This is a genomic window from Actinokineospora sp., from assembly GCF_052390155.1.
Lineage (GTDB): Bacteria > Actinomycetota > Actinomycetes > Mycobacteriales > Pseudonocardiaceae > Actinokineospora.
This window is the reverse complement of the sequence record NZ_JBQTHF010000055.1, coordinates 1-40,528: the sequence shown is the minus strand read 5'-3', so window position 1 is coordinate 40,528 and position 40,528 is coordinate 1. Positions and strand designations below refer to the sequence as shown.

At 69.8% G+C, this 40,528-nt stretch carries 43 protein-coding genes and 1 tRNA gene; 14 read left to right on the top strand and 30 right to left on the bottom strand.

The genetic code is table 11. The features are described from left to right. Positions 1-20: 20 nt before the first annotated feature. A complete protein-coding gene (locus tag ACT4N7_RS19020; protein ID WP_444830115.1) occupies positions 21-578 on the bottom strand; it encodes a GNAT family N-acetyltransferase in 558 nt (185 codons plus the stop codon). Positions 579-715: 137 nt separating this feature from the next. Between ACT4N7_RS19020 and ACT4N7_RS19015 the strand changes: the two genes are divergently transcribed. Further along, complete coding sequence (locus tag ACT4N7_RS19015) at positions 716-1,375, top strand: VTT domain-containing protein (protein ID WP_444830114.1); 660 nt, start codon at positions 716-718, stop codon at positions 1,373-1,375. Here the strand turns inward: ACT4N7_RS19015 and ACT4N7_RS19010 are convergent. Further along, positions 1,372-2,763, bottom strand: coding sequence for an FAD-binding oxidoreductase (locus tag ACT4N7_RS19010; protein ID WP_444830113.1), 1,392 nt, complete (start codon positions 2,761-2,763; stop codon positions 1,372-1,374). The two genes, ACT4N7_RS19015 and ACT4N7_RS19010, sit on opposite strands and share 4 nt — an antisense overlap. Positions 2,764-2,969: 206 nt before the next feature. Here ACT4N7_RS19010 and ACT4N7_RS19005 point away from each other — a divergent pair, with 206 nt between their 5' ends. The 3 genes from ACT4N7_RS19005 (at position 2,970) to ACT4N7_RS18995 (ending at position 6,471) form a co-directional block, all read left to right on the top strand. After that, the gene (locus tag ACT4N7_RS19005; protein ID WP_444830112.1) at positions 2,970-3,872 is read left to right on the top strand and encodes an alpha/beta hydrolase; all 903 of its coding nucleotides are present in this window, start codon (positions 2,970-2,972) and stop codon (positions 3,870-3,872) included. A 133-nt stretch (positions 3,873-4,005) separates the two neighbouring features. Then, complete coding sequence (locus ACT4N7_RS19000) at positions 4,006-5,733, top strand: MDR family MFS transporter (protein WP_444830111.1); 1,728 nt, start codon at positions 4,006-4,008, stop codon at positions 5,731-5,733. 96 nt (positions 5,734-5,829) lie between these two features. After that, the gene (locus ACT4N7_RS18995) at positions 5,830-6,471 is read left to right on the top strand and encodes a DedA family protein (RefSeq protein WP_444830110.1); all 642 of its coding nucleotides are present in this window, start codon (positions 5,830-5,832) and stop codon (positions 6,469-6,471) included. Here ACT4N7_RS18995 and ACT4N7_RS18990 read toward each other — a convergent pair. Continuing rightward, positions 6,461-7,078, bottom strand: coding sequence for a nucleoside/nucleotide kinase family protein (locus ACT4N7_RS18990; RefSeq protein WP_444830109.1), 618 nt, complete (start codon positions 7,076-7,078; stop codon positions 6,461-6,463). The genes ACT4N7_RS18995 and ACT4N7_RS18990 overlap by 11 nt on opposite strands. A gap of 75 nt (positions 7,079-7,153) precedes the next feature. On the opposite strand from ACT4N7_RS18990, the gene ACT4N7_RS18985 reads away from it, so the two are divergent. Next, complete coding sequence (locus ACT4N7_RS18985) at positions 7,154-8,152, top strand: LacI family DNA-binding transcriptional regulator (protein ID WP_444830121.1); 999 nt, start codon at positions 7,154-7,156, stop codon at positions 8,150-8,152. A gap of 29 nt (positions 8,153-8,181) precedes the next feature. Here the strand turns inward: ACT4N7_RS18985 and ACT4N7_RS18980 are convergent, their stop codons facing one another. Then, the gene (locus ACT4N7_RS18980) at positions 8,182-8,472 is read right to left on the bottom strand and encodes a hypothetical protein (protein ID WP_444830108.1); all 291 of its coding nucleotides are present in this window, start codon (positions 8,470-8,472) and stop codon (positions 8,182-8,184) included. Between the two features lie 268 nt (positions 8,473-8,740). Between ACT4N7_RS18980 and ACT4N7_RS18975 the strand changes: the two genes are divergently transcribed. Next, positions 8,741-9,469, top strand: a complete 729-nt coding sequence (locus tag ACT4N7_RS18975) for an SDR family NAD(P)-dependent oxidoreductase (protein ID WP_444830120.1) — start codon at positions 8,741-8,743, stop codon at positions 9,467-9,469. Positions 9,470-9,597: 128 nt separating this feature from the next. Here ACT4N7_RS18975 and ACT4N7_RS18970 read toward each other — a convergent pair whose 3' ends face one another. The 4 genes from ACT4N7_RS18970 to ACT4N7_RS18955 form a co-directional block, all read right to left on the bottom strand. Continuing rightward, positions 9,598-10,005: an Imm1 family immunity protein gene (locus tag ACT4N7_RS18970; protein ID WP_444830107.1), complete on the bottom strand. Its 408-nt coding sequence runs from the start codon at positions 10,003-10,005 to the stop codon at positions 9,598-9,600. Continuing rightward, complete coding sequence (locus ACT4N7_RS18965; RefSeq protein ID WP_444830119.1) at positions 9,993-10,184, bottom strand: DddA-like double-stranded DNA deaminase toxin; 192 nt, start codon at positions 10,182-10,184, stop codon at positions 9,993-9,995. The genes ACT4N7_RS18970 and ACT4N7_RS18965 overlap by 13 nt, the downstream gene beginning before the upstream one ends. Positions 10,185-10,195: 11 nt before the next feature. Beyond that, positions 10,196-10,738: a hypothetical protein gene (locus ACT4N7_RS18960; protein WP_444830106.1), complete on the bottom strand. Its 543-nt coding sequence runs from the start codon at positions 10,736-10,738 to the stop codon at positions 10,196-10,198. A 331-nt stretch (positions 10,739-11,069) separates the two neighbouring features. After that, positions 11,070-12,203 carry a glycoside hydrolase family 76 protein gene (locus ACT4N7_RS18955; RefSeq protein WP_444830105.1) on the bottom strand — a complete coding sequence of 378 codons (1,134 nt, stop codon included), beginning with the start codon at positions 12,201-12,203 and terminating at the stop codon, positions 11,070-11,072. Between the two features lie 141 nt (positions 12,204-12,344). On the opposite strand from ACT4N7_RS18955, the gene ACT4N7_RS18950 reads away from it, so the two are divergent. Next, the gene (locus ACT4N7_RS18950) at positions 12,345-14,492 is read left to right on the top strand and encodes a molybdopterin-dependent oxidoreductase (protein ID WP_444830104.1); all 2,148 of its coding nucleotides are present in this window, start codon (positions 12,345-12,347) and stop codon (positions 14,490-14,492) included. Positions 14,493-14,509: 17 nt separating this feature from the next. On the opposite strand, the gene ACT4N7_RS18945 is transcribed toward ACT4N7_RS18950, so the two are convergent. From ACT4N7_RS18945 to ACT4N7_RS18925, 5 genes are all read right to left on the bottom strand, one after another. Next, a complete protein-coding gene (locus ACT4N7_RS18945) occupies positions 14,510-15,160 on the bottom strand; it encodes a TrmH family RNA methyltransferase (RefSeq protein ID WP_444830103.1) in 651 nt (216 codons plus the stop codon). Further along, positions 15,157-15,540, bottom strand: coding sequence for a DUF2784 domain-containing protein (locus ACT4N7_RS18940; protein WP_444830102.1), 384 nt, complete (start codon positions 15,538-15,540; stop codon positions 15,157-15,159). Before ACT4N7_RS18940 ends, ACT4N7_RS18945 begins: the two co-directional genes overlap by 4 nt. Before the next feature lie 76 nt (positions 15,541-15,616). After that, on the bottom strand, positions 15,617-16,183 hold the full coding sequence (gene pyrE / locus ACT4N7_RS18935) for an orotate phosphoribosyltransferase (protein ID WP_444830101.1): 567 nt from the start codon (positions 16,181-16,183) through the stop codon (positions 15,617-15,619). A gap of 23 nt (positions 16,184-16,206) precedes the next feature. Then, positions 16,207-17,022 carry a phospholipid scramblase-related protein gene (locus ACT4N7_RS18930; RefSeq protein ID WP_444830100.1) on the bottom strand — a complete coding sequence of 272 codons (816 nt, stop codon included), beginning with the start codon at positions 17,020-17,022 and terminating at the stop codon, positions 16,207-16,209. A gap of 20 nt (positions 17,023-17,042) precedes the next feature. Beyond that, complete coding sequence (locus tag ACT4N7_RS18925) at positions 17,043-17,822, bottom strand: SDR family NAD(P)-dependent oxidoreductase (RefSeq protein ID WP_444830099.1); 780 nt, start codon at positions 17,820-17,822, stop codon at positions 17,043-17,045. 97 nt (positions 17,823-17,919) lie between these two features. Between ACT4N7_RS18925 and ACT4N7_RS18920 the strand changes: the two genes are divergently transcribed. Continuing rightward, positions 17,920-18,615, top strand: coding sequence for a hypothetical protein (locus tag ACT4N7_RS18920; protein WP_444830098.1), 696 nt, complete (start codon positions 17,920-17,922; stop codon positions 18,613-18,615). Position 18,616: 1 nt separating this feature from the next. On the opposite strand, the gene clpB is transcribed toward ACT4N7_RS18920, so the two are convergent. The 3 genes from clpB to ACT4N7_RS18905 form a co-directional block, all read right to left on the bottom strand. Beyond that, positions 18,617-21,211, bottom strand: a complete 2,595-nt coding sequence (clpB, locus tag ACT4N7_RS18915; RefSeq protein WP_444830097.1) for an ATP-dependent chaperone ClpB — start codon at positions 21,209-21,211, stop codon at positions 18,617-18,619. Between the two features lie 325 nt (positions 21,212-21,536). Next, the gene (locus tag ACT4N7_RS18910; protein ID WP_444830096.1) at positions 21,537-22,025 is read right to left on the bottom strand and encodes a MarR family winged helix-turn-helix transcriptional regulator; all 489 of its coding nucleotides are present in this window, start codon (positions 22,023-22,025) and stop codon (positions 21,537-21,539) included. A 49-nt stretch (positions 22,026-22,074) separates the two neighbouring features. Next, complete coding sequence (locus ACT4N7_RS18905; RefSeq protein WP_444830118.1) at positions 22,075-22,707, bottom strand: pyridoxamine 5'-phosphate oxidase family protein; 633 nt, start codon at positions 22,705-22,707, stop codon at positions 22,075-22,077. Between the two features lie 465 nt (positions 22,708-23,172). On the opposite strand from ACT4N7_RS18905, the gene ACT4N7_RS18900 reads away from it, so the two are divergent. After that, a complete protein-coding gene (locus tag ACT4N7_RS18900; RefSeq protein WP_444830095.1) occupies positions 23,173-24,276 on the top strand; it encodes an FAD-binding oxidoreductase in 1,104 nt (367 codons plus the stop codon). A 3-nt stretch (positions 24,277-24,279) separates the two neighbouring features. Here ACT4N7_RS18900 and ACT4N7_RS18895 read toward each other — a convergent pair whose 3' ends face one another. The 9 genes from ACT4N7_RS18895 to ACT4N7_RS18855 form a co-directional block, all read right to left on the bottom strand. Then, the gene (locus ACT4N7_RS18895; RefSeq protein WP_444830094.1) at positions 24,280-24,606 is read right to left on the bottom strand and encodes a putative quinol monooxygenase; all 327 of its coding nucleotides are present in this window, start codon (positions 24,604-24,606) and stop codon (positions 24,280-24,282) included. A gap of 69 nt (positions 24,607-24,675) precedes the next feature. Then, positions 24,676-25,101: a heat shock protein transcriptional repressor HspR gene (locus tag ACT4N7_RS18890; RefSeq protein WP_444830093.1), complete on the bottom strand. Its 426-nt coding sequence runs from the start codon at positions 25,099-25,101 to the stop codon at positions 24,676-24,678. Further along, entirely contained in the window at positions 25,098-26,261 is a 1,164-nt protein-coding gene (dnaJ, locus tag ACT4N7_RS18885; protein ID WP_444830092.1) for a molecular chaperone DnaJ, read from the bottom strand. Before dnaJ ends, ACT4N7_RS18890 begins: the two co-directional genes overlap by 4 nt. A 20-nt stretch (positions 26,262-26,281) precedes the next feature. Further along, complete coding sequence (gene grpE, locus ACT4N7_RS18880; protein ID WP_444830091.1) at positions 26,282-26,947, bottom strand: nucleotide exchange factor GrpE; 666 nt, start codon at positions 26,945-26,947, stop codon at positions 26,282-26,284. Then, positions 26,944-28,791, bottom strand: a complete 1,848-nt coding sequence (dnaK, locus tag ACT4N7_RS18875; protein WP_444830090.1) for a molecular chaperone DnaK — start codon at positions 28,789-28,791, stop codon at positions 26,944-26,946. The genes grpE and dnaK overlap by 4 nt, the downstream gene beginning before the upstream one ends. A gap of 139 nt (positions 28,792-28,930) precedes the next feature. After that, positions 28,931-29,506: a TetR/AcrR family transcriptional regulator gene (locus ACT4N7_RS18870; protein ID WP_444830089.1), complete on the bottom strand. Its 576-nt coding sequence runs from the start codon at positions 29,504-29,506 to the stop codon at positions 28,931-28,933. Further along, positions 29,503-30,357 carry a DUF4097 family beta strand repeat-containing protein gene (locus tag ACT4N7_RS18865; protein ID WP_444830088.1) on the bottom strand — a complete coding sequence of 285 codons (855 nt, stop codon included), beginning with the start codon at positions 30,355-30,357 and terminating at the stop codon, positions 29,503-29,505. Before ACT4N7_RS18865 ends, ACT4N7_RS18870 begins: the two co-directional genes overlap by 4 nt. A 116-nt stretch (positions 30,358-30,473) precedes the next feature. Further along, positions 30,474-31,046, bottom strand: a complete 573-nt coding sequence (locus tag ACT4N7_RS18860) for a TetR/AcrR family transcriptional regulator (RefSeq protein ID WP_444830117.1) — start codon at positions 31,044-31,046, stop codon at positions 30,474-30,476. Beyond that, a complete protein-coding gene (locus ACT4N7_RS18855; RefSeq protein ID WP_444830087.1) occupies positions 31,043-31,369 on the bottom strand; it encodes a DMT family transporter in 327 nt (108 codons plus the stop codon). The genes ACT4N7_RS18860 and ACT4N7_RS18855 overlap by 4 nt, the downstream gene beginning before the upstream one ends. A 146-nt stretch (positions 31,370-31,515) precedes the next feature. Between ACT4N7_RS18855 and ACT4N7_RS18850 the strand changes: the two genes are divergently transcribed. Together ACT4N7_RS18850 and ACT4N7_RS18845 are read left to right on the top strand one after the other, a co-directional pair. After that, positions 31,516-33,699: a (Fe-S)-binding protein gene (locus tag ACT4N7_RS18850; protein WP_444830086.1), complete on the top strand. Its 2,184-nt coding sequence runs from the start codon at positions 31,516-31,518 to the stop codon at positions 33,697-33,699. A gap of 59 nt (positions 33,700-33,758) precedes the next feature. Beyond that, positions 33,759-34,958, top strand: a complete 1,200-nt coding sequence (locus ACT4N7_RS18845; RefSeq protein ID WP_444830085.1) for an MFS transporter — start codon at positions 33,759-33,761, stop codon at positions 34,956-34,958. Between the two features lie 3 nt (positions 34,959-34,961). Here the strand turns inward: ACT4N7_RS18845 and dcd are convergent, their stop codons facing one another. Further along, positions 34,962-35,546 (bottom strand): dCTP deaminase, encoded by a 585-nt coding sequence (dcd, locus tag ACT4N7_RS18840; protein ID WP_444830084.1) that lies wholly within the window; start codon positions 35,544-35,546, stop codon positions 34,962-34,964. A 68-nt stretch (positions 35,547-35,614) separates the two neighbouring features. On the opposite strand from dcd, the gene ACT4N7_RS18835 reads away from it, so the two are divergent. Next, a tRNA-Gly gene (locus ACT4N7_RS18835) sits at positions 35,615-35,688 on the top strand. 206 nt (positions 35,689-35,894) lie between these two features. On the opposite strand, the gene ACT4N7_RS18830 is transcribed toward ACT4N7_RS18835, so the two are convergent. From ACT4N7_RS18830 to ACT4N7_RS18815, 4 genes are all read right to left on the bottom strand, one after another. Continuing rightward, positions 35,895-36,536, bottom strand: coding sequence for a hypothetical protein (locus ACT4N7_RS18830; RefSeq protein ID WP_444830083.1), 642 nt, complete (start codon positions 36,534-36,536; stop codon positions 35,895-35,897). Next, a complete protein-coding gene (locus ACT4N7_RS18825; RefSeq protein WP_444830082.1) occupies positions 36,533-37,960 on the bottom strand; it encodes an AAA family ATPase in 1,428 nt (475 codons plus the stop codon). The genes ACT4N7_RS18830 and ACT4N7_RS18825 overlap by 4 nt, the downstream gene beginning before the upstream one ends. A 50-nt stretch (positions 37,961-38,010) precedes the next feature. Continuing rightward, a complete protein-coding gene (locus ACT4N7_RS18820; RefSeq protein ID WP_444830081.1) occupies positions 38,011-38,673 on the bottom strand; it encodes a hypothetical protein in 663 nt (220 codons plus the stop codon). Positions 38,674-38,740: 67 nt separating this feature from the next. Next, positions 38,741-39,232, bottom strand: a complete 492-nt coding sequence (locus tag ACT4N7_RS18815) for a hypothetical protein (protein WP_444830079.1) — start codon at positions 39,230-39,232, stop codon at positions 38,741-38,743. Between the two features lie 251 nt (positions 39,233-39,483). On the opposite strand from ACT4N7_RS18815, the gene ACT4N7_RS18810 reads away from it, so the two are divergent. Both ACT4N7_RS18810 and ACT4N7_RS18805 read left to right on the top strand, forming a co-directional pair. Then, positions 39,484-40,203, top strand: coding sequence for a LuxR C-terminal-related transcriptional regulator (locus tag ACT4N7_RS18810; RefSeq protein WP_444830078.1), 720 nt, complete (start codon positions 39,484-39,486; stop codon positions 40,201-40,203). A 118-nt stretch (positions 40,204-40,321) separates the two neighbouring features. Further along, positions 40,322-40,528: acyl-CoA dehydrogenase N-terminal domain-containing protein (locus ACT4N7_RS18805; protein WP_444830116.1), on the top strand; the 207-nt coding region annotated here is incomplete at its 3' end.

The window sequence follows — 40,528 nt, the reverse complement described above, 5'->3', positions numbered from 1 at the left end:
GGAAATTCCGGTGCACGACACTAGATTTCGAGGCCGTTGCGGTCGACGGTGTGCCCGTGCGGCCACTCGGTGAGCGGGGCGTGCACGGGGAGCACCATCGTCGGGCCGCTGTAGACCTCGGTGCGGTGGTTCTTGTCGATCAGGCGGGTGACCTGCCCGTCCACCTGGTGCCAACCGCCGCTGCGGTAGAACGGGACGACCTTGGGGCCGCAGGTCAGGAACCCGAAGGACAGCCCGAAGTCGGTCATCGCCTGCCTGGTGCGGTCCAGCAGCGCCCGGCCGACCCCGGTGCGCTGGAAGTCTGGATCGACCGCGACCAGCCCCACATCGCCGACCAGCAGACTCGCGTCGGTGTCCGACACCCGCAGGAACCGCCGCAACAGCCCCAGGTGCGCGACCGGCCGCCCCCCGACACTGCCGACGACCCGCGCTTCCGGGCGAGCGCTGTACCAACTCCGCTCGCCGCTGAACAGCTCGACGTGGCGGGGATACGCGCGGGCCAGCATCCCGGCGAGGGCGGCATGCCCGTCGGACGGGATGTCATTCTCCCAGGTCACCGCCCACGTGAGTTGATCCACACGGTCGTTCTACCACCACAGCCGACGTTCCTCATCCGACTTTCCCGCCAGCCCAGGGAAATCCCGACCCGGCGGAATGGGATCAATCGGGCAGGACTGTGGCCGAGCGGCGCCGGGGCGACCTGTACCTTGGGGGCGTGAGCGCCGACCTTCCCGTGAACCTCGCGTTGCTGCCCGCCTGGCTGGACCCCGAGGTCATCCTCACCAACCTGGGCCCGTTCCTGCTGCCGGGGCTGTGCCTGATCATCTTCGCGGAGTGCGGGCTGCTGCTCGGCTTCTTCCTCCCCGGCGACTCCCTGCTGTTCACCGCGGGCCTGTTCGTCGCGATCGACAAGATGCCCGCGCCGCTGTGGCTGGTGTGCGTGCTGCTGACGGTGTGCGCGTTCGTCGGCAACGTGGTCGGCTACTGGATCGGCGCGAAAGCGGGACCGGCGCTGTTCAGCAAGCCCGACTCGAAGTTGTTCAAGCGCGAGCACGTCGACAAGACCCACGCGTTCTTCGAGAAGTACGGGCCGCGGGCGATCGTGCTGGCACGGTTCGTGCCGATCGTGCGGACGTTCATCACCGCGATCGCGGGTGTCGGCCGGATGGACCAGCGCAAGTTCTTCGTCTACTCCGCGGTCGGCGCCGTGCTGTGGGCGACCGGGGTGACCGTGCTGGGCTACTTCCTCGGCCAGATCCCGTTCGTGCACAGCAACCTCGAAGCGATGATCCTGCTCATCGTCTTCGTGTCGATCATCCCGATCATCATCGAGGTGCTCAAGGCCCGCCGCGAGAAGAAGCGCGCGGCGGCCTAGCCAAGGTCGAACATCGAGCCCGGGTTGAACAGGTTGTCCGGGTCGAGGGCCGTCTTGATCGACCGATGTACCCGTAGGCCGATCGGGCCGATCTCGCGGGCCAGCCACTCGCGTTTGATCTTGCCGACGCCGTGTTCGCCGGTGACGGTGCCGCCCAGAGCCAGGCCGACTGCCAGGATGTCGTCGAACGCGCGGCGGGCGCGGGCGAACTCGTCGCCCGAGGTCGGGTCGTAGACGATGGTGGGGTGCATGTTGCCGTCGCCCGCGTGGCCGACGACGGCGATGCGCAGGCCGACCTCCGCGCTGATCCGCGCACAGCCCGCGATCAGCTCGGCGATCCGGGTACGCGGCACACACACGTCGTCGGTGAGCCAGGCGCCATAGACCTCCAGGGCGGTGAGCACGGCCCGCCGCGCGGTGAGCAGCATCTGGCCCTCGGCCAGGTCGTAGGTGGTGTAGGCGAGTTCGGCGCCCACGTCGGCGCAGACCTGTTCGATCACGGTCAGCTCGCGGATCGCGGCCTCGCCACCGGAGTCGGACTGGCAGATCAGCAGCGCCGCGCAGCCCTTGCCCGCGCCGAGTTCGGTCTTCAGGTACGCCTCGACGGCCTCGATCGAGCTGGCGTCCATGATCTCCATCAGCGACGGCACGACGCCCTCGCGCACGATCCGGCTGACGGCCGCGCCCGCGGCCTCGGTGGAACTGAACGCGGCCACCATCGTGCCGGGCGCCTGCGGCAGCGGGCGCAGCGCGACGGTGGCCTGGGTGATCACGCCGAGGGTGCCCTCGCTGCCGATGAACAGCTTGGTCAGGTCGTAGCCCGCGACGCCCTTCACGGTGCGGCGGCCGGTTTTGAGCAGCTCGCCGTCGGCCAGCACGACCTGCACGCCGAGCACGGAATCGGTGGTGACGCCGTACTTGACGCAACACAGGCCGCCCGCGTTGGTCGCGAGGTTGCCGCCGATGGTGCACCAGTCGTAGCTCGACGGGTCGGGCGGATAGAACAGGCCGTGCTTCTCCACGGCGCCGCGCAGATCGAGGTTGATCACGCCCGGCTCGACCACGGCGAGTCGGTTGTCCGGGTCGATCTCCAAAATCCGGTTCATCCGGGTGGTCACCAGCACCACGCACCCGTCGACCGCGTTGGCCGCGCCGGAGAGCCCGCTGCCCGCGCCGCGCGGCACGATCGGCACGCCGTGCGCCGCGCAGGCCCGCACGACCTCCTGCACCTGGGCCGTGTCCGCGGGCAGGACCACGGCCAGCGGCGCGCCGTAGGGGGCCAGCGGCATCATGTCGCGCTGGTAGCCGGCGGTGACATCGGGATCGACGAGCACACCGTCGACGCCGAGCGTGCCGCGCAGTCTGGTCAACAGGGTTTCGGTGCTCACCTGAGTCACGGTAACCCGCTGACAGCGGGCTGACATGTCATCGGAACGCGACTTTTAGGGGTGACCGGTTGACCGTTCACTGACCTACAGTTGGTGTGGTGGGTGTCACTGTGGACACCCGCGTCGGGGAGGGGCGGTGCGTGATGGCTGACCTGATGACTGAATTGCCTGGTCCCAGCGTGCAAGCCCGGGCACTCGCCCGGTTCATGACCACCAGCATCCGCCCGGTCGCCGACCGATTGCGGGTGCAAGGTGCTCAGCTCCGGCTGGTCCGCGAGGCGTTCGACGCGGTCGGGTTCACCCCGCTGCCGCGCGGGACGAAGATCCGCGCCGTGTCCGAACCGCACGGCTACGGCGACGTCAAGGGGCTGTGGATCTGCGCCCGCGAGGCCGACGAGCGCGCGGGCGCGATGCTCTACATCCACGGCGGCGGCTTCGTCTTCGGCTCGCTGCGCACCCACCGGCACCTGGCTGCCGCGCTGTCGGCGTCCAGCGGGCTGCCCGTGCTGCTGCTGCACTACCGCCGCGCCCCAGAGCACCCTTTTCCCGCCGCGGCAGACGACGCGCTGGCGGCGTACCGCTGGCTGCTCGACCAGGGCTACCCGGCCGACCGGGTGGTCGTGGCGGGCGACTCGGCAGGCGGGCACATCACCGCCGGGCTGTTGGCCGACCTGACCCGGCTGCGCATGGTGATGCCCGGCGCGGCCGTGCTGTTCTCCCCGTTCCTCGACCTGACCTGCGCGCAGCTCGACGAGCGCGACGCCGCCCACCGCGACCCGTACATCCCGCCGGACCGCGCCCGCGAGGTCGCCCGGCACTACGCGGGCGAGTTCGGCGTCACCCATCCGCGGCTCACCGTGCTCAAGGGCAGTAAGCGGCGGTGGCCGCCGATGCTGATCCAAGCGGGCGACACCGAGTGCCTGCTCGGCGACTCGGTGCGGCTGGCCAACGCCATGCGGATGGCCGGGGCGCACTGCGAGCTCCAGGTCTGGCCTGGTCAGGTGCACGTCTTCCCGGCGTTCTTCCCGGTCGTACCCGAGGGCAGGCTGGCCATCCGCATGGTCGGCGAGTTCCTGCGCGGCGCGCTCGCGGAGTCCCTGGCCGCCTGACGCGGTCGTGCTGTCTTGCTTGCGTGCGCTGCCGAAAAAGTACATGCTTGGGCAACGCAACCAGTTGTAGAGTGCAAACAAGACATTTCGGGACCAGTGCACGCGGGCGCGCGCGCCACCAGGGAGCACCGGTATGACGGCCGTCCAGGCACCCACGGCGGAAAGCTCGACGCTGACCCACCGACAGATCGTGGTGATCCTTTCCGGGCTGATGCTCGGCATGTTCCTCGCCGCGCTCGACCAGACCATCGTCGGCACGTCGATCCGCACGATCGCCGACGACCTCAACGGCCTGAGCCTGCAGGCGTGGGCGACCACCGCGTACCTGATCACCGCGACCATCTCGACCCCGCTCTACGGCAAGCTGTCCGACATCTACGGCCGCAAGCCGTTGTTCGTCACCGCGATCACCGTGTTCGTGATCGGCTCGCTCGCCTGCACGCTGGCCACCTCGATGTACGAGCTCGCGGCCTACCGCGCGCTGCAGGGCCTCGGCGCGGGCGGGCTGATGTCGCTGGCGCTGACGATCATCGCCGACATCGTGCCTGCCCGGGAGCGGGCCAAGTACCAGGGCTACTTCCTCGCCGTGTTCGGCACGTCGAGCGTGCTCGGCCCGGTCGTCGGCGGGTTCTTCGCAGGCCAGGGCGAGATCCTCGGCATCACCGGCTGGCGGTGGGTGTTCCTGGTGAACGTGCCGATCGGCGCGCTGGCGCTGATCGTGGTCAGCAAGGTCCTCAACGTCCCGCACCAGCGCCGCGACCACCGCATCGACTACCTCGGCGCGATCTTCCTGTCCGTCGCCGTGGTGCCGCTGCTGGTGGTCGCCGAACAGGGCCGCCCGTGGGGCTGGGGCTCGCCGCGCGCGCTGGTCTGCTACCTCGTCGGGGCGGTCGGGCTCGTGGCGTTCCTGCTGGTGGAACGCGCGATGAAGGACGAGGCGCTGATCCCGCTGCGGCTGTTCCGCACCTCGACGTTCGCCATGACGATCATCGCGGGCACCATCCTCGGCATCGGCATGTTCGGCGGCATCTCGTTGATCCCGCAGTACCTGCAGATCGTGCGCGGCATGACGCCGACCGAGGCCGGGCTGCTGATGGTGCCGATGATGCTGGGCATCATGGCCGCCTCGATCACGGGCGGGCAGATCACCTCGCGCACCGGCCGGTACAAGGTCTTCCCGATCATCGGCTCCGTACTGCTGGTCGCCGCGCTGCTGCTGTTCAGCACGGTCGGCGTGGACTCGCCGATCGGTCAGCCGATCGCCTACATGACCGTGTTCGGCCTCGGCCTGGGCTTCTGCATGCAGACGCTGACCGTGGCGGCGCAGAACGCGGTGCCGTTCCGGGACGTGGGCGTGGCCACCGCGTCGACCACGTTCTTCCGGCAACTCGGCGGCACGCTCGGCGTGGCGGTGTTCCTGTCGCTGCTGTTCAGCACGGTCGCGGACAACATCGCGGCGGCGTTCCGCACGGCGGCGCAGTCGCCCGCGTTCCTCGCCGCGCTGACCGACCCGGCGGTGCGCGACAACCCGGTGAACCGGCCGGTGTTCGACGCGCTGCGCGAGGGCGGCGGCGGTGGCGTGCTGCAGGACTCGTCGTTCCTGCAGACGATCGACCCGCGGCTGGCCCGGCCGTTCCAGGAGGGCTTCGTCGACTCGATCCAGCTCGTGTTCCTGGTCGGCGCGGCCGTGATGGTGCTGGCGGTCGTGGTGTCGCTGTTCATCAAGGAGATCCCGCTGCGGATGCACAGCGGCCTGCAGTCGGCGGCCCTGGAGGGCGCGGCGGCGCTGCTGCCGGACCCGGCCGACACCACCGCGAAGCGACCCGCGCGGTCCACTGTGGATTCACCGGACGGCCAGTAGCGGATCGGCTGCCTGCGGGCTCCGTCTGGATGGCGCGTCAGTGAATAGGCCGTGGTACCGCTACGTGACGAACACCGCGGCACGTAGCCTACGTCCGTGACCACCGCTCTCGGCGTGCTCGAATCCGCTGGGCCCCTGCTGGTATGGGCCATCGTGCTCGGTTTCGTCTTCGCCGAGTGCGCCTTCATCGTCGGGCTGTTCCTGCCTGGTGACTCCCTGTTGTTCGCCGCGGGAGTCGTGCTGGCCCAGCAGAACCACGAGCACCAGGCGTGGTGGCTCTCGCTCGCGGCCACCCTCACCGCCGTCGCGGGCAACCAGCTCGGGTACTACATCGGCTCGAAGACCGGCCACGCGATCATCACCCGCCGCGGCGGCAAGGTGCTCAACGAGCACAACCTGACCCGAGCCCGCGAGTTCCTCGACCGGCGCGGGTTCTGGGCGATCGTGCTGGCCAGGTGGATTCCGTGGATCAGGACGCTGGCGCCGCTGGTCGCGGGCGCGGCGAAGATGGACCCGCGCCGGTTCGCGCTGGCCACCACCATCGGCGGCCTGGCCTGGGTGCCGACGCTGGTCCTGATCGGCTACTACGCCGCGGGCCTGCTCGACGACTTCCCGTGGCTCAAGACGGCCGCGCTGGTGGGCAGCGTCGCGTTCTTCGTCTTCGGCACGGTCTGGGGCATCTGGCGCTACCGCCAGGAGATCCACCGGCCGGTCGACAAGATCCTGATCACGGAGTAGCGCGCAGGACCAGGTCCGCCGTGCCCGCCGTCGAGGCCACCAGCCGGGCGTTGCGCTCGTCCGATCCGTCCGTGCGGTCCCTGGCCTGCTCGGCGGTCCTGCCATAGGCGACGTGTCGGTCGAACAGGCGTTTCCGCCGCAGCTCCGGGTCGGAGTCGAGGTACCAGACCTCGTCGAGCAGCGGCCGGACGGCGGGCCAGACCAGCAGGTAGTTGCCCTCGGTGATGACGAGCGGCACCGCGCGCGGCACGGGGACCGCGTTGGCCACCGGCTCCTCGATCTCGCGGCGGAACTCGGGCGCGTAGACGATCTTGTCGGTGCTGGTCCGTAGCCTGCGGAGCAAGTCGACGTAGCCGTCGGCGTCGAAGGTGTCCGGGGCGCCCTTGCGCTCCGCGCGGTCGAGTCGGTCGAGTTCGGCCTGGGCGAGGTGGAAGCCGTCCAAGCCGACAAGGGCGGCCCGGTCGCCCAGGGCGGCCGCCAGCCGGGCCGCCAGGGTCGACTTCCCCGCGCCCGGCGCACCGGCGATGCCGAGGATCCGCCGACGCCCCGGCACGGCGAGCGCGTCCGCGCGCGCGACGAGGTCGGTGAAGGTCGGCTCCCGCCGCATGGGTGTTCCTTCCGGGTCGGTAGGGTTCGCGCAAACGTTTGCCAACAGGTGGGAGCTGACAGCGCCGTGGCCACCATGGAGGACGTCGCCAAGCTGGCGGGCGTCTCGATCAGCACCGTCTCACACGTCGTCAACGAGACCAGGCCGGTGGCCGCCGCGACGCGCGACCGGGTGCAGGCCGCGATCGAGTCCACCGGCTACACCGGCAACGCGATCGCCCGGTCCCTGGTCACCGGCGGCACCAGGTCGATCGGCGTGGCCATGTCGCTGCTGGCCAACCCGCACCTCGCGGAGCTGATCCACGCCATCGAGGCCGAGGCCAGCGCCGAGGGCTACACCATCCTGCTCGGTGACACCCTCGACGCCGAGGACGGCGAGCGGGCGGCGGTGCGCAAGCTGCAGGCCCGCCGGGTCGACGGCATGCTGCTCACCCCGGCGCCCGGCGACACGGCCACCCTCGAACAGCTCGCCCGCACGGACGTGCCCGCGGTGCTGGTCGACCGGGTGTCCCACAAGATCAAGCTCGACCAGGTCGGCCCGGAGAACATCCAGTCCACCTCCACGCTGGTCTCGCACCTGGCCGCCGCCGGACACCGCCGCATCGGCTTCATCAGCGGCGTCGAGTGGATGACGGCGAGCGAGGAACGCACCCTGGGCTACCGGCTCGGCCTAGGCCGCGCGGGCCTGCGGTGGGACTCGAACCTGGTCGCGGGCGGCGGCGCGACGCACGCGGACGGCGTGCTGGCGATGCGCAGGCTGCTCACCGTGCCCGAGCGCCCGACCGCGGTGATCACCGGGAACGGCGCCATGACGGCGGGCGCGTACCGCGAGGCCCACGCGCACGGGCTGCGCATCGGCGCCGATCTCGCGCTGGTCGGCCACGACGAGGTCGACTGGGCCGAGGTGGTGGACCCGGGGATCACCACGATGGCGCACCCGGTCGGCGAGATCGGCCGCACCGCCGTCCGGCTGCTGCTGGCGCGCCTGGCCGACCGCGACCGCGCGCCCGAGACCGTGCTGCTGCCCCCGGACCTGCTTCACCGCGGCTCCTGTGGGTGCACCGAGCCCCGGTGACCACCGCGGTCACCGGGGCTCGACAGGGATCAGCAGGAGATGTGTCCCGCCCGCACCCAGCCCTCGACATCGGGCCGCTCGGCGCCGTGACCGCGGTACCAGGTCATGCCGCCGTCGCCGCCCGCGCCGCCGGAGATGCGGAAGCCGCGGCCCGCGCTCAACGTGAGCAGGTAGGACCCGTTGATCTGGTTGTAGATCGGGGTCGGGCTGTTGGTCAGGCACACCTGTGCCTCAGCGGTCCCGTTGACCAGTACCACCGTGGTGGCTCCGGCAGCCACCGCGGCCAGCGCGATGATCCCCCTACGGAGCTTGTTGCGCATTTCGCTCTCCTCCAGATGATTGACCGTCACGTCGACGGCATGCGATAGCCAAGTAGCCGGCCACCCGGTGCGGCGAACCGCATTTCGCGTCTGGACTAAACCAGTGCACGGAAAGGACTGGGCCGCGTCCGTGGATCACGGCGGCACCGCGCAGGCCACGAACGACATTGCCGGGCTGAGCAGCCGCACCACGCCCTCCGCGCTGCCCCGGCTCACCGGCCCGCAACTGGGCGCCACGCCCGGGGAGCCCGCCGTGGTCCAATGGCCAATGGGTGTTCTCGTGGTTACCGGCGGCGGGCGGGGCATAGGTGCGGCGATCTGCCGCCGAGCCGCCAAGGACGGCTTCGACATCGTCGTCAACTTCGCGGCGAACACCGGCGCGGCCGAGGCCGTAGCTGCCGACGTCAGGTCGGTCGGCAGGAAAGCGATCGCGGTTCAGGCAGACGTGTCGGACGAGGATCAGGTGCGGGCGTTGTTCGAGCGGGCTGCCGACCTCGGTCCGCTCGTGGCGCTCGTCGCCAACGCGGGTATCACGGGCAACACACCTGGACGGCTGCAAGAGCAGAGTGTGGCGACGGTTCGCCGTGTCTTCGAGGTCAACGTCATAGGGGCGTTCCTTTGCGTCAAAGCGGCCCTCGCGAGACTCACCGACGGCGGGTCGATCATCACGGTGTCCAGCACCGCCGCTCGGCGCGGGTCGCCGGGCGAATGGGTTCACTACGCGGCCAGCAAATCAGCTCTGGAAACTCTCTCACTCGGCGTAGCCCAGGAGGTTGCCGACCGGGGAATCCGGGTGAATGTGGTGGCCCCCGGCCTGATCCACTCCGACCTGCACGCCGCCGCAGGCATGCCAGACCGACCGCAACGGCTGGCGCCGAGAATTCCGCTGGGGCGCGCTGGGGAACCTGCGGAAATCGCCGAAGGGGTGGCCTGGCTGCTCAGTCCCGCCGCCTCGTTCGTCACCGGAGCAGTCCTTCCCATTTCGGGCGGTTTCTAGCCTGCGGACGTCGGCGTCAGTTCGTGTCGTGGCCGCCCCGATTTACCATCAGATACCCCGGCAACCAGAGATGACACGGTCGATGCGGGAGAGCGACCCGTTGCCGCGGACCTGACCGACTCCCCCGGTCAGCGGATGACTGTCGGTCGTCTGCCGGTCGACATGAACTCGTGCAGTCCTCGACGGACATCCTCGATCGACACTTCGATATCCGAACGTATCTCGCTGAGATTACCGACGTAGACGTATTCGACAAACCGGTCGGGATTCCCGTCGCCTTTGGTGCTACCTCCGTCCTCGGCGTGGTAGGTGATGAATCCCTTGGTCTCGCCGAGACCGACTTCGAGAATCGGCAGCCCGCTGTTGCCGTTGATTCCGACCTGGATCATCGCGGGACAACGATGCTGTCTGGTTTCGGCGAGAACACGGTCGATAAGGGTGTCCAACTCGGCTGCGGTGCGCGCAAGGATGGCGGGATCACCTTCTGCGTAGTCGCTTTCGGCGTCCTGGTCGTACCAGATCGCTAGCTCGACCATGTCTTTCCTCCCGTGAACGTCTTTTTGTAACCCGGGCCGTGAACCGTAAGCGAGTACCCAGCGGGCAATATTACCGGAAGAAGTTTGCCGCACCCGAGAAGACCTGGACAAGGGACGTTGTTGACGGCGATTTCGGCGTGTTTCGTTCCCGCCCTGATCATGCGGACAACTGCCTTCATCTCCACATGCGTCACCACGGCAAGTTCACCGTTCGGGGGTATACTCGCTTTTTGAGCAGTCGCGATACCTCGGCGGAATCCTCGTCATGGCCGCTGACCATCGCCGTGGCCGTGTCTCCGTCCAGCAGCCTGCCGTGCGTCTTCTTGCCGCTTGGATTCGGCTTGGGCACCTGAGGAGGCAACTCGCGGAGAATCCGCTGGACTCGTTCGCCGCCGACCTGCGGGCGCGGCACGAACCAGCCGGGGCTACCCGCACGCGGCGGCGCAGTGCTCGCCGTCGCCACCGTCGGCGAACCCTGTGCCCCGATGCGGGCCAGATAGCCCTGCACGATCACCCGAACCTGGGCGACCAGGTCGTATGCCTGCTCGGCTTGCAGCCGCCCGTGCTCCAGTTGAGCGGCGGACGGGTGCAGGTCGGGTGCCTGTGAACCCTGCGCGACCGTGGCGAGTGTGTCGCGAGCCTGGGCGATTGCGTCCATGGCGTAATGCACCTGCGGTAGCTCCAAGGCACTGCGTACAGTTCGAAGTTCGGCGGCAAGGTCCTCGACCGACACGCGAATCCCCCTGACGAGCACCAGATCGGACCGACTCGCCACGCGTTTCGATGCCCTGAAAGGTGATCGGCAGCGGGTCTGTCGACCTTGAGGCCGTGATGCCCCATGGCGACGGCGGGTCGTGCCCATCTGAAGATCATGCCCTCGTTGCGGGGCTTGGGCCGGTACCTACGCGATCAGATCCGCGCCGAGCGGGCCGGTGCGCCCGGGATCTCGCACCGCCGCGCCGACACCCCGGCTGGCGCCCGTGACCAACAGCACGCTCGTTACTATCCCTCGGTGACGCCCGCTCGCGGACGCCCTGTGACACCGATTCGCTCGCCGGCTCGGCTCATGGCGACATGCCTGCACGCCTCTCCAGCAGCGCCGCCGCCTCCAGCACCATCCAGCCCGAGAGCTGCACCGACAGGTCCCGCCCGACCCGCCGATCGCGCGGGCCGCGCGGGGTGACCGCCGGGCGGCTGAACTCCGGGCCGAACAGCGGGCCCGAGGGGGCGACCGCGCGGTTGCGCCAGGCGGCGTCCGCCGAGTCGAACACGAGCCGCGTGGCCACGTCGCCCGCCGCGTCCGGCAACCGGACCGCCGACAGCGCCAGGTAGCGGGCGAGGATGCCCGCGAACAGGCCGCCGTCGCCGCCTTCCTGACCTGGCAGGACGCCGGCGACGGCGAGGTGGTCGGCGACGGCGCGCACCGTGCGCTCGGCCCGGCCCGCCCACACCCCGGAGGTGTCGCCGTCGGCCAGTTCGACGCAGGCGCCGAGGTAGACGCCCTGGCAGTAGGTGTATCTGATCTTGACGAGGTCGCGCACCGAGCCGTCCGGCGCGACGTGCAGGCCGTCCCAGAGCAGGCCGGTGGCCGGGTCGAGCAGGCGTTGCGCCATCCACTCGGTCATCGAGCGGGCCCGCTGCCGGTCGGTGCGCTCCCGACCGGCGCGCGACAGCAGGATCGCGGCCGGGCCGTTCGCGGGGACGTTCTTGAACGTGTCCCCCCGGCGCCACCAGATGCCGCCGCCGCCGTGGTCGGTCCAGCCCTCGCGGAGCTGGGCGGTGATGTCGGCGAGCGCGGAGCCCGCGTCGAGGCCGAGGTCGTCGGCGGCGCGGAGCAGCGCGAGGCCGAGCCAGGCGACGTCGTCGTAGTAGTCGTTGGTCCACTGCCGGAAGTTGCGCATCCTGATGCCGCGCACGAGCTGGCGCACCAGCCGGGCACGGGCCGGGGTGGGCGCGCGGCTGTGCGCGTCGAGCAGGCAGTCGAGCAGGTGCGCCTGCCACCAGTAGTTCCAGTGCAGATGCAGCCGCTGGCCGGTGGTCGGCGGCCAGGCCGCGACGCCGAGCCGGGTGCCGGGCCAGGCCCACACCCGGCGCAGGTGGCGGGCCTGCACGGCCCGTTCGGCGACCCCCGAGCGGGCGGCCCAGAGCTGCGGGGACCGCTCGGCGGCCCCCTCGGCGTACTCCGTGCCACTGGTCACCGCACCATCGTGGCGGCTGGACCGGTCCTGATGTGCCCCCGGAGGGGTGATTCACCGGGTCGTGGGCATTGCTTGAATTCTCCGGCGGCGACGAGGAGATTGGGTTACTCACCCGGGTGCGGGGCGAAGGGGCGGTACTTGATGCGAACCGAGCAGGTCACGTGTGCACTGTGCGAGGCCACCTGCGGCCTCGACGTCACCCTCGACGGCGACCGGGTGGTCGGCGTGCGGGGCGACGCGGCGGATGTGTTCTCCCGCGGGTATATCTGCCCGAAGGGCGCCTCGATCGGCGCCCTGCACCACGACCCGGACCGGTTGCGCGAGCCGATGATCAAGCGGGACGGCGAGTGGCACCCGGCGACCTGGGACGAGGCGTTCGCCGAGATCGACGCGCGGCTGACGCCGATCCTCGCCGAGCACGGCAAGGACGCGGTCGCGCTCTACGTCGGCAATCCGGCCGTGCACAACACCTCGATCACGCTCTACGGCCGGGCGCTCTACAAGGCGTTGGGAACAAAGAACTTCTACTCCGCGAGCACCGTCGACCAGACGCCCAAGCACTTCGCCGCGGGCTATCTGTTCGGCGACCCGATGAGCGTCGCGGTCCCCGACCTGGAGCGCACCGCGCACCTGCTGCTTCTCGGCGCGAACCCGTTGGTGTCCAACGGAAGCCTGATGACCGCGCCCGACGCGCGCGGGCGGCTGCGGGCGATTCGCGAGCGCGGCGGCCGGATCGTCGTGGTCGACCCGAAGCGCTCCCGGACCGCCGAGCAGGCCGACGAACACCACGCGATCCGCCCCGGCACCGACGCGCTGCTGTTGTTCGCGCTGGTCAACACGCTGTTCGCGGAGAACCTGGTGTCGCTGGGGCACCTCGCCGACCACGTGACGGGCGTCGAGGAGGTGCGCGCGCTGGCCGAGCCGTTCACCGCGGACGCCGTCGAGCCGGTCACCGGGATCGCGGCGGCGGAAATCCGCCGGATGGCGCGTGAACTGGCGGCGGCGCCGTCTGCCGCGGTGTACGGCCGGATCGGCACCACCACGCAGGCGTTCGGCACCCTGGCGAGCTGGCTGGTCGACGTGCTCAACGTGCTCACTGGAAACCTCGACCGACCCGGCGGCGCGATGTTCCCGCTCGCGGCGGCAGGCCAGGCGAATGTCCAAAAAGGACGGCGGCGCGGGTTCACGCACGGTCGCTGGCACAGCCGGGTCCGCGGCCTGCCCGAGGTGATGGGCGAACTGCCGGTCGCCACCCTGGCCGACGAGATCGGCACGCCCGGCGATGGGCAGGTGCGGGCGCTGATCACGGTGTGCGGCAACCCGTGCCTGAGCACGCCGAACGCGGGCAAGCTCGCGGAAGCGGTGGCACAGCTCGACTTCATGGTGTCGATGGACATGTACCTCAACGAGACGACCCGGCACGCGGACGTGATCCTGCCCGGGCCGTCGCCGCTGGAGCGGCCGCATTACGACCTGGTCTTCTACCAGTTCGCGGTGCACAACGTGGCCAACTGGGCGGCGGCGCCGCTGACCTCGGACCTGCCCCAGGAGTGGCGCACAATCCTTGCGCTGACCGGAATCGCGACCGGACAGGGCCCCGCTGCCGACGTCGACGCGATGGACGAGTTCGTGGCGGCCGAGTTCGCCAAGCGCGCGGGCGTCGAGGTGCCCGTTGGGCGGACCGGGCCCGAGCGGCTGATCGACATCCTGTTGCGCGGCGGCCCCTACGACCTGACCCTGGCCGACCTGGAGGCCGCTCGCGGCGGGGTCGACCTCGGCCCGCTGCGCCCGCGAATCCCGGACGTGCTGGCCACGCCGAGCGGTCTGGTCGAGCTGGCGCCCGCCGCGATCGTCGGCGACGTGCCGCGGCTGCGCGCCGAGCTGGCAACCGTCCCGAATGGACAGATGGTGCTGATCGGGCGGCGCCAGCTCGGGTCGAACAACTCGTGGATGCACAACCTGGAACCGTTGGTGCGCGGTAAGAATCGGTGCACCGCCCAGGTGCACCCGACCGACGCCGCCCGACTCGGCCTGGCCGACGGCGCGGCGGCGGTGGTGCGGTCGCGGGCCGGGAAGGTGGTGGTGCCGGTGGAGATCACCGACGCCATCCGCCCCGGCGTGATCAGCATTCCGCACGGCTGGGGCCACGACGCGCCCGGCGCCCGGACGGCGGTCGCGGCCGCCCACCCCGGGGTGAACTCGAACGTCCTGGCGGACGACTTGCTGGTGGACGCGCTGTCGGGAACCGCTGTGCTGAACGGAATTCCGGTCGAGGTGACACCGGCCTGACTGTCCTCTATGGACAACTACCAGGCGTCGGCGAGGTCGGCGTGGTCGCGGATCCAGGCGTGCATGACGACGCCCGCGGCCACGCCCGCGTTGACCGAGCGGGTGGAGCCGAACTGGGCGATGGACACCAGCAGATCGGCGCCCTTGCGGGCCTCCTCGGTGAGGCCGGGCCCCTCCTGCCCGAACAGCAGGACGCACCGCCGGGGCAGCACCGTCGCCTCGATGCGGACGGCGCCCGGGGTGTTGTCGACACCGACCACGGCCAGGCCATCGGCGGCGGCGTAGGCCAGCAGGGACTCGACCGTGGGGTGATGGTCGACGTGCTGGTAGCGGTCGGTCACCATGGCACCGCGCCGGTTCCAGCGGCGTCGCCCGACGATGTGCACCGCGCGGGCGGCGAAGGCGTTGGCCGTGCGCACGACAGTGCCGATGTTGTGGTCGTGCTGGAAGTTCTCGATGGCGACGTGGAACTCGTGCCTGCGCTCGTCCAGGTCGGCGACCACGGCGGCGCGGCGCCAGTAGCGGTAGGCGTCGACCACGTTGCGGCGGTCGCCCTGCGCCAGGAGTTCCGGGTCGTACCGCGGGTCCGTCGGCCACTCGCCCGGCCAGGGGCCGACACCGACCGGTTCGCCGAACACCCACTCGGTCGGGCCGTGCTCATCGGTCACCGGGCGGCGACCATCGCGTCCGCGTCGACGCGGCGGCCGCGCCACCGCACGTACGCCCCCGCGTACGACACCACCAACAGCACCAGCGCTCCCACGGCCACGACGTGAATGTAGTCCGCGGGAAACAGCACGCCGATGATGTAGTGGTCGTTGAACCCGCCCGGCAGGTCGCCCAGGCCCTGCTGCCTGCGGAAATGGTTCTCCAGCGCGGTCAGCGGACACGGCACCGGGAACACGTTGACGAGCACGCCCCAAGCCGCGAAGAACACGTGCAGGAAGATCGACTTCGGCCACTTCCAGGCGAGGAACCCGCCGAGGCCGATGTAGAGCAGCGCCCCGAAATGCACGACCATCGTCGCGGCGGCAAGCACACCGGCCATCCGGCCACCTCCCCAACCACCGGCATCGCGGTGAGCACCGCCCACGGTACCCGGCGGTCAGGGATTCGACCGGGGATTACGCCAGGCCGAGGTCGGCCAGATCGAGCAGGTAGCGGTAGGGCAGGCCGCGTGCCTCGATCGCCTCGCGGGCGCCGGTGCCCCGGTCGACCACGGTGGCCACCCCGACGACGGTGGCCCCCGCCTCGGCGAGCGCGTCGACCGCGGTGAGCACGCTGCCGCCCGTGGTCGAGGTGTCCTCCACGGCGAGCACCCGCTGCCCGGCGACCTCGATGCCCTCGATCCGGCGCTGCATCCCGTGCGTCTTGGTGTCCTTGCGCACCACGAACGCGTCGAGCACCTCGCCTGCCGCCGCGGCGGCGTGCAGCATGGCCAGCGCCACCGGGTCGGCGCCGAGGGTGAGCCCGCCCGCGGCGACGTAGTCCCAGTCGGCGGTGATCTGGCGCAGCAGCGTGCCGATCAGCGGCGCCGCCGCGTGGTGCAGGGTGGCCCGGCGCAGGTCGACGTAGTGGTCGGCCTCCTTGCCGGACGCGAGCGTCACGCGGCCGTGGACCACGGCCAGTTCCGTCACCAGGCGGGCAAGGTCACGCTTGGCGGAGATGTCAGCACTCGGGGCGGTTCGCACGGGTCCGAAGTCTGTCATGCGGATCAGCCGAAGCCGCGATCGTCCTGCTTGAGCGCCGTGTCGACGGTCAGCGCGGACGCGACGACGAGGCTGGCCAGCGGGTCGACCAGCCGCCGGTGGATCTGCACGACGTAGTTGTCGGCCGTGGTGAACATCGTCTTCGCGAAGCCCTCCCACGTCTTGGTGATCCGGGCGATCTCGGCGCCCGTGTGGTCCAGCACGGCGAAGTTCCACGCCCGCCAGTTCTCGGCCTGCAGCCCGCCGATGGACTGGCCGTTGACCAGGAACGAGAACCGGATCTTGCCGAACATGTTGTCCTGCACGATCTCGCCGACCGGCTGCCCGTCCGGCCGCTCGACCACCACCCGCGATTTGACGATCTTCGCGGGCCGGGTCAGCACGAGCACCGCCCGCCCCTGCGCGTCGCGCACCTCCAGCCGGTGGGTGAGGAACTGGTCGACGCTGCCGATGAACCGGGCCACCTTCTTCAGCGCACTCTGCCCGACTTGCACCACCGCGCCGACCTGGTGGCCGTGCTGGTCGAACACCGCGTACTCGTTGGCCAGCTCGATCAGCTTGACCTTCTGGTTCACCACGAGCACGGGCTCGGTGAACAACGTCCCGCCGCCCTGTCCGGCCTGCCCGACGCCCGCCTGGCGCTGCTGCTCCTTGAGCCTCGCCGGGTCGTGGGCGCCGTGCAGAGGCACCTCCCAGGCACTGGCGTCACTGCGCTGCTGCTGGACGGGCTGGGTGTGGCTGGTCCACTGTGTACCGTCCCACCAGCGCAGGACCGGCGCACCAGGATTCTCCGGGTACCACCCGGGCTGGGGGTTCGTCATGGCCCGAGCGTAGTCCGAGATCAGCCCCGGTCCCGCCCCGCCGCGGCTCGCGTCAACAGCACGCGCATCAGGCCGCGCGGGAGGAGTCGGCCGATGCCGATCATGGCCTTGTACTGCAGGCCGGGGACCGAGCGGCTGCGGCCGTGGCGCAGGTCGTCGAGGCAGTCGGCAACCACGCGGTCGGCGTCGAGCCAGAGGAAATCAGGTAGCGCGGACATGTCGTCGCCCGCGCGCTGGTGGAACTCGGTGTGGGTGAAACCCGGGCACAGCGCGACAACCCGGACGCCGGTACCCGCGAGGTTCGCGGCCAGGCCCTCGGACAACGCGGTCACATACGCCTTCGTGGCGCCGTAGGCGGCCCCGGTGGCCGGGAAGAACCCCGCCACGCTGGACACGTTGATCACGCCGCCGTGTCCGCGCGCCAGCATGCCGGGCAGCGCGGCCCGGGTGAGCCGCAGCACGGTGGTGACGTTGACGTCGAGCTGGGACTGCAACCACTCCGGCTCGGCCTCGGCGAACGCGCCGCGGGTGCCGAAGCCCGCGTTGTTCACCAGCAGGTCGATCGGCCGGTCCGGGTCAGCGAGCCGATCCTCGACCCGCTTGCGGGCCCGCGTCGTCGCGAGGTCGGCGGTCATCGCCTGCACGGCCACCCCGTGCGCCGCGGTCAACTCGGCCGCCACCTCCTTGAGCCGCTCGGTGGTGCGGGCGACCAGCACGAGGTCGTAGCCGTCGGCGGCGAGTCTGGTGGCGAAGGCCGCGCCGATGCCGGCGGTGGCCCCGGTGATGAGCGCGGTGGGCATGGACACCACGCTAGTGGGAGGTCGACATCCCCGAAACCGGACGAGCCACGCCCCCTGTGATCTTGAACCACGCGCCGGGACGACTACGCTGCTGGACGTGGGCATTCCCGCGTGGGTCTGGTTCGTCGTCGCGGCGGTCGCGTTCGTCGCGGGCGGCGCCTTCTTGCTGCGTGATCGCGCGCGGCTCACCTCGCGCAACCGCGAGCGCAGGCGCTGGGCCGCGCTGCGCGGCTGGCAGTTCGCCGAGACCGACCACGTGCTGCCCACCCAGTGGACGGGCGGCGCGGTCGCCTACTACGGCGACGGTGTGGCCAGGGACGTCGTCGCGGGCTCGACGTTCACCGCGGACGGCAGGCGCCGGGTGTACGTGTTCGACCTGGAGGCGGGCGGGCGGGTCAACACCGTGATCGCCGCCGTGCAGTGCCGCCGGGTGCACCCGGTCGTGGTCGAGCTGTGGGTGCCGAGCACGCCGTTCCAGCGCGAGCACATGCCGGAGCTGCTCGGCCCGGTCGGCCAGCGCTACGCCTTCGTCTCCGACATCGCGGGCGCCCGCGCGCTGATCACCCCCGACCTGGTGGACGCCACCGAGGAGATCGGCCAGGACATCGCGGTCGCCTGGATCGAGAACGGGTGGGTGCTCGCCGCGGCCGCGCCCAACTCCACCCCGTCACGGCTGGAGCGGCTGCTGCGCGGCCTCGGCGAGATCGCCGACGTGGTCGACCCGTTCGACGCCGAGATCGACCCGGTCGGCGAGCACGAGGCCACCGCCCGACCCGGCCAGCACGAAGCCTGACCTAGTCCGCCCTGGTCACCACCAGGGTCGCGTTGTCGTCGGCGACGTCGACCTGAACTGTGTCGCCGTCGCGGATCTCGCCCGCGAGCAGACCTTTCGCGAGCTGGTCGCCGATCGCGGAGGACACCAGGCGGCGCAGCGGCCGGGCGCCGTAGACCGGGTCGAAGCCGTTGATCGCCAGCCAGTCGCGGGCCGACAGGGTGACCTCCAGGGTGAGCCTGCGCTGGGCGAGCCTGCGGCCGAGCTTGGCCACCTGGATGTCGACAATGGCTGTCAGCTCTTCGGTGGCCAGCGAGTGGAAGACCACCACGTCGTCGAGCCGGTTGAGGAACTCCGGCTTGAAGTGCCGCTGCACCACCGCCATCACGGCGTCCTTGCGCTGGAGTTCGTCCAGGTTGGCGTCGGCGATGAGGTGTGAGCCGAGGTTGGAGGTGAGCACCAGGATGGTGTTGCGGAAGTCGACCGTGCGGCCCTGGCCGTCGGTCAGCCTGCCGTCGTCCAGCACCTGGAGCAGCACGTCGAAGACGTCCGGGTGGGCCTTCTCGACCTCGTCGAGCAGCACGACGCTGTACGGGCGGCGGCGGACCGACTCGGTGAGCTGGCCGCCCTGGTCGTAGCCGACGTAGCCGGGCGGGGCGCCGACCAGCCGGGCGACCGAGTGCTTCTCGGAGTACTCGCTCATGTCGATGCGGATCATCGCCCGCTCATCGTCGAACAGGAACTCCGCGAGCGCCTTGGCCAGCTCCGTCTTGCCGACGCCGGTCGGGCCGAGGAACAGGAACGAGCCGGTGGGCTGGTCGGGGTCGGCGACGCCCGCGCGGGCGCGGCGCACCGCGTCGGACACCACGCGCACGGCCTGGCCCTGCCCGACGACCCTGGCGGCCAGCGCGTCCTCCATGCGCAGCAGCTTCTGCGTCTCGCCTTCGAGCAGCCTGCCCGCGGGGATACCGGTCCACGCCGACACCACCTCGGCGACGTCGTCCGGGCCGACCTCCTCCTTGAGCATCACCTGCTCGCCGGACTGCGCCGCGGTGGCCGCCGTGGCGACGTCCAGTTCCTTCTCCAGCGCGGGAATCCGGCCGTAGCGCAGCTCGGCGGCGCGGCCCAGGTCGCCGTCGCGCTCGGCGCGCTCGGACTCCCCGCGCAGCGATTCGAGCTGTTCCTTCAGCTCGCGAACCCGGTCGATGGAGCCCTTCTCGTTCTGCCAGCGCGCGGTCAGCGCCGCCAGCGTCTCGCGCTTCTCGGCCAGTTCGGCGCGCAGCGCGGCGAGCCGCTGCTTGGCGGCCGCGTCGTCCTCTTTGGACAGCGCCATCTCCTCGATCTCCAGCCGCCGCACGGCGCGCTCGACCTCGTCTATCTCCACCGGCCGCGAGTCGATCTCCATCCGCAGCCGGGACGCGGCCTCGTCCACCAGGTCGATCGCCTTGTCCGGCAGGAACCGCGCGCTGATGTACCGATCGGACAGGGTCGCGGCGGCGACCAGCGCGCTGTCGGTGATCCGAACGCCGTGGTGGACCTCGTAGCGCTCCTTCAGGCCGCGCAGGATGCCGACGGTGTCCTCGACCGAGGGCTCGCCGACGAACACCTGCTGGAACCGCCGCTCCAGCGCCGGGTCCTTCTCGATGTGCCCGCGGTACTCGTCCAGCGTGGTGGCGCCGACCATGCGCAACTCACCGCGGGCGAGCATGGGCTTGATCATGTTGCCCGCGTCCATCGCGCCCTCGCCGGTCGCGCCCGCGCCGACGATGGTGTGCAGCTCGTCGATGAAGGTGACCACCTGGCCCGCCGAGTCGGTGATCTCCTTGAGCACGGCCTTGAGCCGCTCCTCGAACTCGCCGCGGAACTTCGCGCCCGCCACCATCGCGCCGAGGTCGAGGCCGACGACCCGCTTGCCGCGCAGCGACTCCGGCACGTCGCCCGCGATGATCCGCTGGGCAAGACCCTCCACGATCGCGGTCTTGCCGACGCCGGGCTCGCCGATGAGCACCGGGTTGTTCTTGGTGCGCCGCGAGAGCACCTGCACGACCCGGCGGATCTCGGCGTCGCGGCCGATCACCGGGTCGAGGTGGCCCTTGCGGGCTTGGTCGGTCAGGTCGACGCCGTACTTCTCCAGTGCCTGGTAGGTGCCCTCCGGGTCGGGGCTGGACACCCGCGCCGAGCCGCGCACCCTGGCGAACGCCTCACGCAGCGCGTCGGGCGTGGCGCCGTGCCGCTTGAGCAGGTCGGCGACGTCACCGCCCGCCGCGGCCAGGCCGACCAGCAGGTGCTCGGTGGAGACGTACTCGTCGCCCATCTCGGTGGCGAGCTTCTGCGCGTGGGTGATCGCGCGCAGGGCGGACTGGGACAACTGCGGGGAGGACACCGTGGCGCCCGTGGCCGAGGGGAGCCCGCGCAGCAGCGGCTCCAGGTCCTTGCCGACGACACCGGGGTCGGCGCCGACAGCGGTCAGCAGGGGCGCGGTGAGCCCATCGCCCTGCGCGAGCAGCGCGCTGAGCAGGTGCCCGGCCTGGATGTCCGGGTTGCCCGCCCCGGCAGCGGCCTGCGCCGCGGCCGAGATCGCCGCCTGAGTCTTGGTCGTCGGGTTGAACGAGTCCATCTCCCACCTCGGGTCGCATCCGCTGTCATCGAACCCAACGACCGAAAAGTTGAGTCAGTTCCGCTCAAGTTCAGGATTGGCCCGACGACTGCCCGTCGGGGCAGGTGAACAGCGTGTTTCGGCCCGCTCGCGCCGGTCCGACGGGCCGTTCACCCACATGTCGCAACCTCCCTATCCACAACACCAGGGCACTTGTCCACAATCCCCAGGTGTCCATCCACAGGGCGGGGGACAGAGCTGTCCACAGGAGCCTGCCCACGTCCGAGGGAATCCGCCAGGCGGGTGGTGACCGGTCCCGATGCGGTGACGCCTCGCGGTCGGCGACTCACAGGTCGCAGTTCAGCCTGGCCAACAGCCGGGAGAACTCCTGGATGTCGACTGTCGGCCAGCCGGTGAACTTCGCGCGAAGCTGCTGCCTGCGGTCGGACCGCACCTCGGCCAGCCGGGCCGACCCGGTGGCGGTCAACTGCACCAGTCGGGCGCGGCCATCAGACGGGTCCGGCACCCGCTCGACCAGCCCCAACTCCGCCAGCCGGGCGATCTGCCTGCTGACGGTCGACTTGTCGAGCCCGGTGCGCTCCACGACGTCGGCCGCGCGCACCGGACCGATGTCGCTCAGGTGCAGCAGCAGCGCGTAGGACGCGCCGTCGAGGCCGGGGTGCACCTTCGCCGCCAGCGACAGTGAGACGCTGCGCGCCCGCCCGAACAGCTTGGACAGCTCCCGTTCGAAATCCTGCGCGGCGGCCTCCCGTTCGACCGTGTCCGCCCGCCCCGCGCCCTCGCCGCGCTCGGCCACCTTGCGTCCCTCCGTCACGATTCGCCTGCGGAACGCTAACGGACGTCCGGGACAGCGGGAACGTGCCTCACCCGGCGGGGCTGTGGGCGGCCCGCTTCGCCCCGAAGTAGTCGCCGCCCTTGCGCTTGACGTCGTCGGTGCCCCACTCGCGGGTGCGCTCGACCGGCTGCATCAGCGGGATGTGCTTGCGGCAGTGGATGTACGCCTCGTCGATCTCCACCAGCACCCAGCGCTCCGGCGTGCGGCCGCGGTCGAACTCGACCGGCAGGTCGTCGTGCTGGGCCCGCAGTTCGGCGTCCTCCACGATCCGGGCGCGGCCGTTGACGTGCAGGCCGATCACGTCGCGGACGAAGTCGACCATCAGGATGCCCACGTGCGGGTTCTCGCTGATGTTGCCCAGGCTGGCGAGCACCCCGTTGCCCCGGTACTCGGGGTAGGCGATGTGGTGGTCGTCCAGCACGTGGATGAAGCCGGGCGGACCGGCGCGCAGCGACGAGTCGCACTCGCCGTCGAGGTCGGCCGTGGCCACGAACGCCATCTCCATCCGGCCGACGAACTCGATCATCTCGTCGTTGAGCCGGTCGAGCACCTGGTCGTCGTAGAAGCGTCGGGCCCGGTCACGGGTGTTGTAGGCGCACTGCAGCAGGTGCTCGCCGCCGGATCCCGGCAGGGTCTCCGCCGCGTCGTCGAGCGGGTCCACCAGGCTGAGCGACTCTGCTCCGATCGGGTGGGCTTTGCCGGTCGACTCGCGCGGGCGCACCGGGGTCGCGGCGCGCGCCGACGCGGGCGGCGCCTCGGACACTTCCAACCTCAGCAGGTCGGCAGTGGCGGTTCCGGTCGGCGGCAGCAGGTCGGGAGACACGCCCGTCACAGTTTCATGCCTGCCGCTCCTGTGCGTAGTCCACCCATCTGATGTCCCCCGATAGGCGGAGTCCGACTACGAAGAGTTACCGTGGCGCAGACGAATGTGTCAACAGTGCAGAATTATCGACAGAATCAGTCTACTGTCCACTCCGTCGGGGGATGGATGCGCAGGTAACCTGGTGCCAGCCTGGTGAGGCACCCGAGAGGTGGAGTCAACACCCCGACTATGACAGCCAACGCCGTTGTGAGCCCAATCCCGACCTCGCAGCCACGGACCGACTCACCCACCGCGGTCAACACCATGGTGCGCCAGGTCCGGGAGAGCTTCGCGGTCGTCGAGCCGCACGCCGAAAAGGTGGCGCAGTTCTTCTACGGGATGCTGTTCACCATCGCGCCGACGGCACGCGAGATGTTCCCGGCGAACATGCAGGTCCAGCGGTCCCGGTTGCTGCGTGCGCTGGTGCACGTCGTACAGATGGTCGACCGCCCCGACGACCTGGTCCCGTTCCTGCAGCAGCTCGGCCGCGACCACCGCAAGTTCGGTGTGATCAGCTCGCACTACGAGGCAGTCGGCATGGCGCTGATCGCGGCGGTGAAGAAGTACGCGGGCGAGGCGTGGAACGACGACATCGAGCGCTCGTGGGCCGAGGCGTACACGATCATGGCGCGCTCGATGCTCGACGCCGCCGCGGCCGACGAGGGCCCGGCCTGGTGGCCCGCCGAGGTGGTCGACCACGAGCGCATCGGCTGGGACCTCGCGGTCGTGCGGGTGCGGTCGGACTACCCGGTGCCGTATCTGCCCGGGCAGTACGTGAGCGTCGAGGTGCCGCAACGGCCGCGGCTGTGGCGCTACCTGACCCCGGCCATCGCGCCCCGCGCCGACAACCTGATCGAGTTCCACATCCGGGGCGTCGAGGGCGGCTGGGTCAGTCGTTCCATCGTGGCGCACGCCAAGGTCGGCGACGTCTGGCGGCTCGGGCCGCCGATGGGCCGCATCGGCGTCGACCGTGACGCGGGCCGCGACGTGCTGATGGTCGCGGGCGGCACGGGCCTGGCACCGATGCGCGCGATCATCGAGGACCTGGCCCAGTGGGGCGAGAACCCGCACGTGCACCTGTTCGTCGGCGGTCGCGTGCGCGAAGACCACTACGACGTGCCGCACCTGCAGAACCTGGCGGCCAGCAACCCGTGGCTGACGGTGGTGCCCGTGCTGGACTCGGCCCCCGACGCGCCAGGGGTGGAGCACGGCACGCTCGCCGACGTGGTCACCCGCTACGGCGCGTGGGCCGATCGGGACGTGCTGGTGTCGGGCTCGCCCGGGATGATCCGGTCGACCGTGTCCCGGATGCTGGTGGCGGGAACGCCGCTCGACCGGATCACCTACGACCCGTTCACCCTGGACTGAACGTCACTCGGCGGGCTTGAGCTCGGCCATCCGCGACCAGCCCGTGCCGGGCACCTCGACGTTGATGATCTCCGGGGTGTCGGCGATCAGCGCGGGGAACGCCGCCATCGCGGTCTTGAAGTGGGCCGAGGTCACGTGCGCCTCGCCCGCCGCGGCCGATTCGAACGCCTCGACCAGAACGAACTGGTTGGGCGTCTCGACGCTGGTGGACCACTCGAAGAAGACGTTGCCCGGCTCCTGCCGGGTGGCCTGGGTGAACTCGTCGACCGAGGCGAGCCAGGTGTCGGCGTGCTCGGGGCGAGCGGTGAATTTGACCACGATGAAGATCAAGACGTGCCTCCTTGGGCGGTGCGCCCCCACGGGCATTTTTTCGCTCGGCCCGCCCGTCCGCAACACCGGTCAGCGTCGGGGCTGCGGCCGCCAGACAACCAGCGCGGTCTGCTGCCGCACCGGAACGAGTTCGTGGCGGTAGGACTTGTGGATGGCTGCCGCGGCCTGTTCCGCGGCGGCGAAGGCGGCGGCCAACTCCTCGGACAGCTCGACCACGCGCGCCCGCAGGGCGTCGACCTCGTTCTCCAGCTCGATGATGCGCTTGATACCCGCCAGGTTGACCCCGTGCTCCTGGGAGAGCCGCTGGACCTCGCGCAGCAGGGCGATGTCGCGCATCGAGTAGCGGCGGCCACCGCCGGAAGTGCGGCCGGGCGAGACCAGGCCCTGGCGGTCGTAGCCGCGCAGGGTCTGCGCGTGCAGGCCGGAGAGCTGGGCGGCCACCGAGATCACGAACACCGGGGTGTCCTCGTCGGTGCCCGGGGGGAACGGGTTCACGACTCCCTCGCCTTCGCCACCATCGCCGTCAGTTCGGGTCGCGGGTCGTGCTCGGCGATCGCCTCGGCGTACGCGGTCAGCGCCGCCTTCGTCTTGTCGTCCATAGTGGACGGAACGGACACTTGCAGGGTGACCAGCAGGTCGCCGACCTGGCCGTCGCGTTTGGCCACGCCCTTGCCGCGGACGCGCAGCACCCGGCCGGACACGGTGCCCGCCGCGACCCGCAGGCTGACCGGGGAGTCCAGTGTCGGCACGGTGAGCGTGGTGCCCAGCGCGAGTTCGGGGAAGGTGACCGGCACCTTGAGGGTCAGGTCGTTGCCGCTGCGGCCGAACACCCGGTGCGGGGTGACGTGCACCCGCACGTACAGGTCGCCCGCGGCGGCGCCCTGGCTGCCCGGCTCGCCCTGGCCCGCGAGCCGGATGCGCTGGTCGTCCTCGACGCCCGCGGGGATGCGCACGGTCAGCGTGCGCGTCTTGGTGCTGACGCCGTCGCCGCCGCAGTCGGAGCACGGGTCGTCGATGAGCCTGCCGGTGCCACGACAGTCGCGGCACGGCTCGCTGAACGCGAAGGCGCCCTGACTGCGGCTGACCAGCCCCGCGCCGCCGCAGGTGCCGCAGGTCTTCGGCAGGGTGCCCGGGCGCGCGCCCGAGCCGTGACAGGTGTCGCAAGTGGACGGACTGGACAGCCGAAGCGGCACCGTGGCGCCCTTGACGGCCTCCAGGAAGTCGATCCGAACCTCGGTCTCGACGTCGGCGCCCCGCCGCGGCCGAGTGGCCGAGCCGCCGCCGCGCCGGTTGAACAGGTTGCCCAGCATGTCGGTGAAGCCGCCGCCCCCGCCGAAGCTCCCGCTCTGGCTGCCCGGCTGGCCGAACATGTCGCCGAAGTCGAAGCCGCCCCCGCCGCCGGGGCGGAAGCCGCCCGAGCCGAACATCTTGCGGGCCTCGTCGTACTGCTTGCGCTTCTCCGGGTCGCCGAGCACGCCGTACGCCTCGGACACCGCCTTGAAGCGGGTCTCGGCGTCGGCGTTGCCCGGGTTGGCGTCGGGGTGCAGCTCGCGGGCGAGCTTGCGGTAGACCTTCTTGATCTCCGCGTCCCCGGCGTCGGAGGAGACGCCCAGCTCGCGATAGAAGTCCTTGTCGATCCAGTCTCTAGCGCTCATCGGACGTCCCCTCCCTTCGCTCAGGTCTGTTCTTCGGCCGAGACCTCGACGGGCGGCACCGGGACGGTGTCACCCGCCGCGTCGGTCACCGCGACGAGCGCGGCCCGCACCACCCGGTCGCCGAACCGGTAGCCCCGGCGCAGCACGCCGGTGACGGTGGGCCCGGCGACGTCGGGGGAGGTGTTGTGCTGGACGGCCTCGTGCACCGACGGGTCGAACGGCTCGCCCTCGTGGCCGAACGGTTCGAGCCCGGCCTTGTGCACGGCGCCGATCAGCTTCTCGGCCACGGCCTTGAACGCGCCGGTCAGGTCGCCGTGCGCGCCCGCCCGCTCGATGTCGTCGAGCACCGAGAGCAGCTCGACCACGACCTGCGCCTTGGCCGCGGTGGCCACGGCCTCGCGGTCGCGCTCGACCCGCTTGCGGTAGTTGGCGTACTCGGCCTGCAGGCGCTGCAGGTCGGCGGTGCGCTCGTCGAGCTGGGCCTGGATCGCGGCCGACGGGTCCTCGGCCTCGGCCAGGTCCACGATCTCGGGCTCGGGTTCCGACGGGGCATGGGTGCCCGCTTGGGCGGGCACCTCCCCGCCCGCGTCCCGAACCTGGCCGGTGTCCGGGTCGATCCGGCGCCGATCGCGCACCACGACCCGAGGCTCCTCGTCGGAGTTCTCCTCGCTGTGGTGCCTGCTCATTTCTTGTCCTTGTCCTCGTCCACGATCTCGGCGTCCACGACGTCCTCGGCACCGTCGGCCTTGGCCTCGGACGGCGCGCCGTCCTCGGCGGCCGCCTCCGCGCCCGTGTTGGCATAGAGCGCGGAGCCCATGGCCTGCGACTCGGTGGCAAGCTTTTCCATCGCGGCCTTGATCGCCGGGATGTCGGTGCCCTTGAGCGCCTCGGTGGCCTCGGCGACCGCGGAGTTGACCTTCTCCTTGGCGTCGGCCGGGATCTTGTCGTCGTTGTCCTTGACGAACTTCTCCGTCTGGTAGACGAGCGTCTCGGCCTGGTTGCGGACCTCGGCCTCCTCGCGGCGCTGCTTGTCCTCGTCCGCGTGGGCCTCGGCGTCCTTGACCATCCGGTCGATGTCCTCCTTGGGCAGCGCGGAGCCGCCCGTGATGGTCATCGACTGCTCCTTGCCGGTGCCCAGGTCCTTCGCGCTGACGTGCACGATGCCGTTCACGTCGATGTCGAAGATGACCTCGATCTGCGGCACGCCGCGCGGTGCGGGCGGCAGGCCGGTCAGGTCGAAGGTGCCGAGCTTCTTGTTGTCGGCGGCGAAGTCGCGCTCACCCTGGAACACCTGGATGCCCACGGTGGTCTGGTTGTCGTCGGCGGTGGAGAAGATCTCCGAGCGCTTGGTCGGGATGGTGGTGTTGCGCTCGATGAGCTTGGTGAACACCCCGCCCTTGGTCTCGATGCCCAGCGACAGTGGGGTCACGTCGAGCAGCAGGACGTCCTTGACCTCACCGCGGAGCACACCGGCCTGCAGCGCGGCGCCGACGGCGACGACCTCGTCCGGGTTGACGCCCTTGTTCGGGTCGCGGCCACCGGTCAGCTCCTTGACCAGCTCGGCGACGGCGGGCATCCGGGTGGACCCGCCCACCAGCACCACGTGGTCGATGTCGCCGACCGGGATGCCCGCGTCCTTGACCACGTTGTTGAACGGGGCCCGGGTGCGGTCGAGCAGGTCGGCGGTGATGCGCTGGAACTCGGCGCGGGAGAGCGTCTCGTCCAGGAACATCGGGTTCTTCTCGGAGTCGACCGTGATGTAGGGCAGGTTCAGGTTGGCGCTGTTCGAGCTGGACAGCTCGATCTTCGCCTTCTCGGCCGCCTCGCGGATGCGCTGCAGCGCCATCTTGTCCTTGGTGAGGTCGATGCCGTTGGACGCCTTGAACTTCTCCACCAGCCAGTCGACGATGCGCTGGTCCCAGTCGTCGCCGCCGAGGTGGTTGTCGCCGCTGGTCGCGCGGACCTCGACGACGCCGTCGCCGATCTCCAGCAGCGAGACGTCGAAGGTGCCGCCGCCGAGGTCGAAGACCAGGATGGTCTGCTCCTTGGCGCCCTTGTCCAGCCCGTAGGCCAGGGCGGCCGCGGTCGGCTCGTTCACGATCCGCAGCACGTTGAGGCCCGCGATCTGCCCGGCCTCCTTGGTGGCCTGCCGCTGCGCGTCCTCGAAGTACGCGGGCACGGTGATCACCGCGTCGGTGATGGTCTCGCCGAGGTAGGACTCCGCGTCGCGCTTGAGCTTCATCAGCACGCGGGCGCTGATCTCCTGCGCGGTGTACGCCTTGCCGTCGATCTCGGTCTTCCAGTCGGTGCCGATGTGCCGCTTGACCGACCGGACCGTGCGGTCCACGTTGGTGACCGCCTGGTTCTTCGCGGGCTGCCCGACCAACACCTCGCCGTTCTTGGCGAACGCCACGATGGACGGGGTCGTCCGTGAGCCCTCCGAGTTGGCGATGACCGTCGGTTCACCGCCTTCGAGAACAGCGACGACGGAGTTGGTCGTCCCCAGGTCGATGCCGACCGCTCGCGCCATGTCTTCCTCCTGCTGTAGCTGTGGTGCCGGTGAAGTTGAGCGTACCCGACTCAGTTTGGTGAACTTGAGCCCATCCCGCTCAACCTTCTCGCACGCCCAACGAGCGGTCGGGCGGCGGTGTTCCCGGCAGTGACCGCGGTTACTTGACGGCGCTGCCGACCAGGCGCAACACGGTCGCGCGCATCCGCGCGGGAGTGACCTCGTCGCGCACGGCGCGCTGCAGATCGGCGGCCAGCGGGGCGAGCAGCAGGTGGGCCAGCGTGTTCGGGTCCGCGCCCGCACCCGCCGCGTCGAGCAGGGCGGCCACGTGGGCGTGCCAACACCGGTACGCCTCGATCCGATATCGGACGCCGGGGCGCGCGGTCTCGGCCAGGTGCACGAGGTCGAGGTGCTCGGCGAGGAAGGTGAGGTAGGCGTCGAAGAAGGCGAGCAGCCGCTCGACCGGGTCCGCGCCCGGGCCGAGCGGGGCGGGGCCCGCGACCACCCGCGCGCGCAGGTCGCGCTCGCCCTCGTCGAGCAGGGCGACGGCGAGGCCGGATTTGTCGCCGAACCGGCGGAACAGCGTCCCCTTGCCGACCCCCGCGGCCGCGGCGAGCTGGTCCATCGTCACCGCTTCGACGCCGCGCTCGGCGATCAGCGCCCGGGCGGCCACCAGGATGCGGCGCCGGTTCCGCGCCGCGTCCGCCCGTTCGCGCACCGGCTCGATGGCGTTCACGCGTACCGGATCGTCAGGTTTCCGCTGGTAGCGGACACATCGAGGTGGTTCGACGCGGCCGGGTCGCTGCCGATGGCGTTGTCGACGTCGCCACTGTCGGCGTCGGCCGTCACCTTGTACCGGCCCTGCGGCACGGACAGGGTGATGCCGCCACTGTCGCTGTGCGCACGGACGTTCGCCACGGCCGAGAGCCGCGCGGTGATGTCGCCAGAGGACGCGTCCAGGTCGGCGGGCCCGTGCAGGCCGACTGCCTCGATGCGGCCGGACTCCGTGCGCAGGGACGCCGCGCCGCGCACATTGCTGACCTTGATGTCGCCCGAGCTGACCTCGACCGAAACCGAGTCCAGGACGTCGGCCAGTTCGACCGAGCCCGAGTCCGCCGCGACGTTGACCGACCCGGACACGGTGCGCACCACCACGTCGCCGGAGTCCGCCCGCAGGTTCACCGACGAGGCCCCCTCGACGGTGATGTCCCCGGAGTCGGCCCGGCCGGACACCGTGACCCCCGCGGGCACCACGACGTCGTAGTCGATCCAGCAGTTGCGGATCGGGCAGCCCGCCAGGATCAGCACGTCCCCCTCGACCCGGTGGGTCGCCCCCGGTTTCGCGTCCAGGTGGTGCACCTGCCGGTGCACTGTGGTGGACCCGCCAGTGGATCCGCCAGTGGACGCGCCACCCGCCCGAAGGCGGACGGTGCCCGAGTCGGTGGCGAGCCGCACGCTGCGGATCGTCTCCCCCACTGCCGTGTCGTCCCCGTACTGCTGGGTGGCGATGCCGCAGCCGCCGACCAGCAACACCGCGCCCACCATCCCCGTGATGGACACCCCCAGCACCAGCCGTCGCAGCGACATCGCACACCCCTCAGCCCGAGAACTTGACTCGTCCCGACGCTATTGCGTTGCGTCGGCGGGTGGCATCAGGGACGCCCCCGATTCCACCCGGGGGTTGTCCCTACCCCTCGCCCGGGTCAGCGCAGCGGCGCGAGCAGGTGCTCCATGACCGGCACCAGATCGACCGCGGTCGGCGGCTCGTCGTCGATGAGGCCCTGCAGGAGCAGTCCGTCGACCCCGGCGAGGAACGCCCGGAAGCCGACCTCGTCGGGGTGGCGGGCCAGGCTGGTGAGCACGTCGAGCCAGAGCCGGGCGGCCGGGCGCAGCGCGGGGCGGCGCGCGGCGAGCAGGTACAGCTCGTACTCGGCCATCGTGCGCCCCCGGCGCGGGCCGAGGGCCTCGGCCAGCATCTCGGCGACCGCCGCCGCCGGGCTGCCGCCCTTGATCCGGCTCGACTCGATGAGGTCGCGGATCTCGACGGCCATGCTCTCCGCCGACCAGGTGAGCGCGCCGACCAACAGGTCGTCCAGACCGGCGAAGTGATAAGTGATCGAGGTGGCTGGCACGTCGGCCTCGCGGGCGACCGACCGGTGGGTGACCCCGGCGACGCCGTCGCGCTCGATGACCCGCAGCGTCGCCGCGACGATCTCCGCTCGCCGCCGGTCGCCGCGCGCTTTGCGGCCGTCGACGCGGCGGTAGGCCGGGGTCAGCTCGCCCGCCCGAGTTCGAGCAGCACCACACCGCCGATGACCAGCACCAGCCCGATGCCCATGGTGAGGGTGAAGCCCTCGCCGAGGAACAGCGCGCCGATGAGCGCGACCGCCGCGACGCCGATCGCCGCCCAGATCGCGTAGGCGACGCCGACCGGGAATCCCTGGTTGAGCAGCTTGGCGAGCGCGGTGAAGGCGATGCCGTAGCCCAGCACGACCAGGACCGAGGGCACCGGCTTGCTGAATCCCTCGGACAGTTTCAGCGAGATCGTCGCGGTCACCTCGCCGACGATCGCGACGGCGAGCAGGATGAGCGGAGGCATACGGCCAAACTACCTGAACAATCGTTCCACTAGTTTCGAGGGATGCGCCACACTTGGTCGACTTAGGCTTCGCTAAGACGGTTACCGGTGAGTAAGAAGGCGTAGGGTCCCGCCCAAACCGAACCCGACGGGAAGGTCGCCACGACATGGGTGCCGTGCAGCTAACACTGGGCCTGATCGCGGTCGCGGTCAGCCTCGTGGCCTGGAGCATGTTCGTCCGCACCGTCGCGCGGATGGTCTCCATCGTGCGGCTCGGGCAACCAGACGGCACTCGCAACGGCCCGTTCGTCGGGCGGATGAAGACCCTGGTCACCGAGTTCGCCGCGCACACCAGGATGAACAAGTTCCGGCACGTCGGCTTCTGGCACTGGCTGGTGATGTGGGGCTTCCTCGTCGGCTCGGCCGCCCTGTTCGAGGCCTACGGCGAGGTCTTCGTGCCCACCTGGGGCTGGCCGATCCTGGACGACTGGAACCTGTGGCACCTGCTGATGGAGCTGCTCGGCGTCGGCACCGTGGTCGGCGGCGTCGCGCTGGTGATCATCCGCCAGCGCAACCACCCCCGCCGGGCCGACCGGCAGTCGCGGTTCCAGGGCTCGAACTTCTGGCAGGCGTACTTCGTCGAGGCCGTGGTGATCTTCGAGGGCCTGGGCATCCTCGGTGTGCGCGCGGGCAAGGCCGCGCTCGGCGCGCACGAGCTGCCGCTGTGGGCCGCGTTCGTCAGCAACCCGCTCGGCGACATCCTGCCCGCGAGCCCCGACCTGGTCTCCGCGCTGGCGTTCGTCAAGCTCATGGGCGCGATGGTGTGGGTGTACGTCGTCGCCAAGTACATGACCATGGGCGTGGCCTGGCACCGGTTCAGCGCGTTCTTCAACATCTACTTCAAGCGCGAGGCCGACGGCGGGGTGGCACTCGGCGCGGCCAGGCCGATGATGTCGGGCGGCAAGCCGCTCGACTTCGAGGAGGCCGACCCGGAGACCGACGTGTTCGGCGCGGGCAAGATCGAGGACTTCACCTGGAAGGGCTGGCTCGACTTCACCACCTGCACCGAGTGCGGCCGCTGCCAGTCGCAGTGCCCGGCGTGGAACACCGGCAAGCCGCTCTCACCGAAGCTGATGATCATGCAGCTCCGCGACCACGCCTACGCCAAGGCGCCGTACCTGTTGGCGGGCGGCAAGAAGGACATGGCGGGCGACGAGATCGGGCTCACCGATCACTCCACTGTGGACGTTCTGGCACTGGCCGAGGCCGAGCGCCCGCTGATCGGCGGCGTCGACGAGCTGGGCGTCATCGATCCCGAGGTGCTCTGGTCGTGCACCACCTGCGGCGCGTGCGTCGAGCAGTGCCCGGTGGACATCGAGCACGTCGACCACATCGTGGACATGCGCCGCTACCAGGTGCTCATCGAGTCGAACTTCCCGTCCGAGCTGGGCGGCATGTTCAAGAACCTGGAGAACAAGGGCAACCCCTGGGGCCAGAACGCCAAGGACCGCCTGGCGTGGACCGACGGGCTGGACTTCGAGGTGCCCGTGTTCGGCGGGGATGACGCTGCGGAACTGTCCGATTTCGAGTACCTGTTCTGGGTCGGCTGCGCGGGCGCGTTCGAGGACCGGGCGAAGAAGACCACCCGCGCCGTCGCCGAGCTGCTGCACCAGGCCGAGGTGAACTACGTCGTGCTCGGCACCGAGGAGACCTGTACCGGCGACCCGGCGCGGCGCGCGGGCAACGAGTTCCTGTTCCAGATGCTGGCGCAGCAGAACGTCGAGGTCATCAACACGGTGTTCGATGGCCGCGAGCCCGGCAAGCGCAAGATCGTGGTCACCTGCGCGCACTGCTTCAACACCCTGGCCAACGAGTACCCGCAGCTCGGCGGCAACTACGAGGTCGTGCACCACACGCAACTGCTGAACAAGCTGGTCCGCGAGCGGCGGCTGGTGCCGATCGCCCCGGTCGCCGAGGACGTCACCTACCACGACCCGTGTTACCTGGGCCGCCACAACAAGGTCTACGACGCGCCGCGCGAGCTGGTCGGCGCGTCCGGGGCGACGCTGCGCGAGATGCCCCGGCACGCGGACCGCTCGATGTGCTGCGGCGCGGGCGGCGCGCGGATGTGGATGGAGGAGCGGATCGGCAAGCGGATCAACGTCGAGCGGGTCGACGAGGCGCTGGGCACCGCGCCGTCGAAGATCGCGACGGGCTGCCCGTTCTGCCGAGTGATGCTCACCGACGGCGTCACCGCACGACAGGCCGATGGGCTCGCGGGTGAGCACGTCGAGGTCGTGGACGTCGCCCAGTTGCTGCTCACCGCCGTGAAGCGCGCGCCTGCGGGCTGACGTCTCGGAATGCGGGCTGACTGTTCCGCGATCCAGAAACGGTTAGCTATGGTAAGGACATGGCCGCGCTGCTGACCCAGACCGGCGTCGGCAGACGGCGCTGGCTGATCCTGGCCGTGGCGGTGGCCGCGCAGTCGGCGACCACCAGCCTGGTCTACGGCCTGTCGTTCCTGATGCCGTTCCTTCGCGCGGAAGAAAACCTGTCACTGGCGCAGGCAGGCGCGATCGTCGTGGCGCCCGTGCTCGGCGTGCTGCTGATGCTGATCGCGTGGGGCGCCGCGGCCGACCGGTTCGGCGAACGGGTCGTGATGACCATCGGCATGGTGGGCACCGGCGGGGCGGGCCTGGCCGCGGCGGCGGTGCCTGGCATCGCCGCGCTCGTGGCGCTGCTCGTGGTCGCGGGCGCGTTCTCGGCGTCGATCGGCGCGGCAGGCGGGCGGGCCGTGCTCGGCTGGTTCGGCGCCGAGGAGCGCGGCCTCGCCATGGGAATCCGGCAGACCTGCCTGCCGATCGGCGTCGGCATCGCCGCGCTCACCATGCCTCCCGTCGCGGCGGAGTGGGGCTATCGGGCGGCCCTGGTGATCCCGTCGGCGCTGTGTCTGGCCACGGCGGTGCTGGTCGCCATGGCGCTGCTCGACCCACCGCGCCCGCCTGCGCGGGACGTGGCGCGGAGCGGCTCGCCCTACCGGTTCGCCCGGCTGTGGCGCGTGCATCTGGCCAGCGCGCTGTTGGTCGGCCCCCAGTTCATCGCGGCCACGTTCGCGCTGACCTACCTGGTGTCCGAACAGGGCTGGAACCCGGTGACCGCGGGCGCGGCGCTCGCCGCCGTCCAGATCGGCGGCGCCGCGGGCCGGATCGGCGCGGGCCTGTGGTCGGACCGGGTGGCCAGCCGGATGCGCCCGATGCGCATCATCGCGGGCGCCGCCGCCGTCGCCATGCTGGTCTGGGCCGCGGGCGACGTGGTCGCGCCCTGGCTCGCCACGGTGGGGGTGATCGCCGTGATGATCGTCTCGGTCACCGACAACGGCCTGGGGTTCACCGCCACCGCGGAGATGGCAGGCCCGTTCTGGGCGGGCCGCGCGCTGGGCGTGCAGAACACCGGCCAGAACGGGATGGCCCTGGCCATCGCACCACTGTTCGCCGTCGCGGTTACCTCGATCGGCTGGCCGCTGGCGCTGGCCTTGGCCGCCGCGTTCCCGCTGGCCGCGATGGTGCTCACTCCCGTACGCGGCGAGACCCTGGAGCCGGTCGGCGGGTGAGCCTCAGCGCCGGGTGGTGTCGACGCGGTGGAAGTTCAGATACGCCTTCGACGGCGTCGGCCCGCGCTGGCCCTGGTACCGGGAGCCCGCCTGCTGCGAACCGTAGGGGTACTCGGCGGCTGAGGTCAGCCGGAGCAGGCAGAGCTGGCCGATCTTCATGCCGGGCCACAGCGTGATCGGCAGGTTGGCCACGTTGGAGAGTTCGAGGGTGATGTGCCCCGAGAACCCGGGGTCGATGAACCCCGCCGTCGAATGCGTCAGCAACCCGAGCCGCCCCAGCGACGACTTGCCTTCCAGCCGCCCCGCCAGATCGTCGGGCAGCGTCACCAACTCGAACGTCGACCCCAGCACGAACTCCCCGGGATGCAGCACGAACGGCTCGTCGCCGTCGGCCTCCACCAGCGAGGTCAACTCGTCCTGCCGCTGGCGCGGGTCGATGTGGGTGTACTTGGTGTTGTTGAAGACCCGGAAGAACCGGTCGAGCCGCACATCCACGCTGGAGGGCTGCACCATCCCCGGATCGAACGGCGCCAACCCCAACCGCCCGGAGTCGAGTTCCTTGCGCAGGTCACGGTCGCTCAGCAGCACGCGCCCACCCTAGCCTCGCCCCTGCCTAGGCTGAACCGGCCCGTGCCGTGTATCCTCGGCAACGCTTCGCGGATGTAGTTCAATGGTAGAACATCAGCTTCCCAAGCTGAATACGCGGGTTCGATTCCCGTCATCCGCTCCACAACTTTCTCCCAGGCCAGACAGAGCGTCATCCCAGTCGGGCGTGTCACCAGATTCCCCCTTCTGGTGGACTACTCGCACGATTTTCGCCGCAACGGCGGCGGGTTGAACTCGGCGAGGACGTCGCGCTCGTCGCCAGCCCGATCTTGCCGTCATCCGAACCTCGCCGATCGTCAATGGAGCCAAGCGCCGAAACGGCGTCCGCCGTCAATTTTGGCCCCAGCCGTCGATAATAGCGTCAATATCGCGCACAAGTCGTTTCCAGCCCTCAAGGCGAGTCACCGGTCCACCGCAATCCAGCCTCTCCAACAATTGTCTGCGATGATAGGAGAACCGCTTTTTCGTCTCATCTTTTCTTCTCCCGGAGACATTAGCGGCAGCCAGAATGCATTCCTGTAGAAGGCTCTTCGGATCCGCTCGCCGTTCTACTTCATGGATCCCCGGGAGCGGCAGTTGCATTTTGCCGTTGGGGTTTCCAGCCACCTGTCGAATCGCCGGTTCATCGAGCAGTAGCCACGCTTCGGTCATCCGCACCGGAATCACCGGTAGCAGCGCTCCCTGGTAGCTCGCAACCTGGGCGCCGCACTCAATTTCCGCACGCCGGGCGTCGACCTTGACGTTGTCCGCGTCCCGGTGTACGACGATCAAATCTGGAACGCTTCCCATCAGTTCCAATCCTGCTCCGATGCGTGCGTTCACCGTCTTTGGAACCTTGCCCAACAAGGAGAAGTCTGGTTTGCTCAAATATACCATGACATTCCGACTGAAGAAGATCGTCTCGACCACGTTCGCAAGTGGCAGGTCGGAGGTACCTTCACAGATATACAAACCATTGTATGTCTCGGTCACCCTACAAGATCCATTGGGAGTCGTAGTTGCGCATGCGCGGGTGCGGTCAAGTATGCCACCACATCCGCCTCGGAAAAACTTGGGCGCCCAGGGCCGGTTCGCCAGGATCCCTTGAAAGGTACCAACGAAAGTGCCCTTGTTATCCCGCCACTGACGGCCCGGTGCGGCCTCGCTTCCGCCAAAAGCAGATCCTGAGGGTCGCACAGTTGCACAACACCGGGCGCGTGGGTATTGACGATGACCTGTCTGAATGGATTCGACGGATCGGGTGCCTCTTGTGCGTCCACAGCGAGGTCGCGGACCAACTGGAGGATCGCTGGAAGGTTGGCGGGATGAATGCCGTTCTCGGGCTCCTCCATGCAGATCAACCCGGTGAACGTTGGATCCTCAAGGAGGACGCACAGCGCAAGGAAACGGAGCGTTCCTTCGGACAAGGCTCTCGCTGGAAGCCGTAGTTCGCCCATCTCCTGCAAAAACAGCGTGAAAGTCTCCCGCACATGGTCGAGTTCGACACTTACGTCTTCGACCCCGACACCGGACAGATCCGACAGTCGTCCAGATACGCGCGCGTACACCGAAGCCGCGTCCTGACCAGCGAACATGGCGGGATTGTCGTGCGCAATCCTGTACAGGCTTGCCGCCAAATGCCTGCCGTTCGTGTCCAGCACGCGCGCATCCGAGAGACTGTCCGGTGTTCGCAAGGACGACGGTTCAAGAGCCAACCGCCGCCAACTTTGCATTTCCCGACGGGCGGCAAGAATCGTCGGATAGTCATTTGTCGTGACCGTACTCAGTACAGTTCGCCCTGCCCGAGCAGCGGCACGAGGCTGTGGCTTCCCAAAGCTGCCGCCATCACCGTGGACGTTGATCACGGTCCCGCCTTCGCGAGTTTCGGTCGACAAGAAAGCGCCACCTCGCCGTTGACCGAGCACGACTGCGTTGCGAAAATTCTTGGCACTGTGCCCGAACCGCAGATGCCGGGAGGCATCCCCTCGATTGATGTGCCGCAACTCTTCCTTCAAGAGCGTCAGCCTGCCGACACTGGCTTCTCGTTCCGGCGCAGAATAGCCTAGGGTGAGCTCATAGCGAAGAAATGTGGCAGTCGGCCGCGCAAACGAGCCCAGATCATCTTCCACCTCCGGTGGAACAATCATCTCAACCACGAGCGTTATTTCACGCTGGTGCTCACGATAGCCGTCCCAGAAAAGATCACGTGGATCACCGCTGCGTAGCCCGGACGACCCTCGAACCTTTTGTGACGCCTCGACAAGAGTGTCGTTGGCGAGGTATGAAAGAAATTCGATCGCATCGAAGACGTTCGACTTGCCGATACCATTGGCTCCGGCAATGCAGGTGAATGGGCCAAACTCGACTTGGAGATCGAGCAGGTTCTTGAAACCTCGAACCTCTAGCCTGGTAAGCATGTGGCTAGCGTACGGTGTCTTGCTGCTATGTCGCCATCTGCCGGCCCATGTCAGGCGCTGACCGAGGTCTGGTCGAAAGTGATGCCGCTGACGGCTCGGTAGGGGACTCTGGCCAGGCCGGAGGCGTCGCTGTAGATCACGAGGCCCTCCTGCCAGATGCGCTTCCAGTGCAGGGTGAGCACGACGGCGGTGTGCGGGAGCAGGGTCAGTTCGACTTCTTCCTCGAAGGTCTGCTCGTCCTCCATGCTCATCGAATACGTGCGTTTGACCGCGTCCTCCGCGCCCGTCTTGATGCTGAGCAGGCCGCCCGGGGAGAGATCCATGCCCGAACTGGTCGACTGGGTGCGTTCGACCAGGACCTCGCAGCGCTGGGTCCAGCGGCGGGTGGCCTTGAGCCTGCGGACCGACGTGGCCGAACCGGAGTTGTCGATGCGGCGGATCTCGTCACCGAGTGGCTCTTCGGTGCGGGCGGTTTCCACGACCTCGACGGTGAAGTGGCAGGCGGGTGCCACGGCGGCGGGCGGGGCGCCCGCGAAGACCGGCCAGGTGCCCTTGCAGCGGCCGCACCGGGCGAGGGCGGCGCGGTTCATGGTCGGCAGGAACGTGATGAGCCCCAGGCGGGTGCCGTCGGGCAGTTCGAACTTGGGGAAGGTGAACCGGCGACACAGCGGGCACTTGTTGCTCCACATGAACCGGGACTGCTCACTCGACATGCCGTACACCGCGCACCTCCGCGTCACGCACCCATGTCCTGCAGGTCGTCGCGGTCGGGGGTGGGCGTTACCGCTGATCGACGCGGCTGCGGATCTGTTCGTACACGGCGGGCAGGCCGAACTCGCGGACGGCGGTCAGCACCTCGCGGGACAGGGCGCCGAACGGCTTGCCCGCGTCGACCTGCCACCAGAGGTCACCGATGGGGACGCCGCTGCCGACCAGGATGAGGTTGCCGATGCGCTCCTCCCAGCCCGTGCCCGCGTGGCCCGCGCGGCGCAGATAGGGGCGGACGCGGCGCTGGGCACTCCACTCATCGGTGGCGGTGACGCTCAGCGCGAGGGTGAAGCGGGTGGCGGTCGGGCCGACGTTGGACTGCAGAATCGCCACCTGGCCGACATGGTCGTCGCGGACCACTCGGTACCGGCGGCCCTTGCCGCTCAGACCGAGGGCGCGCAGACCTGGGGCCAGGCCGGTCTCGACCATCAGCCGAAACCACTCATCCGCGTTGCGCACTGCCCCTGGTTCCACCGCCACCCCCTGCTCGGCCACGCTCAGCATCCGACTGGTTACTCCCGGAGTCAGTACTGACCCTATCCCTGTCCACCGACGGTTCCCTAAACATTCCTTGTATTACCCGCCGGTACGGGGCCAAGTCGAGGACACGGGCCCGCGCGGACGGACGATAGAAGGGGTAACCGCTCGGCATGACCCTTGTGGGTGACTTCGCCCACGACGGGAAGCAGCACGTCACAACAACAGGCTGGCGCGTCGATCTACACGAACGGGTGACGAGGTCGGAGGGCGACGAAATGCCACGCAGTACCCCAACCGAGGGTGGCCTCGGGGTCGCGCTGGTCGACGGCGTCCCACTGTTCCGCGAGGGCCTGTCCGCGCTGGTCCTGCGCACGCCTGGACTGCGCTGGCTCGGCGCGACGGACACCCCGCAGGGTGCGCTGCACTTCGCCGAGCGCTACCGCCCGCATGTGGCGGTGATCGACTCCGGGCTCGATCCGCGCAACCACCTCAGCCACGCGCTGACCGCGGCCAACCCCGATCTGGTCACCCTCGTCCTGATCCGGGACAACCACCGCACCACGCAGTACGTGGCCACCGCGATCGCCGCGGGCGTGCACGGGGTGCTGCTGCGGTCGGCGGAGCCGCCCCAGGTCGTGGCCGCGATCCGGGCGGTGCGGACCGACCGCCACTACCTCGACCCGGCGCTCGCGCAGACCGTCGCGGTGCCGCGCGGCAGGCTGATCCAGGTGCCCGACAACACCAAGCAGCCACTGTCGCGGCGCGAGTTCCAAGTGCTCCAGCTCATCGCGGACGGGCTGGAGAACCAGGCGATCGCCAAGATCCTCTACGTGTCCGTGGAAACGGTTCGCACGCACGTCAAGGCCATCCTGCGCAAGCTCGCGGCCCGGGACCGCACGCACGCGGTGGCGGTGGCGTTCCGCTCGGGCGTGCTGATCGCGGCGGCGATTCGGCCGCCGCAGGCCCGGGCGCCCGCACCGCGTACCGGCACGTGACCGCGCGCACACACCTTGCCGGGGTTACCGACAAGTAATACCCTGTTGTTACCGGCGAGTAGCGCACTCTGCTCGCGGTGGACGTACTCGCATCAGCGTGAGGACACGGAGCAACGAGATGGGCCACTACAAGAGCAACGTCCGCGACCTCGAATTCAACCTGTTCGAGGTGTTCAACGTCCAGGATCGACTGGGCAAGGGCGTCCTGGCCGAGTCGGACGAGGACCCCCCGCGCGGTGTCCACGCCCAGCTGAACCAGGTGGCGGTCGGCCCCCGGGCGGGGTCCATCGTCGAATCCGACCCCGGCCCCCCCGGCAACCACCCC

Bases quoted from the DNA above. Each gene is read 5' to 3' on its own strand.
- ACT4N7_RS18950 (WP_444830104.1), top strand. From the start codon at position 12,345: ATGCGAACCGAGCAGGTCACGTGTGCACTGTGCGAGGCCACCTGCGGC.
- ACT4N7_RS18865 (WP_444830088.1), bottom strand. From the start codon at position 30,357: ATGTCGCTGCGACGGCTGGTGCTGGGGGTGTCCATCACGGGGATGGTG.
- ACT4N7_RS18845 (WP_444830085.1), top strand. From the start codon at position 33,759: ATGGCCGCGCTGCTGACCCAGACCGGCGTCGGCAGACGGCGCTGGCTG.
- ACT4N7_RS18975 (WP_444830120.1), top strand. From the start codon at position 8,741: ATGGGTGTTCTCGTGGTTACCGGCGGCGGGCGGGGCATAGGTGCGGCG.
- ACT4N7_RS18930 (WP_444830100.1), bottom strand. From the start codon at position 17,022: ATGACGAACCCCCAGCCCGGGTGGTACCCGGAGAATCCTGGTGCGCCG.
- ACT4N7_RS18985 (WP_444830121.1), top strand. From the start codon at position 7,154: ATGGAGGACGTCGCCAAGCTGGCGGGCGTCTCGATCAGCACCGTCTCA.
- ACT4N7_RS18940 (WP_444830102.1), bottom strand. From the start codon at position 15,540: ATGGCCGGTGTGCTTGCCGCCGCGACGATGGTCGTGCATTTCGGGGCG.
- grpE (WP_444830091.1), bottom strand. From the start codon at position 26,947: ATGAGCAGGCACCACAGCGAGGAGAACTCCGACGAGGAGCCTCGGGTC.
- ACT4N7_RS18925 (WP_444830099.1), bottom strand. From the start codon at position 17,822: ATGCCCACCGCGCTCATCACCGGGGCCACCGCCGGCATCGGCGCGGCC.
- ACT4N7_RS18820 (WP_444830081.1), bottom strand. From the start codon at position 38,673: ATGTCGAGTGAGCAGTCCCGGTTCATGTGGAGCAACAAGTGCCCGCTG.
- dnaK (WP_444830090.1), bottom strand. From the start codon at position 28,791: ATGGCGCGAGCGGTCGGCATCGACCTGGGGACGACCAACTCCGTCGTC.
- ACT4N7_RS18965 (WP_444830119.1), bottom strand. From the start codon at position 10,184: ATGAAGGCAGTTGTCCGCATGATCAGGGCGGGAACGAAACACGCCGAA.
- ACT4N7_RS19000 (WP_444830111.1), top strand. From the start codon at position 4,006: ATGACGGCCGTCCAGGCACCCACGGCGGAAAGCTCGACGCTGACCCAC.
- ACT4N7_RS18970 (WP_444830107.1), bottom strand. From the start codon at position 10,005: ATGGTCGAGCTAGCGATCTGGTACGACCAGGACGCCGAAAGCGACTAC.
- ACT4N7_RS19005 (WP_444830112.1), top strand. From the start codon at position 2,970: ATGACCACCAGCATCCGCCCGGTCGCCGACCGATTGCGGGTGCAAGGT.
- ACT4N7_RS18815 (WP_444830079.1), bottom strand. From the start codon at position 39,232: ATGCTGAGCGTGGCCGAGCAGGGGGTGGCGGTGGAACCAGGGGCAGTG.
- clpB (WP_444830097.1), bottom strand. From the start codon at position 21,211: ATGGACTCGTTCAACCCGACGACCAAGACTCAGGCGGCGATCTCGGCC.
- ACT4N7_RS18850 (WP_444830086.1), top strand. From the start codon at position 31,516: ATGGGTGCCGTGCAGCTAACACTGGGCCTGATCGCGGTCGCGGTCAGC.
- ACT4N7_RS18990 (WP_444830109.1), bottom strand. From the start codon at position 7,078: ATGCGGCGGGAGCCGACCTTCACCGACCTCGTCGCGCGCGCGGACGCG.
- ACT4N7_RS18825 (WP_444830082.1), bottom strand. From the start codon at position 37,960: ATGCTTACCAGGCTAGAGGTTCGAGGTTTCAAGAACCTGCTCGATCTC.
- ACT4N7_RS18855 (WP_444830087.1), bottom strand. From the start codon at position 31,369: ATGCCTCCGCTCATCCTGCTCGCCGTCGCGATCGTCGGCGAGGTGACC.
- ACT4N7_RS18980 (WP_444830108.1), bottom strand. From the start codon at position 8,472: ATGCGCAACAAGCTCCGTAGGGGGATCATCGCGCTGGCCGCGGTGGCT.
- ACT4N7_RS18900 (WP_444830095.1), top strand. From the start codon at position 23,173: ATGGTGCGCCAGGTCCGGGAGAGCTTCGCGGTCGTCGAGCCGCACGCC.
- dnaJ (WP_444830092.1), bottom strand. From the start codon at position 26,261: ATGAGCGCTAGAGACTGGATCGACAAGGACTTCTATCGCGAGCTGGGC.
- ACT4N7_RS18810 (WP_444830078.1), top strand. From the start codon at position 39,484: ATGCCACGCAGTACCCCAACCGAGGGTGGCCTCGGGGTCGCGCTGGTC.